Source organism: Pseudoalteromonas sp. M58 (assembly GCF_042604605.1).
Classification (GTDB): domain Bacteria; phylum Pseudomonadota; class Gammaproteobacteria; order Enterobacterales; family Alteromonadaceae; genus Pseudoalteromonas; species Pseudoalteromonas tetraodonis.
This window is the reverse complement of record NZ_CP152390.1, coordinates 1267767-1325437: the sequence shown is the minus strand read 5'-3', so window position 1 is coordinate 1325437 and position 57671 is coordinate 1267767. Positions and strand designations below refer to the sequence as shown.

46 protein-coding genes and 9 tRNA genes (2 of these 55 cut by a window edge) are annotated in these 57671 nt (G+C 40.5%); 23 read left to right on the top strand and 32 right to left on the bottom strand.

Annotated elements, in window-relative coordinates; genetic code table 11:
• On the bottom strand, window positions 1-96 hold the start of the coding sequence (locus tag AAGD16_RS06160; RefSeq protein WP_013464672.1) for a TonB-dependent receptor. It extends 2592 nt beyond the left edge of the window; 96 of the gene's 2688 nt are visible here — the first part of the coding sequence; it begins with the start codon at window positions 94-96; its stop codon lies off the left edge, out of view.
• A 755-nt stretch (window positions 97-851) separates the two neighbouring features.
• The gene (locus tag AAGD16_RS06155) at window positions 852-1280 is read right to left on the bottom strand and encodes a hypothetical protein (protein WP_013464671.1); all 429 of its coding nucleotides are present in this window, start codon (window positions 1278-1280) and stop codon (window positions 852-854) included.
• Between the two features lie 337 nt (window positions 1281-1617).
• On the opposite strand from AAGD16_RS06155, the gene ccoN reads away from it, so the two are divergent.
• The 12 genes from ccoN to ttcA all read left to right on the top strand — a co-directional run bounded on the left by ccoN (window position 1618) and on the right by ttcA (window position 13034).
• Entirely contained in the window at window positions 1618-3051 is a 1434-nt protein-coding gene (gene ccoN / locus AAGD16_RS06150; protein ID WP_013464670.1) for a cytochrome-c oxidase, cbb3-type subunit I, read from the top strand.
• 12 nt (window positions 3052-3063) lie between these two features.
• The gene (gene ccoO, locus AAGD16_RS06145) at window positions 3064-3738 is read left to right on the top strand and encodes a cytochrome-c oxidase, cbb3-type subunit II (protein WP_013464669.1); all 675 of its coding nucleotides are present in this window, start codon (window positions 3064-3066) and stop codon (window positions 3736-3738) included.
• 6 nt (window positions 3739-3744) lie between these two features.
• On the top strand, window positions 3745-3930 hold the full coding sequence (locus AAGD16_RS06140; protein ID WP_010389598.1) for a cbb3-type cytochrome c oxidase subunit 3: 186 nt from the start codon (window positions 3745-3747) through the stop codon (window positions 3928-3930).
• Window positions 3927-4961 carry a cytochrome-c oxidase, cbb3-type subunit III gene (ccoP, locus tag AAGD16_RS06135; protein WP_377114299.1) on the top strand — a complete coding sequence of 345 codons (1035 nt, stop codon included), beginning with the start codon at window positions 3927-3929 and terminating at the stop codon, window positions 4959-4961. Before AAGD16_RS06140 ends, ccoP begins: the two co-directional genes overlap by 4 nt.
• Window positions 4962-5109: 148 nt before the next feature.
• Window positions 5110-5601 carry a FixH family protein gene (locus AAGD16_RS06130; RefSeq protein WP_013464667.1) on the top strand — a complete coding sequence of 164 codons (492 nt, stop codon included), beginning with the start codon at window positions 5110-5112 and terminating at the stop codon, window positions 5599-5601.
• Between the two features lie 8 nt (window positions 5602-5609).
• Window positions 5610-7982, top strand: coding sequence for a heavy metal translocating P-type ATPase (locus AAGD16_RS06125; RefSeq protein WP_377114296.1), 2373 nt, complete (start codon window positions 5610-5612; stop codon window positions 7980-7982).
• On the top strand, window positions 7979-8146 hold the full coding sequence (gene ccoS / locus AAGD16_RS06120) for a cbb3-type cytochrome oxidase assembly protein CcoS (protein ID WP_008109812.1): 168 nt from the start codon (window positions 7979-7981) through the stop codon (window positions 8144-8146). Before AAGD16_RS06125 ends, ccoS begins: the two co-directional genes overlap by 4 nt.
• Window positions 8139-8810, top strand: a complete 672-nt coding sequence (locus AAGD16_RS06115) for a sulfite exporter TauE/SafE family protein (RefSeq protein WP_024601376.1) — start codon at window positions 8139-8141, stop codon at window positions 8808-8810. The genes ccoS and AAGD16_RS06115 overlap by 8 nt, the downstream gene beginning before the upstream one ends.
• A 42-nt stretch (window positions 8811-8852) precedes the next feature.
• Complete coding sequence (locus AAGD16_RS06110) at window positions 8853-9590, top strand: FNR family transcription factor (protein WP_013464664.1); 738 nt, start codon at window positions 8853-8855, stop codon at window positions 9588-9590.
• 196 nt (window positions 9591-9786) lie between these two features.
• Complete coding sequence (locus AAGD16_RS06105) at window positions 9787-10941, top strand: hypothetical protein (RefSeq protein ID WP_377114291.1); 1155 nt, start codon at window positions 9787-9789, stop codon at window positions 10939-10941.
• A 159-nt stretch (window positions 10942-11100) separates the two neighbouring features.
• Window positions 11101-12027: a universal stress protein UspE gene (uspE, locus tag AAGD16_RS06100; protein ID WP_036983022.1), complete on the top strand. Its 927-nt coding sequence runs from the start codon at window positions 11101-11103 to the stop codon at window positions 12025-12027.
• 92 nt (window positions 12028-12119) lie between these two features.
• The gene (gene ttcA, locus AAGD16_RS06095; RefSeq protein ID WP_058154443.1) at window positions 12120-13034 is read left to right on the top strand and encodes a tRNA 2-thiocytidine(32) synthetase TtcA; all 915 of its coding nucleotides are present in this window, start codon (window positions 12120-12122) and stop codon (window positions 13032-13034) included.
• 48 nt (window positions 13035-13082) lie between these two features.
• Here ttcA and AAGD16_RS06090 read toward each other — a convergent pair whose 3' ends face one another.
• Window positions 13083-14147, bottom strand: coding sequence for a hypothetical protein (locus tag AAGD16_RS06090; protein ID WP_377114288.1), 1065 nt, complete (start codon window positions 14145-14147; stop codon window positions 13083-13085).
• 64 nt (window positions 14148-14211) lie between these two features.
• Window positions 14212-15270, bottom strand: coding sequence for a hypothetical protein (locus tag AAGD16_RS06085; protein WP_377114285.1), 1059 nt, complete (start codon window positions 15268-15270; stop codon window positions 14212-14214).
• Between the two features lie 324 nt (window positions 15271-15594).
• On the opposite strand from AAGD16_RS06085, the gene AAGD16_RS06080 reads away from it, so the two are divergent.
• Entirely contained in the window at window positions 15595-16884 is a 1290-nt protein-coding gene (locus tag AAGD16_RS06080; RefSeq protein WP_377114282.1) for an amidohydrolase, read from the top strand.
• A 143-nt stretch (window positions 16885-17027) separates the two neighbouring features.
• Window positions 17028-17660 carry a trimeric intracellular cation channel family protein gene (locus AAGD16_RS06075; protein ID WP_377114279.1) on the top strand — a complete coding sequence of 211 codons (633 nt, stop codon included), beginning with the start codon at window positions 17028-17030 and terminating at the stop codon, window positions 17658-17660.
• A gap of 13 nt (window positions 17661-17673) precedes the next feature.
• Here AAGD16_RS06075 and recD read toward each other — a convergent pair whose 3' ends face one another.
• From recD to AAGD16_RS06045, 6 genes are all read right to left on the bottom strand, one after another.
• The gene (gene recD, locus AAGD16_RS06070) at window positions 17674-19692 is read right to left on the bottom strand and encodes an exodeoxyribonuclease V subunit alpha (protein ID WP_377114276.1); all 2019 of its coding nucleotides are present in this window, start codon (window positions 19690-19692) and stop codon (window positions 17674-17676) included.
• The gene (gene recB / locus AAGD16_RS06065; protein WP_377114273.1) at window positions 19689-23255 is read right to left on the bottom strand and encodes an exodeoxyribonuclease V subunit beta; all 3567 of its coding nucleotides are present in this window, start codon (window positions 23253-23255) and stop codon (window positions 19689-19691) included. The genes recD and recB overlap by 4 nt, the downstream gene beginning before the upstream one ends.
• Window positions 23242-26541, bottom strand: a complete 3300-nt coding sequence (gene recC / locus AAGD16_RS06060) for an exodeoxyribonuclease V subunit gamma (protein ID WP_377114270.1) — start codon at window positions 26539-26541, stop codon at window positions 23242-23244. The genes recB and recC overlap by 14 nt, the downstream gene beginning before the upstream one ends.
• Before the next feature lie 170 nt (window positions 26542-26711).
• Window positions 26712-27773: an alkaline phosphatase D family protein gene (locus AAGD16_RS06055; protein ID WP_377114267.1), complete on the bottom strand. Its 1062-nt coding sequence runs from the start codon at window positions 27771-27773 to the stop codon at window positions 26712-26714.
• Window positions 27770-28900, bottom strand: a complete 1131-nt coding sequence (locus AAGD16_RS06050; protein WP_377114264.1) for an alkaline phosphatase family protein — start codon at window positions 28898-28900, stop codon at window positions 27770-27772. Before AAGD16_RS06050 ends, AAGD16_RS06055 begins: the two co-directional genes overlap by 4 nt.
• Window positions 28901-28968: 68 nt before the next feature.
• Window positions 28969-31242, bottom strand: coding sequence for a TonB-dependent receptor domain-containing protein (locus tag AAGD16_RS06045; RefSeq protein ID WP_290191479.1), 2274 nt, complete (start codon window positions 31240-31242; stop codon window positions 28969-28971).
• A gap of 402 nt (window positions 31243-31644) precedes the next feature.
• On the opposite strand from AAGD16_RS06045, the gene AAGD16_RS06040 reads away from it, so the two are divergent.
• Entirely contained in the window at window positions 31645-33384 is a 1740-nt protein-coding gene (locus AAGD16_RS06040; protein WP_377114261.1) for a PAS domain S-box protein, read from the top strand.
• Window positions 33385-33443: 59 nt separating this feature from the next.
• Here the strand turns inward: AAGD16_RS06040 and AAGD16_RS06035 are convergent, their stop codons facing one another.
• Window positions 33444-34487 carry an alkene reductase gene (locus AAGD16_RS06035; protein WP_377114258.1) on the bottom strand — a complete coding sequence of 348 codons (1044 nt, stop codon included), beginning with the start codon at window positions 34485-34487 and terminating at the stop codon, window positions 33444-33446.
• A 173-nt stretch (window positions 34488-34660) separates the two neighbouring features.
• On the opposite strand from AAGD16_RS06035, the gene AAGD16_RS06030 reads away from it, so the two are divergent.
• The 5 genes from AAGD16_RS06030 to AAGD16_RS06010 all read left to right on the top strand — a co-directional run bounded on the left by AAGD16_RS06030 (window position 34661) and on the right by AAGD16_RS06010 (window position 40018).
• Complete coding sequence (locus tag AAGD16_RS06030; protein ID WP_013464648.1) at window positions 34661-35239, top strand: TetR/AcrR family transcriptional regulator; 579 nt, start codon at window positions 34661-34663, stop codon at window positions 35237-35239.
• A gap of 64 nt (window positions 35240-35303) precedes the next feature.
• Window positions 35304-35693: a DUF2750 domain-containing protein gene (locus AAGD16_RS06025; protein ID WP_013464647.1), complete on the top strand. Its 390-nt coding sequence runs from the start codon at window positions 35304-35306 to the stop codon at window positions 35691-35693.
• A gap of 229 nt (window positions 35694-35922) precedes the next feature.
• Window positions 35923-37035, top strand: a complete 1113-nt coding sequence (locus AAGD16_RS06020; RefSeq protein ID WP_013464646.1) for a methyl-accepting chemotaxis protein — start codon at window positions 35923-35925, stop codon at window positions 37033-37035.
• A gap of 298 nt (window positions 37036-37333) precedes the next feature.
• Window positions 37334-38215 carry a c-type cytochrome gene (locus AAGD16_RS06015; RefSeq protein WP_013464645.1) on the top strand — a complete coding sequence of 294 codons (882 nt, stop codon included), beginning with the start codon at window positions 37334-37336 and terminating at the stop codon, window positions 38213-38215.
• A 165-nt stretch (window positions 38216-38380) separates the two neighbouring features.
• Window positions 38381-40018, top strand: coding sequence for a diguanylate cyclase domain-containing protein (locus tag AAGD16_RS06010; protein ID WP_377114252.1), 1638 nt, complete (start codon window positions 38381-38383; stop codon window positions 40016-40018).
• 51 nt (window positions 40019-40069) lie between these two features.
• Here the strand turns inward: AAGD16_RS06010 and AAGD16_RS06005 are convergent.
• The 20 genes from AAGD16_RS06005 to AAGD16_RS05910 form a co-directional block, all read right to left on the bottom strand.
• Window positions 40070-40159, bottom strand: a tRNA-Ser gene (locus AAGD16_RS06005).
• Window positions 40160-40329: 170 nt separating this feature from the next.
• The gene (gene nadA / locus AAGD16_RS06000; protein WP_013464643.1) at window positions 40330-41370 is read right to left on the bottom strand and encodes a quinolinate synthase NadA; all 1041 of its coding nucleotides are present in this window, start codon (window positions 41368-41370) and stop codon (window positions 40330-40332) included.
• A gap of 150 nt (window positions 41371-41520) precedes the next feature.
• Window positions 41521-41596, bottom strand: a tRNA-Lys gene (locus AAGD16_RS05995).
• Between the two features lie 64 nt (window positions 41597-41660).
• Window positions 41661-41736: transfer RNA gene (locus AAGD16_RS05990), tRNA-Lys, on the bottom strand.
• Between the two features lie 69 nt (window positions 41737-41805).
• A tRNA-Lys gene (locus AAGD16_RS05985) sits at window positions 41806-41881 on the bottom strand.
• 71 nt (window positions 41882-41952) lie between these two features.
• Window positions 41953-42028 (bottom strand) — tRNA-Lys (locus tag AAGD16_RS05980).
• A 69-nt stretch (window positions 42029-42097) separates the two neighbouring features.
• Window positions 42098-42173, bottom strand: a tRNA-Lys gene (locus AAGD16_RS05975).
• Window positions 42174-42237: 64 nt separating this feature from the next.
• Window positions 42238-42313: transfer RNA gene (locus tag AAGD16_RS05970), tRNA-Lys, on the bottom strand.
• A 69-nt stretch (window positions 42314-42382) separates the two neighbouring features.
• Window positions 42383-42458 (bottom strand) — tRNA-Lys (locus AAGD16_RS05965).
• 171 nt (window positions 42459-42629) lie between these two features.
• Window positions 42630-43382: a tol-pal system protein YbgF gene (gene ybgF / locus AAGD16_RS05960; protein ID WP_013464642.1), complete on the bottom strand. Its 753-nt coding sequence runs from the start codon at window positions 43380-43382 to the stop codon at window positions 42630-42632.
• Between the two features lie 13 nt (window positions 43383-43395).
• Entirely contained in the window at window positions 43396-43935 is a 540-nt protein-coding gene (pal, locus tag AAGD16_RS05955; protein ID WP_013464641.1) for a peptidoglycan-associated lipoprotein Pal, read from the bottom strand.
• Window positions 43936-43970: 35 nt separating this feature from the next.
• Window positions 43971-45329, bottom strand: a complete 1359-nt coding sequence (gene tolB / locus AAGD16_RS05950; protein WP_013464640.1) for a Tol-Pal system beta propeller repeat protein TolB — start codon at window positions 45327-45329, stop codon at window positions 43971-43973.
• Window positions 45330-45337: 8 nt separating this feature from the next.
• The gene (gene tolA, locus AAGD16_RS05945; protein ID WP_024601153.1) at window positions 45338-46243 is read right to left on the bottom strand and encodes a cell envelope integrity protein TolA; all 906 of its coding nucleotides are present in this window, start codon (window positions 46241-46243) and stop codon (window positions 45338-45340) included.
• 4 nt (window positions 46244-46247) lie between these two features.
• Window positions 46248-46679, bottom strand: a complete 432-nt coding sequence (gene tolR / locus AAGD16_RS05940) for a protein TolR (RefSeq protein WP_016899822.1) — start codon at window positions 46677-46679, stop codon at window positions 46248-46250.
• The gene (tolQ, locus tag AAGD16_RS05935) at window positions 46666-47370 is read right to left on the bottom strand and encodes a protein TolQ (RefSeq protein WP_016899821.1); all 705 of its coding nucleotides are present in this window, start codon (window positions 47368-47370) and stop codon (window positions 46666-46668) included. The genes tolR and tolQ overlap by 14 nt, the downstream gene beginning before the upstream one ends.
• Before the next feature lie 874 nt (window positions 47371-48244).
• Window positions 48245-49252, bottom strand: a complete 1008-nt coding sequence (ruvB, locus tag AAGD16_RS05930) for a Holliday junction branch migration DNA helicase RuvB (RefSeq protein WP_013464636.1) — start codon at window positions 49250-49252, stop codon at window positions 48245-48247.
• Between the two features lie 7 nt (window positions 49253-49259).
• A complete protein-coding gene (gene ruvA, locus AAGD16_RS05925) occupies window positions 49260-49877 on the bottom strand; it encodes a Holliday junction branch migration protein RuvA (protein ID WP_008114133.1) in 618 nt (205 codons plus the stop codon).
• A gap of 2 nt (window positions 49878-49879) precedes the next feature.
• Window positions 49880-50404, bottom strand: coding sequence for a crossover junction endodeoxyribonuclease RuvC (gene ruvC / locus AAGD16_RS05920; protein WP_377114244.1), 525 nt, complete (start codon window positions 50402-50404; stop codon window positions 49880-49882).
• A gap of 132 nt (window positions 50405-50536) precedes the next feature.
• The gene (locus AAGD16_RS05915; protein ID WP_377114241.1) at window positions 50537-53038 is read right to left on the bottom strand and encodes an ABC transporter permease; all 2502 of its coding nucleotides are present in this window, start codon (window positions 53036-53038) and stop codon (window positions 50537-50539) included.
• Complete coding sequence (locus AAGD16_RS05910; RefSeq protein WP_008114127.1) at window positions 53028-53741, bottom strand: ABC transporter ATP-binding protein; 714 nt, start codon at window positions 53739-53741, stop codon at window positions 53028-53030. Before AAGD16_RS05910 ends, AAGD16_RS05915 begins: the two co-directional genes overlap by 11 nt.
• On the opposite strand from AAGD16_RS05910, the gene AAGD16_RS05905 reads away from it, so the two are divergent.
• Complete coding sequence (locus AAGD16_RS05905) at window positions 53742-54365, top strand: arylesterase (RefSeq protein ID WP_033102626.1); 624 nt, start codon at window positions 53742-53744, stop codon at window positions 54363-54365.
• A gap of 116 nt (window positions 54366-54481) precedes the next feature.
• Window positions 54482-54558 (top strand) — tRNA-Pro (locus tag AAGD16_RS05900).
• A 277-nt stretch (window positions 54559-54835) separates the two neighbouring features.
• Here the strand turns inward: AAGD16_RS05900 and AAGD16_RS05895 are convergent.
• Window positions 54836-56005 carry a MerR family transcriptional regulator gene (locus AAGD16_RS05895; RefSeq protein WP_368485507.1) on the bottom strand — a complete coding sequence of 390 codons (1170 nt, stop codon included), beginning with the start codon at window positions 56003-56005 and terminating at the stop codon, window positions 54836-54838.
• A gap of 299 nt (window positions 56006-56304) precedes the next feature.
• Between AAGD16_RS05895 and AAGD16_RS05890 the strand changes: the two genes are divergently transcribed.
• On the top strand, window positions 56305-57671 hold the 5' portion of the coding sequence (locus tag AAGD16_RS05890) for a PAS domain S-box protein (protein WP_377114237.1). It continues 115 nt past the right edge of the window; 1367 of the gene's 1482 nt are visible here — the first part of the coding sequence; the start codon lies at window positions 56305-56307; the stop codon falls past the right edge of the window.

Sequence of the window (57671 nt, the reverse complement as noted above, 5' to 3'; positions counted from 1 at the left end):
AATTGACTTTGCTGCTTCGTCTGCAGCTAAAACCTGAACACTTGAGAACATTGGGATCGCTGCAATTACAGCTAAACCAAGAGTTGATTTTTTCATGGATGAACCCTACTTGTTGAAAATTTACCTAAATTGGTAATGCTCACTTTTATGAGAATTTTGAGTGAGCGGGAGCAACTTAGGCGCCTTTAACTGAATGAAAACTTAACGAGCGATCACTATACAATCAATGAAAATTAAGACGTCCCACGAAAGGAACAAAGGTTACAGTATGTTTCATTGTTAATTAATAAAAACAGTTAAAAATCATAAACTAAAGACCAAGCAATCACATAAAAAACACAGCTGAAATCAAATGAGTAGAGTTTGTAATCAAATGTAATTATTACAATAATGTGCCCTAAACAGGAAAATTAACATGTTAATCACAGCTCGTTATTAAAACGGTAAAACTAGGTGTTAATTCCTAACCATATTTATGCAAGTAGATTGTTTATTTAGTCTGAATTTTTTTGTTATAAGTTTTAATCATGCAAATTTTATGTGTATTGAAGGTTTCAGACGGGCTGCCAATTAAACTAAAAACGGCTATCAAAGTGGGTCCATTAGATAAATCTACATATAAATGATATAGGTGCTTTATTGCACGTATGAGCACAATTGAATAAGTAAGCCAAGCAGAGCTTAAGTTATAAACTTGGAAGGTAAATAGGTATATAAAAGCTTTATTAAGAATGGTTATTTTATCAGATGTACTTTAATTACAAATAACTATTAAATGTGAGGCATTTGGCTTTGCCGCTATAATTTTACGGGAATGGCGCAGTTAAAAACCACGCCTGAGTAGAAAGCCTTTAATAGGTAACGTTAAAAAAATATTCAACATTTTCACTTATGCCAGTGTTTGTATCGACAGTAGTAAGAATAAGCTTCCACACCATGTTTTTTTCTGAGCAAATCCCTACCATAGTATTAGCTACCCAAACGCTGCCCTGATTTTTAAATTGTACGGGAATGTAACCCATATACATGCTAACGCCTTCTAATTTAGCTGCAGTTATTGTTACACCAGTAGGTAACTGAGTGTAAATTGAAAACGGTGTCTCTGGTGATAGGGTTTCTTCGCTTAGCCAAACTTTAACTTGATTTGGAAAAATACACGGGTTGTTATTTTTACACTCTGTTTGTGATTGATTTACTTTTGGTGTTGATGTTGATCCAGAAAAGTCACAACCTAGTAAGAATAGTAGAAAAGAAAGTAAACATACTCTATATATATACATGCAGGTTCTCAAAGTATCTAATGTATTAGCCCAACATTTGGGCACGTTGGTTGATTATCGGCTTTAATGGGCAAGTAAGGTACAAATCACCTCAAAAAATAGACAGCAAGTTAATAAAGTTTGATTGATGTCATATTATTACGCAATTGACCTATCTTTTTAAGGCCAAAAAATTTATCATTTCAACCGCAAAAAAAACAAGTATTTCTTGAGATTATTATCTTTAAAAACCACATATTGTGGGTTTTAGATAGTATACTTTGGAATAATAGTAGGTCCTACTTTTACAAGTAGGTAATTCATTTCTAAACGCATTTATTGCAGCGGAAGCCAGAAAATGAGCCAAACAGTAGCATCACAAACTGAGTACAATTATAAAGTTGTACGCCAATTCGCTATTATGACAGTGATTTGGGGCATCGTTGGCATGGGTATTGGGGTTCTGATAGCTGCCCAATTAGCTTGGCCAGCTCTTAACTTTGACACACCATGGTTAACTTACTCTCGACTTCGTCCGTTACACACGAACGCAGTAATTTTCGCATTTGGTACAAGTGCACTTTTTGCGACGTCTTATTACGTCGTACAACGTACATGTCAAACGCGCCTTCTTTCAGACAAATTAGCCGCCTTTACCTTTTGGGGTTGGCAGTTAGTTATTGTTCTAGCAGCAATTACTCTACCTATGGGTATTTCGAGTTCTAAAGAGTATGCAGAACTTGAGTGGCCAATCGATATCTTAATTGCTGTTGTTTGGGTAACTTACGCTATTGTATTTATGGGCACTATTGCAAAACGCAAAGTAGCGCATATTTATGTAGCTAACTGGTTCTATGCTGGTTTTATTATTACCGTTGCTGTTCTACATATCGTTAACAGCATGGCAGTCCCAGTCTCATTGACTAAATCATATTCAATCTATGCAGGTGCCGTAGATGCAATGGTTCAGTGGTGGTATGGCCACAACGCAGTAGGCTTCCTTCTAACTGCGGGTTTCTTGGGTATGATGTATTACTTTGTACCAAAGCAAGCGGGTCGCCCTGTTTACTCATACCGTTTGTCGGTTGTTCACTTTTGGGCACTTATTTCTCTTTACATTTGGGCAGGTCCTCACCACCTTCACTACACTGCGCTTCCTGATTGGACGCAAAGCTTAGGTATGGTGATGTCTATTATCTTATTCGTACCGTCTTGGGGTGGTATGATCAACGGTATTATGACGCTCTCAGGTGCATGGCATAAGCTACGTACTGACCCAGTTTTACGTTTCTTAGTGGTTTCATTGTCTTTCTACGGTATGTCGACGTTTGAAGGCCCGATGATGGCGATTAAATCTGTTAATGCGTTATCGCACTACACAGATTGGACTGTAGGTCACGTTCACTCAGGTGCATTAGGTTGGGTTGCGATGATTTCTATCGGTGCTATTTACCACCTTATCCCTGCGTTATTCTCGCAAGGTCGTATGTACAGCATCAAATTAATCAATACACACTTCTGGTTACACACAGTGGGTGTTGTTTTATACATTGTTGCAATGTGGATTTCAGGTGTAATGCAAGGTCTAATGTGGCGTGCAGTTAACTCTGACGGTACATTAATGTACAGCTTTGTACAGTCGTTAGAAGCCTCTCATCCTTTCTATGTTATGCGTTTCTTAGGCGGTGTATTCATCGTTACAGGTATGCTGGTTATGGCTTATAACGTTTATCGTACAGTTTCAGCGAAAAATAACTCGTTAGAACTTGATGAACAAGCGCAGTTAGCATAACGGAGTTAGATAATGAGCAATAAAAATTCACAAAACAAACACGAAATTATCGAGAAAAACATTGGCCTCATGGCCATCTTGACTGTTTTCGCAATCAGCTTCGGTGCATTAGTAGAAATTACGCCGCTAATGTTCCAAGACGATACAACCAAGCCAGTGGATGGGTTACGCCCATTAAATGCACTAGAGTTTGAAGGTCGCGACATTTATGTGCGTGAAGGTTGTGCTAACTGTCACTCTCAAATGATCCGTCCATTTCGTGATGAAGTTGAGCGTTACGGTCACTACTCTGTAGCAGGCGAGTCAGTATGGGATCACCCTTTCCTTTGGGGTTCTAAACGTACTGGCCCTGACTTAGCACGAGTAGGTAAACGTTACTCAGATGATTGGCATTATGCGCACTTAATGGATCCACGTGCCGTGGTTCCTGAGTCTAATATGCCAGGTTTCCCTTGGTTAGCAGAGAACACGCTTGATACAAGTCTGACTCTGAAAAAACTACAAATTTTCCGTGACACGTTTGCTATCAATCCAGAAAACCCAAAACACCCGGGTCTAGGTTATGGCAGTGACGAGGAATTAATCGCTGACATTGCTAAGGTTGATGCAATGAATGACGGTAAAGGTGCAACAGAAATGCAAGCCCTTATCGCTTATTTGCAACAACTTGGCACACATTTGAAGTAGATTATTATGGACTACGGGACATACAGAGGCATTTTGACTCTGGTAATTTTAGTATTATTTATTGTGATTGTTGGATGGGCATATAGCAAGCGTAGTAAAAGTCGTTTTAAAGACGCTGCCAATGTCATATTTGAAGATGAAAAAAAACACAACAATACACTCTCTAACGAGGAAAAGGGGTCTGAGAAATGACTAGCTTTTGGAGTATATGGGTTATTGTATTAACCCTTGCATGCTTAATCATTATCTTTGGTCTACTAGTTTGGAACTTAAAAAACTATGTAGGCGTAAAAGAAGGTGAAAGCTGTGGACATGAGTTTGACGGCATTCAAGAATTAAACAATCCACTACCAAAATGGTGGACTTACATGTTCTTCGCAACGTTTGTGTGGTCTGTTTATTACTTAGCAGCCTACCCAGGTTTAGGTAATTGGGAAGGTTTAGCAAAATGGACAAGCTCAAACCAAGGTATTACCTCTTTAACTGAATCGAAAGAAGCAGTCATTGAAGCGAAAGAAGATGGCCGTTTTGTAAAGCTAGATGCTGAATACCGTGCTGCTGAAGAACGTTTTGGTCCTATTTTTAATGAATTGGCTCAAATACCTGTTCTAGATTTAGTAAAGTCTAAATTTGCTGGTGATGCAGCACAGCAAGTTGCGCTAGAAAACGGCACTAAACATGAGCAAACTCAAGGTCAACTCGCAGTTGAAATTGGTCAACGTTTGTTCTCACAAAACTGTGCACAATGTCATGGCTCTGATGCTCGTGGTGGTACTGGCTTCCCTAACCTTACTGACAACGATTGGTTGTACGGTGGTTCTCCTGACAAGATCAGAGAAACATTACTTTTAGGTCGTGTTGCAGCAATGCCACCTTGGGGTGATGCATTAGGTGAGCAAGGCGTTAAAGAAATGACGGCTTACGTACTTAGCCTGTCTGGCCGTACTGTTAACCAAAAAGATGCCGATGCAGGTAAAGCAAAATTTGCTATGTGTGCTGCGTGTCATGGTCCAGATGGTAAAGGTTCAGTTGCCCATAACCTACCGTTTGGTGCACCAAACTTAACTGATAACATTTGGTTATACGGTGGTTCTCAACGCGCTGTTGAAGAAACACTTAACCATGGCCGTGCTGGTGTAATGCCTGCATGGAAAGAGATTTTAGGCGAAGATAAAATTCACCTATTAACTGCTTACGTTTACAGCTTATCGCAAGATAAATAACGATAAAGTTAACAAAACGTTTCAGTTTAATCTTTTTATTTCAGTAAATTAATTCAGATCAAAAAAGCCTCCACTCGGAGGCTTTTTTTTAGTCTTTTCATTCTATTTATTATAATATAGCCGCACATCAATTAATTTTAGAGCGACTATGCAACCGACTCCGTGGTATAAAAATTTTTGGCCTTGGTTTTTAATCTTCTTTCCTTTAGCTGCAATTATTGGCTGCATTAGTTTATTTATTACAGCCATTGGTAACGGCCCAGATATGGTTGTAGATGATTACTATAAAAAAGGCAAAGCAATCAACTTAGAACTCGTTAAGTTTGATAAAGCAAAAGCGCTGTATTTACATGGCGACCTAAATGTATCAGATGAGCGTGTAAGCTTTAAATTTACCAAAGGCGATACCAGTAATATACACGCATTAAGATTGTCGTTTTTTCACCGTACTATAAAAGCGCACGATTTTGAGGCCACCCTCACCCCAAATGCTAATCAAGAGTTCACTGCATTATTAGAAAGCTATACACCAGGCGCATATTCGGTGTTTATTGAACCCGTTGATAATAGTTGGAAAATGAAAGAAAACGTTAGTTTACCAACCACCGCCACCGTTTTAGTGACTCCTAACTATAAGTAGTATTTAGTATGTCTAAAAATTGCTTTCATTGTCTTGAAAGTGTGCCTGCTGGATTTAGCGCACATGTTGTTATAGACAATACCGCTGAGCCAATGTGTTGCATTGGCTGCCAAGCTGTTGCACAAAATATCATTGACCAAGGGATGACCGACTACTACAAATATCGCACTGTTAGTGCCGGTAAAGTAGAGCAACTCGTCCCTGAACAACTCGCTTTTATTAAAAGCTATGACAATGAAGATATTCAAGATGAGTTTATCAGTACGCATAACGACAACTCTGAGGTGCTTCTCAGTGTTGAGGGCATTACCTGCGCCGCCTGTGCCTGGCTTATTGAAAAGCAATTACTTAACCTTAAATCGGTAAAGCGCGTTGATGTAAACACCTCAACTAATCGCGCTATGATCCAATGGGATAAAAGCGCATCCCCTTTAAGTGAGCTAATCACCTCACTGGCTGAAATAGGTTACAAAGCCTATCCATTCCAATCAGATGTAGAAGCCCAGCAAAAACAACAAACAGCTAAAGCCTATATTCGCCGCCTCGGCGTGGCAGGCTTAATGACCATGCAAGTGATGATGTTTGCCTTTGCTATGTACTTTGGTATGTTCTCTGGGATGGACAGCAACTTTGAACAGTACTTTAGATGGATCAGCTTGATCCTTGCAACGCCCGTAATTTTATACAGCGCCCTGCCCTTTTTAAGTAATGCAATTAACGGCTTAAAAGCAAAACAACTGAATATGGATTTACCGGTATCATTGGCGATTTTTGGTGCCTATGGTGCAAGCTGTTACGCCACCGTAATGGAAGTCGGTGAAGTTTACTTTGAATCTATTTGTATGTTTACCTTTTTACTCTTATTAGGTAAATACTTAGAATTTAGAGCGCGCTTAAAGGCCAGTGAATTTACAGCCAACTTACAGAAGCTACTGCCACTGACTGCCCGTACACTCGATGAAAACGGCAAAGAGCACATAATTGCCGCTAAAAAGCTCAAGCTTAACGATATCGTTTTAATAAAAGCAGGCGAAACTATCCCTGCCGATGGCATCTTAGTCAAAGGCAGCACCAGTGTTGATGAGTCTATGATGACTGGTGAACATCAGCCAGTACGAAAGTATATTAATCATAACGTGTATGCGGGCACGGTTAATCATGATGGTATTATTGAAATAAAAATCAATAAGCTGGGCCAAAATACCCTGCTTAATCAAATTATTCGCCTGCAACATAATGCCCTAACAAAACGCCCACGGTTAGTAGAAATTACCGACAAAGTCGCGCAGTGGTTTGTTGCCGTATTACTGGTATTTGCCTCTCTAACCGCCATTGGCTGGTATCAAATTGACCCTGATGTCGCTTTTTGGATCACTATATCGGTGTTAGTGGCCACCTGCCCGTGCGCATTAAGTTTAGCTATTCCAACCGCGTTAACGTGTGCTGTGGCTACCTTAACTCGTAAAGGTATATTAATTAAGCAAGCACATGTGCTCGAAACACTCTCAAAGCTTACTTTAGTTGCTTTTGATAAAACCGGTACGCTTACGCAAGGTAAATTTAGCCTCGACGTTGTTGACATACTTGATGGTAAGTACAGCAAAGAGCAAATTCTTGATATTGCAGCACAGCTTGAGAGCTATTCTGAGCACCCTATTGCTAGCGCCTTTAAAGAGTTTAAAGGTCAGCGTAAATTTGACGATGTACAGCTCCATCCAGGGGTTGGGATCAGCGCTCAATACGATAATACGCACTACGCCATTGGTAAAAGTGGCTGGTTTGATACCAAAAAAACCAATGCGCAAGCTACCCTATACATAAACAAGCAACCCGTTGCACGCTTTTACTTTGTTGATAAAGTAAAAACAGATGCCGATAAACTCATTAACTCGTTAAAGGCTGCCAATCTAAGTTGTCATATGCTAACAGGTGACGCCTCAGATGCCGGTGCCAAGGTGGCAAAAAAATTAAAGCTTGATTCAGTACAAGCCAGTTGTAGTCCCAAAGATAAACAAGACGCCGTTGATCATTGGTCAACTCAAGGTGAAGTTGTTGCTATGGTTGGCGATGGCGTAAACGACAGCCCAGTCTTTGCCAGCGCTCACTTATCAATCGCCATGGAAACAGGAGCTGATATCTCTAAAAACAGTGCCGATGTTGTGCTGCTTAACAGTGATTTAGCCTCTATTGATCATTTGTTGACGATTGCTAAGCAAACACGGCGTATAATTAAGCAAAACCTAGCGCTTTCTTTATTATATAATGGCTCTATATTACCGCTTGCTGCTATGGGTTTAGTTGCGCCTTGGATGGCGGTAATTGGTATGTCTGCCAGCTCTATTATTGTGATATGTAATTCACTAAGGCTATTAAAGTTATGAGCATAATTTATATTTTAGTTCCTATCGCTATCTTGTTTGTACTAATTGCCATTGGCGTGTTTTTTTGGGCAGTAAAAGGCGAGCAATTCTCTGATTTAAACAAGCAAGGCCACAGTATTTTGTTTGAAGACGATAAAGAGCAACATAATAAAAGTAATGATTGATCCAATTTTTGTTAGCGCTTTTTTAATGGGGTTGATTGGCAGTGGCCATTGCATTGCTATGTGCGGCGGCATTGCCAGCTCATTACAATTAGCCAGTAACAAGCGCCAAACTTGGTTGTATTCTCTAGCCTATAATAGCGGCAGAGCGCTAAGTTATATGCTTGCTGGTGCCCTTGTTGCCGGTATTAGTAGTCAATTTGCCACACAAAACTCGGCCTTTGCACTGTTTTTATCATTTTTAGCGGGCGTGTTTATGTTACTGGTCGGCGTTTATATCATGCGCTTAGCCGCGACATTACAATGGCTCGAAAAACTCGGCAAAACCCTCATTTGGCAGCACTTAATTAAACTTAATAAATATTTAATGCCCATTGATTCCCCATTAAAAGCGCTTGGTTATGGCGCACTATGGGGCTGGTTACCGTGCGGCTTAGTATATTCTGCGCTCACATGGGCGATGACCAGTGGCACTGCCATAAATGGTGCTCTGGTTATGCTGGCATTTGCCCTAGGGACGTTCCCTGCCATGATCACCTTAGGTGTGGCTGCACAAAAGCTCAATACGCTTTTTAATCACCCTTGGACGCGAATAATATTAGGCAGTGTTATCATTTGGTATGGTATCTACCTTCTGATCATTGCAACAGACAAGCTAGTGCATTAACATTGGTAAATGTTGTGCATAGAAATTTAACGGATTGAACTTATGGATTTTTCTCAAAGTCGTGCTAAAGGTAATTGTGCCATTAGCTGTAATAACTGCAGTATTAGCCAGTTATGTTTACCATTTTCTTTAAATGGCCAAGAAATGGATAAACTTGATGAGATCATTGAGCGAAAAAAACCATTACACAAGGGTGACTACTTATTTGAGTCGGGCGCACCTTTAAATGCAATTTATGCAGTTCGTTCGGGGTCGTTTAAATCGTATACCTTGTCAGAGCAAGGCGATGAACAAATTACAGGCTTTCATTTAGCGGGTGACCTTGTTGGCTTTGACGCCATCAATAAAATGCAACATCAAAGTTTTTCTCAAGCACTAGAAACCTCAATGGTATGTGAAATTCCCTTTGAAACTCTTGACGAACTAGCCGGTAAACTGCCTAAATTGCGCCAACAAATAATGCGTTTAATGAGTAGTGAAATAACCTACGATCAGGAAATGCTATTATTACTGAATAAAAAGTCAGCTGAAGAACGTCTTGCTAGCTTTATTTATAACTTATCAGAGCGTTTTGGTGAGCGTGGTTTTTCACGAAAAGAATTTAGATTTACTATGACTCGCGGCGAAATTGGTAACTACTTAGGTTTAACCGTAGAAACTATCAGCCGTTTATTAAGCCGTTTTCAAAAAGCCGACTTAATTAAAGTAGAAGGTAAATTTATTACTATTTTAGATAATGACGCTTTAGCCAAAACGGCTGCGATTGTTAAGCCTCGTTAATAATCATTTCTCATTTTAAAATTAATCCTACCCTGAATTGGAGCGTAATTATTGCAATTATGCTCTATCTCTACTAACACTTTGAGTAGAGGTATTAACCATTCACTTTTAAGAGTCGATGAATGAATTGTCTGGCTCATTTTTTAATATAAAAGCAACTACGTCCTATTAAACTCTTACATAGAAGGACAATCTTATGCCTAAATCTTTATTTCTATTTATCGCTCTTTCTTTAAGTATTTTATTTAGTAGCCAAGCATCGAGCTCAATGATCCCCGATGACGGCATTGATGACTCAGAAGCACTAAAAGACTTGATTTTAAACACTGCAGAAAATTCTGAGCTTAAAATAGACAAGCCAGGAGTTTATGACATCTGCTCAGCTATTATTGTTAGAAATCTTAACAATATTGTTATTACAGCTAATACTGGCGTTATACTAAAAAAGTGTGACCGATTTGAAGGAGAGTATATTTTATCCTTTTATAATTCACGCTTCATAGAAATTAATGGTTTTATTTTTAGGGGGTTAACGACAGACAAAATTAATTATGTTTGGGGTGAGCAAGGTATCCTTTTTGCCGGCTCCGAAGATATTTCAATTAAACATAATCAATTTTTTGATTTTGGCGATGCAGCGATAAGAGCAACGTCCTCAAAGCGTTCATCATATAATGCCCCTATCAACTCTTTCAGAGTAAAAATTAGTAATAATTATTTTAATAATGTTACCCAAGTGACCACAACTCACCCATGGAGTGGAAACTATGGTGGTACACATGATATTACTGTTGAAAGCAATGTATTTGAAGGTCTGAAAGGTTCCTTAAAACTAGCCACTAGAAAACCTGTTTCTAAAGCTTTAATAAAATATAATACCTTTAAAAAAACTAAAGGCACTGCAATTGAGCTGACCTATTACTCGGATGTTAAAATAATTGCTAACACTTTTATAGACAGTGATAAGTTTATCCTCAATGCTTACCCAAATAAACCAAGGAGTGTGACCGAGCCTTTTAATTGGGGAAATATTTATTTTACTCACAACACAGTTTTACGTTCTAAGGGAGGCATTAGAATACAGTCAGATGTAACCGGCGAGCTAATAGATGACAAATACGTAAGAGGCATTTATATCAATAACAATCACTTTATTGATGTTGATATGACTGTTTATCCTGAAAAAAAATATTGGTATCTTATTAATTTATTTACTCGAGGTGGAAAGAGTTATCTATTTTCTACAATCAAAGATAATGTTTATAACTTACTACCCGAAGTAGACTTTGTGAAAAAAACGAGTGGATTCACTGTGGAAGACAACACTTTAATAAAGCCTGAAAATAATTAAATTTTGTAAAGCTCTACACACGTTCATGCAGGGTAAGGGTTTCAAAATTAGAGAAGCTTTATTTCTTGATATAGAACAAGAATATTAGTGCTACCCCTTTAACTGTTGTGTATTTGCGTTACACTCAAGGTATAACTGTTAAGTGAATGGAGTAGCACAATGGAAACGATTAAACGTATTATCGCGGTTATTGACCCAACTAAAGACGATCAAAATGCCCTCGCGCGTTCAATAGATTTAGCCAAAAAATCAGGGGCTAGCATTACCGCCTTTATGACGGTGTACGATTTCTCTTACGAAATGACTACTATGCTATCAGGTGATGAACGTGAAGCAATGCGTAAAGCGGTGTTAAAAGATCGCGAACTATGGTTAAAAGATCTTGTCTCTCCTTATCAAAACATTAATATTAATACCCAAGTCATTTGGCATAACCGCCCTTACGAAGCCATTATTAATACCGTTATTAATGATAAATATGACCTAGTGATCAAAGGTACTCATCAGCATGGTGCGCTTAAAGCGGTTATTTTCACGCCAACAGACTGGCACTTAGTCAGAAAATGCCCAACCCCTGTATTATTTGTAAAAGATATGGCGTGGCCAGCACATGGGAATATTTTAGCGGCTGTTAATGCAGTCAGTGAAAACGATCAGCACCTGTCACTTAATAAACGCATAATTAAAGATGCACAATTTTTATGTGAACTGGCTAATGCTAAACTTAACTTAGTCAATGCATACCCTGCTACACCGGTCAATATAGCCATAGAGATCCCTGAGTTTAACCCAGGGTTATATAACGAATCAGTTAAAAAACATCATATTGAATCAACCAATGAACTCGCTAATGAGTTTAACCTAACCTCTGATCAATGCTTTATTGAAGAGGGATTGCCAGAAGATGTGATACCGGATGTTGCAAAACGCTTAAACAGCGAATTAGTGGTTATTGGCACTGTGGGACGGACTGGCTTAAGCGCTGCCTTAGTAGGCAACACTGCTGAGCATGTTATTGACAGCCTTGATTGTGATGTACTTGCACTTAAACCTGATGGGTACGTAAGCCCGCTTGCAGAAAGTTAGCGTTTGCAGTAGCTCCCATATTACATATGGCATATAATACGCCCCTTTATTTTTAGCAATTAATTTTGCCGTACTATTTACAAGGGGGCGTAGTGTCTCATTCTGCTCAAGCCAAAGCTCAATACAACTTAAATAAGCTTCAAAAGCGTTTACGCCGCCTCACAGGTCAAGCTGTCATGGACTTTAACATGATTGAAGAAGGTGACCGTATTATGGTGTGCTTATCGGGTGGCAAAGACAGTTACACTATGCTCGACATGTTGCAACATTTACAACGTGTTGCACCTATCAAGTTTGATTTATTTGCAGTAAATCTCGACCAAAAACAACCTGGTTTTCCTGAGCATGTGCTTCCTGAGTATCTTGATAATTTAAATATTGAATACAAAATTGTAGAAGAAGATACCTACAGTATTGTTACTGATATTATTCCTGAGGGTAAAACAACCTGCTCGCTTTGCTCTCGCTTGCGCCGTGGTATTTTATATCGCACGGCTAAAGAGTTAGGTGCGACTAAAATTGCACTGGGTCATCACCGCGATGATATGATAGAAACCTTGTTTTTAAATATGTTTTATGGCGGAAAACTAAAAAGTATGCCGGCTAAACTAATGAGCGATAACGGTGAGCATATGGTTATTCGCCCACTGGCATATTGTAAAGAAGCCGATATAAGCAAATATGCGTTCAGCCAAGGCTACCCTATTATTCCGTGTAATTTATGTGGCTCACAAGAAAACTTACAGCGTAAACACACTAAAAATATGCTGGAGCAATGGAATAAAGAGCACCCGGGCCGTATAGAGAGTATTTTCACCGCCATGCAAAACGTTGTGCCTTCACACTTAGCTGATAATCAATTATTTGATTTTACCAACTTGCAAACGGGTGACGTTATTGATGGGGGCGATATCGCGCTCGATAAACCAGATATTCCAAAAGTGCCAGTTAATCATGAACAAGATGAAACAAACCAAGCCGACGTGGTTACCATTAATTTAAGTTAATTTTTAAGGGTTTGCAGTAATGCAAACCCTTCACTTTGTTCTATGCTGCTACTGACCAGCAGCTAATCCTTGTAAAAACTCTAAACTCTGCATTTCTTGTTTGTTTGCCTGATAAGGCAACTGTTGTAAGCTGTCGTAAGCAAAATCATCAATAGTAAACTCGCTAATTTCACTTTCACCAAAACTGTTAAGCTCACCTGGGCTTGGCGACATACGCTCAACAACAAAATCGCTTAACCGTAAGTCATTCGTTTGCTTGGGCAAAACAGACCAATGCGCTTTAAAGTCAATTTGCTGACTGCCCTCATTTAAACGTGCTTTAGCAACTAAATGTGCTAATGGCGAAGTTCCACTGTATAAGTTAGCTCTTAAACGGTATAAGCCACTTTTTATAACTGTTAAATTGGCCGGTACTATCATGTTTTCATTACGTGGATACGCGTTATCAAAACCAGTTAAGGTTGCACTAGGCGGCATATAATGTATTTGTGCCACCACCGGGACTATTTTACCCGCGATATCGGCTTCAACTAATAATTGTAAATTACGTGGATAGTCTTCTTCACCTTTAAATGTCATTGCCAGCTCATTTTGACGAGCCACACCGCTTTGCGTTTTTAGCGACTTTTTGGTGTCTGTATTACTGAGTGTTACTACCACCTTACCTAAATTTGGGGCACTTACGGTTAGCTCTATAGCTTGTGGATACACATACCGATATTGAGACAAGCTCACTGTTAACTCCCCTCCTTGCTCACCCACTGGGCTGCTAACAGGAAAGAACTGATTTGGCTTAAGTCTGTCCTCATCATATACCGTTAATGGTTGTGAATAAGGCGGAAACGCCAAACTTTGTTGATACTGTTGTGCCACCGCCGATGCCGCTTTGGCTAAGTCTTCATCAAATGCTGACTGAGTTACTGAGCTGGTTTTTGTTGTTGCCTTTGTCACAGGTTGGCTTAGCGTGCGCTGCTGAGCTGGAGGTGTCGATATCGGCTTTTTATCATTGAGAGGGGCTTGTTTTAGGGGGTAACTTGCATGACCCTCATCAATTAAAAACCACATAAGTAGGCCCATGCTGATAACAAAGCCAATCACGTAGGACTTTTTCATCGGTTAGTTATCCTATATAAAACGTGTAGTACGTATACTACACGATGTTTTAAGTATGCTTATATCACGGGATCACATTATATATAAGTGCCGATGCACTCAAATTATCTGAGTCTTTTACATAACGATATTGTTTCTTCCAAAACCAACTACCTGTGGTTTCATCTACGGTTTCAAACCCTAGCGTGTCGCCAGCTACCGTAATGTTATTCATCGCAATCGTTACATTTCCTTGGCGCTGCGCTTGTTGAATCTCGTTATGACTATAACTGTTAGTCATCATTAATGGATAATGATATGGCATAAAACTATTAACAGCATCACTTTGCGATTTTAAACGCCCATTAGTGTCAATATTGGTGCTACAGCTACCAAATGAGTTTACAGAGCTTGCACCACATGATGAGTGAGTAGCCACTACCGAGTCGTCATTACCGCGTAAAAATCCAGCCGTTAAACCTAAGTAAGCATTACCATCGGCTACAAAACGTAAACGAGGTGTGCGTGCATCAGGTAATGGCGCAATTCTGCGTGCATTATTTACTTTTAAATCGTGCAATACGCCTACCGCCTCATTAACTTCACTGCCTAACCACCACGTTAGCGCGGCATCTACAGCAAAATTCCACGATGCGCCTGTTAATGTACTCACCGCTAAGTCGGCCAATTCACTGCCGCCACCAGCACCCGCTAAATCAAAGGTGGCAATAATATTAAGCGGCTGTAATCCGGCATTTTCAAGCCAGTTTTCTTGGTTATCTATAATATATCGGGCAACTAAGTCACCGGTTGAATGAGTCACAAATACACAGCCTGGCTCGCATAGATTTGAGCGAGAAATTTGCTGTAGTTTAGGCCATACCCAATCGGTGGTGATTTTTCCTTCTATTCGTTCATATGCAGGCCAATCGATGCGCTCGTCTGCACGGTTCACCCAATAAGACTGCCAATAGCTTTGTCCATCGTTTACCACATCACTGGCTGCTCTATTGGTAAGTTGTGATACCTGCAAACCATGAATTAAAATTACCTTATACTCTTTACTGAGCGCAGAAAAACTCATTAGCAGGCTTAATGCTGCTGCAAATAAAGAGACGCGTTTGAATATGTGTGTGTTGTTCATATTAATCCTTAACTGATTGAATATTTTTATTATGCTTAGCTTGTTACACGCTGTTGTCGGTGCATGGTAAAAGCAACGCATTGACCAGTATTGGGAACAAAGTTGAAAAATGCAACATTTTGTTATCATTTTCACTGTTAAGGCTAAATATCTGCGTTAAAACACGACAAAAGCGCTAAACTATTGTGCTATTTGGAACAGTTTATGGGCTTTATAAACCGCCATTGAAAACACTGTGAGCTTTTTTGTTAACTATCGCACGGCACTACTTTTTATCAGCGTAATAGCGTAAGTTAGTTACATACGAACAACCGAGGAATCATAATGATAAAAAAAATAATATGTGGTGGCTTTTTATTAACCGCCATTTCCGCCCCTAGTTTTGCCGCGAGTGTTAACACCCAACTTGAACAAGCAACACAAAGTGTGAGAGAAAAAGTCATTACATGGCGTCGTCACTTACATCAATATCCAGAACTGAGTAATCGCGAATTTGAAACCGCCAAGTACATTACTGAACATTTAAAATCACTGGGTCTTGAAGTACAAACCGGTGTTGCGCATACCGGTGTTGTGGCAAAATTAAGCGGCGGTAAAAAAGGCCCTTTAATCGCATTGCGTGCTGATATGGATGCTTTACCGGTTACCGAACAAGTTGATTTACCCTTTGCCTCTAAACAAACATCAACCTATCGTGGCAATGAAGTAGGCGTTATGCATGCCTGCGGGCACGATACCCATGTTGCTATTTTAATGGCCGTGGCAGAGTCACTGGTAAAAATAAAAGATCAGTTAGCGGGCGAAGTACTGTTTGTATTTCAACCGGCTGAAGAAGGTGCCCCCGAGGGCGAAGAAGGTGGCGCTGAGCTAATGCTAAAAGAAGGTTTATTTAAACAAAAACCTGAAGCGGTGTTTGGCTTGCATGTCACCAGCTCACTTAATACCGGACAAATTGGCTTTAGAGAAGGGCCACTAATGGCCAGTGAAGACTCTTTCACAATTAACGTAACGGGTCGTCAAACACATGGTTCACGTCCATGGAATGGCGTAGACCCAATTGTTGCTTCATCACAAATTATTATGGCAACTCAAACAATCGCCTCTCGCCAAGTTGATGTAACTAAAGCACCTTCAGTCATTTCGTTTGGCGCAATTAATGGCGGCATACGCTCAAATATAATCCCTGATAATGTAGAGCTGATTGGTACCATTAGAACCTTTGATCAAACTATGCGCGCCGATATTAAAAAACGTTTAGCTAAAACCGCTGAGCTGGTTGCCGAATCCGCTGGTGCTAAAGCCGATGTGCATATAGATCACGGCTACCCTGTCACAGTAAACAATGTAGCACTCACCCAAAAAATGACCCCAACGCTTGCCCGTATTGCTGGTGCTGACAATATTATTACCACCGATTTAATTACCGGCGCAGAAGACTTTAGTTACTATGCGCTTGAAACCCCTGGGCTATTTTACTTTTTAGGCGTCACTCCAAAAGATCAAAACGCTAAAACGGCAGCAAGTAATCATTCACCTCAGTTTTATGTTGACGAAAGCGCCTTACAACTCGGCGTAGAATCATTATCTCAACTGGTTGTTGACTACTTACAATAACAACTCAACGTAACAAGCACAGGGGTAATAACCTTGTGCTTGTTTTATTAGAGAGTGTTATTAGAGAGTGTTATTCAGCTAATATAAATCCCCTTTCGCTTACCTTTAATTATATAAATTCTCAATCAGGTAAGGACACCTTAATGACAGCAGAATATTTTAATTTTTTAAGCTTAATTGGTGTGGCTTTTTTTGCAATTTCAGGTGCGTTATTAGGCCATGATAAAGATATTGGCGGATTTGGAGTGGTGGTTGTTGGCTCAGTCACTGCGCTTGGCGGTGGCACGCTCAGAGACATACTTCTTAACCAACCCGTTTTTTGGATAGCCAACCCCGATTTTTTATATGTCACCTATGGCGCTATTTTTGTCACTGTTATGTTTATTCGCCACTTACCCGATGTGTCTAACTATTACATGTTGTTGGTTGATGCAATTGGTATGGCTATCTTTAATGTGGTCGGTATCGAAAAAGCATTAATTGAAGGCACCACCATGATGGTTGCACTTACAATGGGCATGACTACGGGGATATTTGGAGGCTTAATACGCGACGTGATCTGTCGAGAAGTGCCGTTGGTGATGCGAGAAGAGCTCTACTCCACCGCCTGTTTTGCAGGAGGCTTGACCTATGCCGTGCTATTTTTATTAGAAGTCCCTTATTTATGGTGCATTCTTGGTTCGCTGTTGGTCAGTGTTTTTTTAAGATTGGGCGCGCTCCATTTTGGCTGGCAGCCCAATCTATTTAGAAAAAGAACACCAAAAATAAACGATTAGTATAAGCATTGCGTTACACTAATCGCTCATAGAGTCCTGATGCCCGTGACACACTTTTACCCATCGCCAGTTGCAGCACTTTTTTATCTGCTACCAGCTCAAAGGTCTGCTTTGCACGGGTAATACCGGTATACACTAATTGCCGGTTAATACCGACGCTCGCTTGTTTAAGTGGTGGTAATACCATAGCAGTGTAACTAAACTCTGAGCCTTGCGATTTATGAATGGTCATAACATACACTTTATCGTGCGCTGGGAGTCGTGCAGGTGAAAATGCACGTTCATTACCCTGCTCATCAATAAACAGTGCTTTGAGTTGGCCACTGTCATCAGGCATTAAAATACCTATATCGCCGTTAAAAAGTTTAAGTTGATAATCGTTTTGGCTAATCATAATAGGCATACCCGTGTAATGCCGCTGATTAGGGTTAACGCTAATTAACCCTTGCTGTTGCAATACCCGCTCAATACGTTCATTTAAACTATTAACGCCGTAATCGCCTTCACGCACTGCGGCAAGTAATTGATAGCGGGCAAAAGCCTCATGCACTTTGGCAACACTAGCTCCTTGGGCAATCAGTGTTAAATAATCACCGTAGTGACATGCCGCGCTGTTTATAAGCTTTTCAATCGGTGTAGAGACAAAATCGTAGTCTAAAATCACATCGCTAAAATGCCCTTGCGTACTGTGTTGTTCGACATAATTTAAAATACCCCGATCATTGGTATTAACAGCCAAAGCCAATTGGCCTATGCCACTTTTGGCATCAAAGCGATAACTATGTTGTAAAAAGGCAATGCAATCAGCCAGTTTAAACTCACTCTGATTTTGCGCGCCAAGTTTAGCTGCGCCATTAAAACACACCTTATTTAATTGCTCACAGCGTGCTTTTGAATACTGCGGTGTTTGCCCAAGTACTAAACCTTGGCATAAATCACTCATTACACTGCCGGTATCAACCGAGGCGAGTTGGTCTTTATCGCCAAGTAAAATCAATCGGGCATGCGCTGGCAAGGCCTCAATTAATTTAGCCATGAGCGATAAATCGACCATACTGGCCTCATCAATAATCAATACATCAACATGCAACGGATTGCTTTTATCGTGCCTGAATTTATTAGTAAATGGCTTAACTCCTAACAAACGATGAATAGTTTGCGCACTTTGCGGGATCAACGCATTAATATCAGCCGGTATTTCTGTGAGCTTATTTTTAGCCCCTAAAATTGACTCTGTTAATCGCGCCGCTGCTTTACCTGTGGGTGCTACTAATTTTATGCTCAATGGCGCAGCCTGATATAACGATTGTAAAATCGCTAACAGCTTTGTCACCGTGGTGGTTTTACCTGTGCCAGGCCCGCCTGTGATCACACTAAAGCCCTTTGTTGCAGCAATGGCACAAGCGACCTTTTGCCAATCAATATCAAGCGTTGGATTATCAGGAAAGTAGCGTGTTAATAACTCAGTAAGGACTGCATCATCAATATTGAGTTGTCGCTCACTCATTGCCAGTAATCGTTGCGCTAAGGTTTGCTCATAGCCTGCTAAACGGGAAAAATACAACCGCTGATTAAACAATTGCAGCGGCTTGTGATCCCCCACACTGTGATGCGCGTGTAAGTAACTTATTGCTGCCTCAGTCGTAAAATCGTCACTAAATGGGGTGAGAGTGTCAGGTACGGTGCCTTCTAATTTAGTAAAGTCGCTTTGGCGTAAATTAAACGGATTAGTCCAATCAACCTCTGTTAGGGTTAAACAGCTATGCTGGCTTTGCTGTGATAAACACAGCATTAAAATTATATAAAAGAGGTCGTCATACCCTTGCTGTGCGTTTGTGCCACTGAGTAATTCAGCCAGTTTTACATCAACCACTCGCACTCTATGTTCGTCCGTTAAATACGTTAGCAACGGCACGACTTTAATACTTTCGCTGGCCTGCATCGTTCGCTGTGCTGTTGTGAGCACAGGATCATCTGAAGGCGCATCATCTAAGTCATCAAACAAACCCGGTTGTTGATTTAAATCACTCATAGCATGGCTCCTTGGCTAAACAAGCCATCTAAAATAACGACTTGATCTGCACTTAGCTGTTTAAAGTACACTCCCTCACCTGCTGGCATACCGCGTAAAAAAGTATAATAAACACCGCCTAAATGCGCCTCTATTGAATAATCGGGAATTCGCTGTTTAAGCAAGCGATGCAGCGCTACGGTATAAATTAAATACTGTAAATGATATTGGTGACTGGTCATTGCTTGCTCTAGCTGCTCAGACACATAATCAGCAGCGGTACTGCCCAAATAATTCGATTTATAATCTAAAATATAATACTTGCCTTGGTAGCAAAAAATTAAATCAATAAAGCCTTTTAGTAACCCTTTAACATGGGCAAACTCAAGTTTACTTTGGTTAAAGCCAAAATGTTTAATCAACACTTCATTAAGCTTAGGGGCACTGAGGCTGCTAAGCGGTAAGTTAAACTCCATTTCGACTAAACAGTCACTTGGCGCTAATTGGCTCAAACTTAAATTATTCTCGCTGTTTAACGGGCAATTAAGTGCATCGAGTACCCATTGCTCGGTAATTTGCTGCCATTGCTCATCAATATGGTATTTTTCAAAAGCACGCTCAATCACAGCCGTTAAGTTTTGCTCTATATTCGTGGGATGATTTACCGGACTGGTAAAATCAAGCTGCTCAAATATTTCGTGCAAGCAACTCCCTGGTTTTGCGCCCTTTGGAAAGCTATACGGTGAAGGAAGTTCATCTTGTTGCACCGCAAACTCATCTCTTTGATGATCTTCATCGCTGCGCCCAGGTGCCAGTTGGTCAGTATGCTTTTTAAAGCTCAAGGCACTAAAACTGGTTGCCCGCCAATCGCGTTCAATCTGCGTGGTTACAGTATTAATACTCAGCGCCTGCTTTTCAACGTGTTCATTATTAAAGCGAAGTATGCCCTGCTCGAGTAATTCACCCGAGGTAATTTGCAGATATTCCATCGAATCATTGGCATCACAAAACTCACTTAAATGAGTGCGCCATGTTTGGCTGCTGGTTAACGCTAACCCTGAGAACAACACATGCCCAAGCGCACTACTTTGAATCGCTAAGCGGCTACTTTGCCCTTGCCCGATGTTATATACACCCAAGGCACAAAAATGCACTGCACGGGTCAATGCGACATACAATAGGCGTAAATCTTCGGCTAGGCGCTCTTGCTCTGCTTGTTGCAAGGCGTCTTCGTCTTTACTTAAATCAAAAATTAACTTGCCGTTATGGTGATAAAGCGCGTCTTTAGTTTCACGATAACCACTGGCAAAGGGCATAAATACCAATGGATATTCAAGCCCCTTTGAGGCATGCATAGTGACAATTTTAACCAAATTTGCGTCGCTCTCTAAACGTACTTGCACAGTTTCGCCATCTTGTTGGCTCACCTTTTGCGCAAACCAACGCAACAAACGAAGTGTCCCTTCAAGCTCTATTTGTTTTTGCTGCAGTATTTCACCAAGGTGTCTAAAGTCGGTAAGCCAACGTTCTACGTTATAGCCCAAGCCTTGCCATTTGGCACTGAGTTGATTATGACTCAGTAAGCGTTCAAGCATGGCCATAGCCCCTTGCTTGTGCCAAATATGGCTAAGTTGAGCAAAAAAGTTTAAGTGTTCTTGCCATGCATTTTCATCATCGGCCAAAGCAAAAATATCGTTATAACTTAAACAGAATAATGGCCCTGCGAGTACACCTCGTAGTAGCGACTCGTCGTACTGGCCGTGCAATGCGGTTAAAAAGTTGAGTAAATGGTGACTTAGCTCTTGGCTAAATACACTATCACGAGACAAATACACGCTGGCAATATTGGCTTTGCTCAAGGCCTGCTTCATTATTTGCGCTTCAACGCGATCGCGCACCAAAATACAAATATCAGCAGCGCTTACCGGCTTACTGCCAATACAAGCTATTCCTTGGTTTGCTTGCTCGAGTAACGTAACAATTTTATTAGCAAAATGGGTGGCTAAATGAGCTTGCCCTAAGCCTTTACTGGTCGGTTTGCCTTTTTCATCGCCAGCTTCATCCACAAACACATTAAATTCAAAGGCGGTGGCCGGTTTGCCATCAATTAAAAATGTATCTTTGGCTTTTTTACCCTTGGCTTTCACTTTATTAAAGGGAATGGCATCGTTATAAATAAAGCTGTTATCGTATTTACTAAACAAGCTATTTACGCTGTTGACGATATCGCTGCTGGAGCGAAAATTAGTGCCTAGGGTAAATTGTTGCGACTGCTCTACGGCCTCTTTGGCACCAATGTAGGTAAATATATCTGCGCCCCTAAAGCCATAAATAGCTTGTTTGGGATCGCCTATCATGGCTAAAGTGGTATTGCTTTGAGCATATATTTTACTAAAAATACCGTACTGAATAGGGTCGGTGTCTTGAAACTCATCAATCATTGCCACCGGAAATAACTGCGCAATTTTTTGCGACAATACGTCACCCTGCTCACTATTAAGGGCTGTATGTAAATTAGTGAGTAGGTCATCAGGGGTGATCACGCTTTGCTCTTGTTTGCGCTTAACTATGGCCGCTTTTACCCAACTTGCCGCATATTGCATTATCGCAATTTTTAACCCTTGTTTAATGGTATTGTTAAGTGCGGCTAAGGTATCGAATTGGCTAATAAGTGGATGAGTCAGTAATGTGCCATTTTTTTTATAATTAGCGGTATTACTTAAATTCTCGCTGCTCCATACCTCAAACGAATATTTGTTAGTACCAAATTCAAAAAAGTCATCATTGCCTAAGCAAAATGCTTCAAGCGCCGCTAAACTGCCTTTTCGCCCGGGTGTTTTTGAGCCACTTAAATCGGATGCTTTCACAGCACCAATAAACTCTTGCTCTAGGCACGCTTTTTTAAAGGCGGGTACAAGCTCCAAGTATTCATCTCGCGCTTGCCACACATCCTCTAAATTTACTTGCGGTGTTATTTCGGCGTTGGCTTTATTTAAAATACTGCTTACTTGGCTAAATAATGATTCAGGTGCGGCAAACACCTCTAAAATCGCATTTGTTTTTTGCTTATTAAGCGGGTAGACAAACGCGCGCCAAAAATCTTTTATGGTCTCAAGCAGTATCTCGCGCTCATCTAAAATAAACTCTAAGTTAAACGCTACTCCCGACTCAAACGCATGTTGTTTTAGCATCCGCTGACAAAAACCATGAATGGTAAAAATAGCCGCCTCATCCATTGATTTAGCTGCTGCATCGAGTAAGTCAAACGCACGATGTTTATCATCAACGCCCGCTATCACAGCTTCAATGAGTTCATCATTGGGCACTTGCCCCAATAAAGCATCACGCGCGGCAATAATACGGCTACGAACACGGTCTTTAATTTCTTGGGTAGCGGCATCGGTAAAAGTCACCACTAAAATTTGCTCAACACTCAATGGGGTATTGTGCTCGCCGGGTATTTGCATGCCCAATAAATAACGTAAATACAAACCCGTGATCGTGTAGGTTTTACCTGTACCTGCACTGGCTTCAATTAAGCTTTGCCCTGATAATGGCATAGTGAGTGGGTTAAGCGCTTGCATAGTCACTCTCCTTGGCGTGCTCAAATAACGGGGCGAGTAATTTTTCGCTCCATTGTATAAACTCCTCTTGGCAATCATTGAGCGATTGCACCGTGACACGAATATAAGGGTTTTCCCCTTCACCTCGGCCAATATACTGTGGGCTAAATTTACTGTTGGCTTTTGCCATATCACTACCGCTTTTTACGTATTCATAACCACTTACCGGAAAAAACGCGACGGGCTTGTTGCGTAATGCTTTGTATAGTTCAAACCAATCTGCAAGCAGCAAGTCGGCATTGGCTTTACTCATAGGGGCAAAGCTAATTTGTTTATCTAAACCCAGTAATAAGGTTTCAACCTCTTGTTGCATGCTTTGAGCTGCCAGGTGATAAAGAAAGCCTTTTATTAAATCTTTGGCTTTAATACTGGCACTGCGGTAAAACACTTGTTTTTGCATATACACATGGTTAAGCCAGCCTTCAATGGTGGTATTTTCAAGCGCAAGTAACACTTCTATCGGTTCGCTTTTACCGGCTTTTATTTGCTCTTTTACTTGCCCTGCAAGCGCATCAACTCGGTGCTGCATACCCTCATAAATTAAGCTGCCAACATTGGCTTGGGGCAACTCACCGCGCTGCAGGATTTGCTCGGTACTGAGCGGAGTATTGTTAATGTTTGCTTCAAGTATTTCGTCAAGGTAAAAATAACGGCGCAGCGCATCTAGGCTAAACGGTTCTTCGTCTTTCGCTATATCGTTAAATTGCGGCAAGCGTAACCCTAAACTTTGTTGATAAAAGCTCTCTTGGGCATAGCATACACTACGAATAAACACATCAAGATCAAGTAGCTCTGGGGGTGTTACATCAAGTGCAGTGATTGCTTTTGGCTCAATAGCCTCGCTAGGCAGCCAAATTGGGTTATAGCTGTGATTATTTACTCCCGCCTGTTCATCGCTAGGAGCTGAGTAATACAGGCTATTAAAAGGCTGCAAATGCTGCTGCGTAATAAGGCATTCAGGCAAAGGTTTATCACTGGGTTCGCTAAGTTTAAAACTGCGTCCAATGTATTCTAAAAGCTCACTGACAAGCGTTGATGGCATGCGCGGCTGGTTGTCAAAACACGAGCGGCCAATGTAGCTCATATATAAATTATCTCGGGCACTTAAGAGCGCTTCTAAAAAGAGGTAACGGTCATCGAGTTTACGTGAACGGTCACCTTTTTGCTTTTTAGAATAAGGTACTAAGTCAAAACCGATAGGCTGCACGGTACGTGGGTAATCGGCATCGTTCAAGCCTAGCATACACACCACCTTAAACGGCACGGCGCGCATTGGCATTAACGTACAAAAGTTCACTTGTCCTACTAAAAAGCGCTGACCTACACCTTTTTCTTGTATACCTTGCTTGATTAGATAGCTCACTATGCGCTGCGAAACGGCTTTACTGTAGTCGCCGTTGTCGTGGTGCTTCGCAATGTCTTCGAGCACCTTTTGCAGCACTAATAAATCCCAGCTATCATCGTTTTCGCTCTCATAGATAGTATTGAGCAGTTCACTTAAAATTTGGGCTTTATTAGTAAGCGTATCATCTGGGGTGAGTTTCGCTTTAAAGTCTTGAAGCACATCAATAAAATGCACCAGCTTATTGAGAGTATCAAGCGCCATACCTTCTACTTCATCGGCGCTGTAAATACCATTAAATGGGCACTGTTCGTCGCGCATGGCAATCCCCAGTAATAAACGGTTCAAGCCATGTTGCCAGGTATTTAAATCAATTGCGGGTAAATCAAAGCTTTGTTTATGCTCAGCGTTTATGCCCCACTTTACCCCTACTCGCTCAAGCCAATAATGTATTTGCTCGTATTCATGGGCTTCTAGGCCAAATTTTTCGGCAATTTGCGTAACCTGTAATAAATCAAGAATATCCGACACGCCAAAGCGCGAAAACGGTAAATTAGCTAAACTGGCAAACGAGCTCAGTACTGGTTTTTCTTGCTCTATGGCTAAATCGGCAAGGGCGTATGGTATAAATCGGCTGCCCTGCGCACCACCAAAAACGGCCTCAATGTAAGGGCTATAAGTACCTACATCAGGCATCATGACGATGATGTCTTTGGGGGTAAGCGTTGGGTTTTGATTAAACAAATTGAGTAAGTAGTCGTGCAGGCGCTCGACTTCCCTTAATGGTGTGTGGCAGTCACTTAACGTAATGCTGGTATCGTTTGCACTTATGGGCAGTTTACCCTCATCGTTTATAAACCATTCTTTGTTATCGGTAAGCGATTCACCTTTAAAGGCAAGTTGGTATATTTCGCTTTGCACTTGCCCAAGTAAGGTATCGTCAAACGCATCAATAAAACCATCAATCCAACGGGCATCAAGCTGCACCAGTTGCTCAAAATAATCGCGGCCGAGTTTACCCCACGACGACAACAACGGATTACCAATAAAATAGTATTCTTCATCAGGATTCGTTTGCTTTTTTTGCTGCGCTTCCACCAGCGGCATTTTGGCGTATTTAGCGTTTATTTTAGCCGCTGTTTTTTCATCGATTATATCGCCCCAATAATGCTCGCTGGGGTTAAAAAAGAATAAAAACACCTCAGTTTTTTTACTCAAGGCTTCAAACACGTCAAGCTGTGAGCTGGCAATCGCAGATATACCAAATAGGCTAATACGCTTTGGCAATGAGCTGCTATCCATACTCTCAAGGGCGCTGAGTAATTGTCCTTGCATGTTGGCGCGGTGAAATTGGCTTTGCCCAAGTGTTTTACTTAATTTGACAAGGCGGCGCCACAAATCGGGTTGCCAAGGAGCAATGCTGATATCTACATCGTCAAGCGTATCAACACCGCTATCCCAAGTGGCTATCCAATGGGGGCGATACATTAAATATTGGTCGTACACATCGGCTATTTTTTCACATAGGGCAAAGGTTTTTTGGCCGTCAATATCCCCCTCTAAATAGGTTTTTAGGGGTAAATACAGTGGCTCGTCAATACAAGTAGGTAAAATTGCAAACAGTTTCCAAGCAAGGTTCGGTTTATTAAACGCCGACTCTTTAGGCACGTTTGGCAATAGTTGCTGGTACAACTGCCAAATAAAGCTCGACGGCAGCGGAAAGTCTACCTGCGCAGCCACGCCTAAATTTTCACTTAAACCAATTTTTAGCCACTGCGACATACCCGGCGATTGCACTAACACCACTTCTTTATCAAATGGGCTTTGCAACGGGTTTACCTTTAACAGTTGATGAAACTGCGCTTGCAGGGCTTCCATACGGTTTGATTGAATAATATTGAGCATACGATACCAGCCTTACTTGAGATAAAGGCCAGTGTAAGATATTTTCAATTTAAGCGGTAGCGCAAAGGAGGTATTGGCGTTAATAAATCAGCATGTTAGCCAGTAGCTAGCTGATTTTTTAAACGCACAGGACTCACTTTAGTCACTGTGCGTTTTTAATAACAAACCCGTTATTGGTATGGGCTTATGCTAGATAAGCTAAAATCACTTTGCATTATTACGTTACCATCAATGCCTTTGAGCTTAAGTGACACGCCTGGATCTGCTTGCTGCCAATCAATGGTTAAATCGCCATAGTTAACATTATGCGTGTAATCACCGACACGATGTTTATTGGGGCTAACGTCTTTCCATTTTTCAGTCAGGCCTGAGCTGGTCATTTCAATGAGTGGGTAATCAAGATTGTGTTGATACCTTGAAATTTCCCCCCAATGGGTATCGCCGCTGATGATCACCACGCCATTTACGTGGTGTTTTTTAATTAACGCAAATAAACGGTTTCTGTCCTCTGGAAAATTTGCCCACGATTCCCAGCCAGTAAAATCAGGCAGTAACTGTAAGCTTGATGCGATTAGTTTAATCGCTGCTGGCTTTTTAAGTTCGGCTTCAAGCCATTGCCACTGCGCCTCCCCTAGCATAGACGCGCCTTTTACTTCAGTTGGACTGTACGGGCCTTGGTTATTTGCTTTACGCTTTGTAAAATACTCAAGTTCGCTCACTGAATTAAGCTTATCGCGATTAAAGCGTAAGTCAGGCATGATCACCTGCACGGTTTGCTCGCCTTCGCCATACATGTACGAGGTATAAATACCATCAGCACGGGTTCGGCGCGCTGAGTTTGCCGGTTCATCCCAAAAATCGAGCATAATTTGCCGTGATGCTTCTTTATGCGGGTACTCTTTACCCGCATCGTTTTGACCATAGTCGTGATCGTCCCACATGGCTATTAGGGGTGTATTTGCTTTTAAGGTTTTAAAGCCAGGCTTTTCCCCTAATCGTTGGTATTTATTTTTAAGCACGGCCATGTCGTTAGTATCGCCATAAATGTTATCGCCTAAAAATATAAACAAATCACCCTGCTCTTTATTAATCGCATTAAAGATGGGGATGTCTTTATCTTGATGCCCACACGAGCCAAACAATATTTTAGACGGCGCAGCCATTGCGCCACCACTAATAACAAAAGCAAGTAACAGCGCTGAATGATTAAAGGTTTTTAGTAACTGTTTCATTTTAAAATCTCATTAATAGCCGGTGCCATATTAGGGTTAATCGTGTTTGGGTTTTGCCCAAGTGCTTTTAAAACGGTGGCGGCAATTTGCGCTTGTTTAAGCTCATTATCGGTTTTTATTAAGCCATTACCTTTAATTGTAGGGCCAATGGCAGCAAGCCAAATATGCTCTGAGCCAATAATTCCCTCAGGAAATGCCTTTTTACCCTGCTCCGACTTTGCTAATGCCCGTTTAGAGCTGTGATGTTGCCAATCGTTTGCGTAGCTGCCACGGCCGTGATCGGTAGTAACAATTAACGTAGTATTATTTTTATAACCTGCTGTGCTTTGAATGGTTTGCCATAAATCTTTTAAAAATGCATCGCTTTGTTTGGCCGACTTTAAGTAAGCATCGTAATGGCCATCGTGAGCAAAATCGTCAGTTTCCCCTAAGCTAATCACCAATAATCTTGGCTTTTTAGCCAGCATATAGGCTTTAGCAAATCGATAGGTAAAACTATCAAGCCGCACATTGTGCCATGGGCTGGGGATTTCTGTTTGTAATGCGTTTAACAGGGGGGCATCGGCAAATAAATCATCGGCTATAGGCATAAATCCTGCATTTACATGCACATGACTACGCTTAGTATTTACAATATAAGGAAACACATCCCAGCTACCAAATAAAGCCGTGCTGTTTTTAAATTCAGGCTGCGCATCTAATCGCTCTAAAATGGTTTTATTTGGATTAAATACTTTATCGTTACTGTTAATGTTTTCATTCACTTCGCCGGTAAGAATTTCGTTATAACCAGGGTATGAAAAAAACCATGGATTACTCACTGACATCGCTGAGCCGTTTGCTCTGTCGCCCATAATGACGCCTTGAGTGGCAATCGTTTGTGTTAAAAACGGCATTAATAATTGCTGGCGCTGTTGCACCCTTTCATCCCAAAATTCATTGCTTAACTGTGCTGGTTGCTTAACAAATTCTTTATTATTAAGCAGGTTTTTATCAGTACCATTAAATACTTCCTGCCAGCGCACGCCGTCAAGGGTGACTAACACTACATTTTGTTGAGCAGCCAATGCCACATTATTAAACAATAAAATTAAACTTAACCCGATAATTTTTATCATGCTTTTCATGGTGTTCTCATCAACTTTATATAGTAAAAAGCCCATCGATGATGGGCTTATATAAGATTACTTTAGGTTTAAAAAGTAGCCGTTAATGTAACCGCTGCTGTGCGTGGCGAGCCGATAAAGTAAGTACTCCCATTGCCCGTACCACCTGCCAAGTAACTTTTATCGGTAATGTTATAAACCACAAAGGCAATATCAACCGCTTTAAACGGGCCTGCGTTAACTTCGGCTGAATAACCTGCGTTTAAATCAAGCACGGTGTAGCTATCTACATCGCCACGCTCACCGGTGTATTTAGCCGATAAACCAAAGCGGAAATCGCCACTGTAGTAATCGGTTGATAGCACAAATAAATCATCCACTGAGTCAATTACTTTGCCTCCAGCTTCAAAGCCTGGCGCATCGCCTTTGTATTCAGAGCTATTATTGGTGTATGAGCTATATACATTCCACTCATTATTAAGCATATAACTTGCTGACAGCTCTAGACCTTTGGACTCAATACCGCCCACATTGAGGTACGAGCCGTTTGTGCCTATGGTGTAGTCTATACCGCCCGTGTCGCTGCCTGGTGCTATAAAGGTGATGCGGTTATCAAACTCAATTGAATAGGCCGTTGCTGTTAATTTAAGTGCATTATTTTGATAGCGCACACCCAGGTCAATATTTTCAGCGGTTTCTGGCTTAATTGCTGATAAGTCAGAGCTATCGCGTTCAAGCACACCGTCTTTAATGGCGGCAAAGTTTTCGCTATAGCTGGTAAATAACTCAGTATTACTATTTAGCTGATACAAAATACCACCACTAAATAGAATATCTGAATCACTGTTTACTTTAGCTGTTGTGGCGTTTTTATAGTGGTCATACTTTTCTATATCCACTAAGTATTTTTTTACCCCTAGGTTTAAGGTAAGGTCGCCAAATGCCATTGAGTCTTGTGCATACCATTTAAGCGTATCAGTCTCAAAGGTGTTTTTATATTGCGTCCAGTATGGGGTGCTATCAAAATGATGATAAATACGGGCATCGATTACTTTATGCCAATCACGCGACTCATCACGGTCACTTTGCTCATACCAAAAACCCGCTTCTATATCGTGCATGCCAAAGCTAGCTTGATAATTAGCAATTACCCCTAAACGATCTTTATTGTAATGAGTATGACGATAAGACATAACAGGCGTTGCATCAGCGTCGTAACACGCAGGATTAAGCTCAGGGCCCGACTCCCACGGCCAGTTTAAACTTGCGATACAACCTGCGTTCGGCGCAAGTGGATTACCGTTGCTATCTGTAAAGCCATAAGAGCCTGCGTTTGTGCCCCCCTCGGTGGTTGGGTTGCCATTTTCATCTACAGGGGACGTTAAATAAGGTGGGATCCAATCGCCACGACCAGAATTTTTATGATAATACGGGCTAACGGTTAATAATGATGTTGGAGAAATCGCGTATTCAAATTTTAAATAGCCTAGAGTATTTTCACGCAAGGTGCCCCAACCTTCTGCAAACATTTGGTCAAAGTGCGGAACGCCTGTCCAGTTCCATGTTAGCTGATCCCAATCAGGGGTTTGTTCAAATTGCTCTAGGCTCACGCTATTGTAGTTGCTCTCGCTTACATCGTCATACGATAAGCGCCCTGTAATAGTTAGCTCATCAAGGGTGGTAACAAATTTCGCTTCAGCGTGTTGGTTATCTTTTCCGCCATTGCTGCCTGAGCCAATCCAGCGGCTGGTATCGGTTTGTGAGTAACTCACGTACGCTTGGGTATTATCGAAAATGGTGCCAGTTTCGTGCTTAACATAATAACGCGAAGCATCGTGACTGCCTGAGGTATAAGCAAAGGTGGTGCTTTTATCTAAACTCGGTGCTTTACTTACAAAATTAAAAGTACCGCCTAATGCCTCTAATGAGGCAGATTTAATATCTGAGGTACCTTGGCCAACTTCCACTGTCACCAAGTTTTCGCTATCGAGATAACGATTCGCTTTAGCCCCGCCACCATAATTAGAGCCACCATTAGGAATGCCGTCTATCGTCATACCTAATTGCTGTTGGTTAGAGTCAATACTAAAACCACGCATGGTAATGGTTGTTGACCAATCATCGCCGCCAAATGCGTCTCCTTCGTTTATGCTAATCCCTGGCAAGTTATCAATTACCGATAACACACTCGATACCGAGCTTTGTTGTTCTAGCATCGCAGGTTCAATAACGTTGTTTGCATAACTGGTTGGTTTTGCAGTAACAGTTACTTCTTCTATCACGTTATCGTTAGCATAAGCTGAAGTTGATACCGCCATGGCCACAGCCATGCTCAAAATCGATTTATTTTTTAAAGCGTACATTGTTGTCCCATTTGATTCTAATTATAAAAGGTAATTATGAAAGCGGGCACAGTCTATTTTTTAAGTATGACAACGAGGGGCAATTTTATTGACAAACAGGTTAAAGAAATATGAGTTAATTATGACGTAAAGTAATCAAATCAAGCACATCGTAATTAAGAGCAATCAGACTAAAACAGCACCCAAAAGCCAAGGGACTCTCTAAAGTCATAAAATTTTCTCACTCTTTCTAACTGCAATTGATCAAAATCTTATTTAACTTAGATATAAAGAGTTAAGAGCCCATAAAGTGATAACTTTTAGCCCAAAAACACGGTTTTATACAAAGTTAAAAACCAATTTTGCAATCAGCTTTTTCTGGGCTATCTTTTTATTAACGCTTTAATTACAGGTAGCTGCACTATGTTTAATTTTTTCGCTAATAGCGCTGAGCAAGCATTAAAACAGTCTATTACGGCAATTGTTTCCATAGATGAAAAAAACAATATTGTCTTTTATAACAAAGCCGCGCAAAAATTATGGGGCTACACAGAAGATGAAGTACTCGGTCACAACATACGAAAACTAGTCCCTGACGAACATAAAACAAACCACGACGACTATGTAAATCATCATAGAGAAACCGGGCAAGACAAAATTGTTGGCAGCTACCGAGAAGTTGAGTTACAAACTAAATCGGGAAGTCGCATTTGGGTCGAATTAGCGCTTTCTCAGGTGAAAGTAAATAACAACAAACATTACACCGCTTTTATAAGAGATATATCAGCAGAGCGTGAAGCAAAAGAAATCAATGAACAATCGTTAGAGCAAGCCCTTGATGCAGTTGTATGTATTGATGAAAATAATTGTATCACTTTGTATAACAAAGCCGCAGAAACACTGTGGGGTTACAGTAAACAAGAAGTAATGGGAAACAATGTAAAAATGCTAGTACCCCATGCAATACAACATAACCATGATGAGCTTGTAAATGCAAACCGAGACACAGGTGTCGATAAAATAGTTGGTACCAGTAGAGTAGTTGAAATTGAACGCAAAGATGGAACAACCGTGTGGGGGCGATTATCGCTATCGAAAATTAAATTAGCTAATCGCGTTATTTACACAGCTTTTATCAAAGATGTAACGCAAGAGGTAATAACTAGAGAAGAACAACGGATGTTGTCACTTGTTGCAAACGAAACAGACAACGCGGTAATAATCACCGATCCTAAGGGCTATATTCAATATGTAAACAATGGATTTGAACGTTTAACAGGATACGCTTTAAGTGAAGTAAAAGGTAAGAAACCAGGCAGTTTTTTACAAGGCAAAGATTCTGACAAAAACATGATAGAAACGATACGCACACATCTTAAAAATCGAACTCCTTTTTATGGAGAAATATTAAACTATAAAAAATCGGGGAGTGCTTACTGGACCTCGCTATCTATCAACCCAGTAATAAGAGAAGGGAAATTAGAAAATTACATTGCAATTCAAGCTGATATATCTGAAGTAAAGCAAATGGCGCTTGATTTCACAAACAAACTAGAAACTATCGGCGAGTCTATAGCTATGTTGCAAGTGTCTCTTCATGGTGAAATACTTGATTGTAACGAATTACTAAAAACGGCATTAAAACCCAATTTTTCTGTAGAAGAGTTTGCTAAAAATCTGATTTCTGATCTCAGCGTTGAAGAAAGAGCATTTTTAGACAAAAACAAACATATCTCAAAAACTTTTGAACTTGAAAAAAATAATCAATACAGTGCCTTTGATGCGAGAATATGTGCTCTTCGTGATGTTAATGGTCAAACCACTAGTTATATGTTTATAGGTTTAAACATAACGGAAAGAAAAAAAGCAGTTAATCAAACTCAAATATCAATGAAAGAATTATTAGATATAAGCCAAACCATCAGCAAAATAGTAGAAACAATTAATGGAATATCAGAGCAAACAAATTTACTTGCACTCAATGCTGCTATTGAAGCCGCAAGAGCAGGTGAAATGGGACGCGGTTTTGCCGTTGTTGCTGACGAGGTAAGAACTCTTGCAGGCAATTCAAAGGCATCTTCTGAAGAAATAAACGGCTACATAAAAGAAACGGTTACTAAAATTCAAGAGCTTGCAGAATTATCTAAAAAGATAGATTCATAAATCCGCTTTTAAGTAATAAGCCCACATTTGTGGGCTTATTAGTGAGAACTCTTTGAAACTTAAACTAACTCAGCAAGCATCTCATCACTATAAGGTGTCACTTCTTCACCATTTTTAATTTTGCTAATGTAATTTGGGTTAGCAATAAGTGGGCGACCAATGGCAATTAAATCAAATTTATTATCGTTGATCGCTTGTTTGGCAGTTTCAAAACTATAACTACCTACACCCACTAAGGTACTTGCATAACCAGCTCGTAAAAATTCAGAGGTTGATTTACCTTCTAGTGAATCAAAACGCATGCTGTCGTCAAAAATACCGCCGTGTAGATAGGCTAGTTTGCGGTTTTCAAGCTCTGGTAATAAGTAGTCAAATACTGCTTTATCACGGTTATCTTCGCTCATATTAAAGTAGGCACCTGGTGTTAAACGCATAGCGGTACGCTCATTGCCTACAACATCAATAATTGCATCAGTTACTTCCAGTGCAAAACGAGACATATTTTCTGGTGTTTGCCCGTACTCGTCATCACGTTCATTTGCCGCATAATGTAAAAATTGGTCAATTAAATAACCATTAGCACCATGAATTTCCACGCCGTCAAAACCTGCTTCCATCGCGTTTTCTGCCGCTTTAGCGTAGTCAGCCACTAAGCCTTTAATATCATCTTTAGTGGCAGCTTTTGGCGTAATATAAGTTAGCTCACGCATACGCGGTACTGAACCTTCAACCCCTATCGCCGATGGCGCCAGAACATCACCACCAAAAAAGTGAGGGTGAGCAACACGGCCAACATGCCATAATTGCGCGAACATTTTACCGCCATTGGCATGCACGGCGTCAGTGACTTTTTTCCAACCTTGAACTTGTTCATTAGTGAAGATACCCGGTGTATTTGGGTAACCTTGTGCATCGGCACGAATAATAATTGCTTCACTAATAATTAATCCTACATCAGCACGGCGAGCGTAGTAATCAACCATAGCTTGTGTAGGCACTAAATTGTCATCTGCCATACAACGAGTTAGTGGTGCCATTAGTACGCGGTTTTGCAGTTCAATGCTGTTATTTAATTTAAAAGGTGAAAGTAAGTCTATCGACATAATGTTTATCCTTTGTTGAATGTACATTCAAGATAAGGTCACTTGAATGAATATTCAAGTATAATTTTGAAACTTTGTTCAAGATTGCGTAAACTGCTTTACCTAAACGCTGCTTAAGGTAGGATTATTGCTGAAAGTTCGCTTTACCTACTCTGCCAACGAGAAGAGTCATTATGAGAACTGCAGAATTTGATACAGAGTTTGTACTGCGCCAAGCAATGGCGATGTTTATGCTTCACGGTTATGCAAAAACCAGTATGCAAAAACTGACTCAAGCAACCCATTTACATCCGGGCTCGTTATACGCAGCATTTGGAAGTAAAAAAGGCATTTTTTTAGCCGCTACTGAGCAATACCAAACCGATCGCAATACTCAATTTACTGCTCTGTTTGAGCACAGCAGTTGTATTTTAGATACGCTGAAACAATACCTTAATATCATTGTGCAAGAATGCGTTGACGGTGAAGCAACCAAAGTGTGCCTGCTCACAAAAAGCATTAGCGAGGTAGAGGGTAACGATCCACAAATTTGCCACGTATTGCGTACTAATTTAACTGCATATGAGCATGCTTTTGCGCAGCAGTTACAAAAAGCAATTGATAATAAAGAAATTACCAATGGCCGAAGTGCCATAGAGCTGGCACGATTTTGTGTTATGGGTATATATGGATTACGCACCTACGCATTAACAAACCAAGACCCCGACGCACTAAACCAACTAGCCAATGAGCTACTAGCAGCCATCAGCTAAACTAAATTTTAAAGCGCAGCAGCTCGCTGCTCTTTGTATACTCCACAGTGAGAGAGAGCCAAAAATGACCACCGATAATTTATCAAAGCAAGACGACGTAATTTTAGGCCTTGGCGCAAAAAAACGACTCGCATACATGTACGAAACCGTGCAGCAATTTAAGCAAGTGTGGATTTTAAACGATGACGACGGCTGCGTAATGCTCACTAACGAGGACGACGATTGCGTGCCGGTATGGCCAACACGAGAGTTCGCACAAGCCTGGGCAACCGGCGAATGGCAAGGCTGTACACCTAAAGCAATTCCAACAAACGATTGGTTTAGCCGCTGGACACCTGGCCTTGAAGAAGACGACTTACTGGTGGCCGTGTTCCCTACCGAAGAAGACGACGGCACAATTTTATTCCCTGATGAGTTTCAAGCCCAGTTGAGTAAATCAATTAGGAAGTACTAACTTCTAAAGCAGTGTTCACCTTAAACAAGCTTATTATAAGCATTAAAAGAAAAGTTTATTTACCAAAAGGTTATAAAGCATCTATTATAGTGTTGTAACTTACTTTTATAAAAATCGACCTGGGTGGACGTCAATTCCACCCCTGTAAAAAATCGAATAAAGTAATCAATGTTCAGGTAAATTTAATAAAAAATATACGTTTATTTTCTGTGTTTAAATTGGGGTCTACATGCTGTTCAATTCAAAATATAAAAACAAAATTAATGAGTTAAATAACGAGTTAATTCAATTAAAAAAAACCAATGAAAAGCTTGAAGCGCAATTGTTAGCAGCAAACAGCGAGCAATCACAACAAAACGACAATGAAATAGCAAATGATACAGCCTTTGTAAAACAGCGTGAATTAAACACATTATCATTACAGTCATCTGATTTAATTAGTGACATCAGAGAAAGCTTAGCCTCAACTTCACATAAACTAATTAATGATATTACGTCATTTAAGTCATCCCAAGAATTACTTGATACAATTTTAGATATGTTAGCAACGACTTCATCGTCAACACATAATATCTCAAGAGATACAAAATCAGCCACTAAATCCGTTAAAGAATTGCAGTCAGTAACAATCGGAATTAATGATTTTGTAAACATAATTAAAGGGATTTCTGATCAAACAAATTTACTTGCACTTAATGCGGCCATCGAGGCCGCTAGAGCCGGAGAGCAAGGACGAGGCTTTGCTGTTGTGGCAGATGAAGTAAGAACGCTCGCTCAGCGCTCTTCTGATGCATCTAACGAGATCTCTAATTTAATAGCTAAGGTCAATGAGCAAATGCAAAGCGTTGTAACTAACATTACTAACGTTAGCGAAGAAAGTGATGGCATTGCAAATAGCTCATCAGAAATTGATGCTACCGCTAAAAAGGTGGTTGAACTATCACAAAATATGTATAGCGTTATTGTTAATTCAAGTGCCGATGCATTTATTCAAACAGTAAAAATGGATCACATTGTATGGAAATACGATATTTATAAAGTCATTTTAGGGCAATCAAATAAGACTGCAGAAGACTTTTCTGATCATACCATGTGTCGTTTAGGTAAATGGTATTACCAAGGTGAAGGTGCATTAAAATATTCAAGCATTAACGACTTTAAAGCATTAGAGCAACCACATGAAGATGTCCATAAGAATGGCTTTGCTGCTTTAGAAGCATTCCAATTAGGCGATATCAATACTGCTGTAGAAAAAGTATCTCTTATGGAGCAAGCAAGTTTTAAAGTAGTGGACATACTTAGCGCTTTATCACACAAAATTATGGATTATAACTGTAAATAAAATAGTCAAAAAACACCTCACTTTGCATAGCGTTATGGTTCATAATCATTTGGCTATGCATACCAAACTTATATAAATTAATCACAAACTAATGACACCTCCACCTAAGCACTGCTGTTCAATAATTAAACTAACTAAATTATTAACCCTTTAAGTAATCATTAACTATATTTTTATGATAGCGGGTCACGGTTTACTGATTCATCTTACCAATTCAGCGGTATTAAAAACACTTAGCCACATTGCAGCAATAATGAGCACTGTCGTTTAAATACTCTTTTATATTTAGGTTTTAATTATGTTTAAAGTTCATTTTAGTGTTGTATTCGCGACGTTATTTACTTTGCCCGTATGCTCACAAGAAGCGCAAACACAATCACTCGTGCAAAAAGCGTTAAGTAATGCGCCCACAATTATAAACTTATCAGCAAATCACCCTAACACCCTAGTAACGCCCGCTATTAATGAGCTCGATGCCAGCCCTGAGTCGGATTTAATTCGTTATGGGCGCTTATTAATTATTGATACCTATAAACAACTTCCCAATAACGTAAATAATAAGCTCAATTGTAGCACTTGCCATCTTAATGAAGGGCGTGTAGCCAAAGCCGCGCCTTATGTGGGCATGAATGTGGTATACCCTAAATATCGCTCTCGCAATGCACAAATAAACACCATTGAAGACAGAATTAACGGCTGTTTTCAACGCTCAATGAACGGTCAGCCACTGCCTACTAATTCAGTGCCAATGCAGGCTATTGTCAGCTACATGAACTTTTTATCACAAAATATAAAAACCAAAGACGACCTGCAAGGAAACACGGGCTTTGTCGCTATTAATAAAGAGCTAATACCAAACGCCGATAACGGAAAAACTCTTTACGTTCAGCACTGTGCAAGTTGTCACCAACTAGACGGTCAAGGCTTATATCCTAATAATACTTACATGTTCCCAGCCATTGCCGGCAGTCAGTCGTTTAATGATGGTGCAGGTATGGCACGCACTTACACCGCAGCGGCATTTATTAAAGGAAATATGCCATTGGGCCAAGAAGGCATGTTAACCGAGCAACAAGCTATTGATATTGCTTATTACTTTTCACATTTAGAACGCCCTATTTTTGCCAATAAAGCGGATGACTGGCCAAAAGGTGGCGCACCAAAAGACGTGCGTCGATAACAACGTACTGTAGCGTAATAATTTGCCACTCACTTATTTATCTTCTTGGAGCGATATAAAGTTAACAGCCACATTTTAAGTAAAAATACGCTGAAACAGTCATAACGATAATTATTCTGCTAAAAATGCAGTATAATTTTTAAGGATCACTAACTTAGGTATTACATGCGGTACACTTTCAATTTAATATGTTGTTTGCTACTACAAACCATTGGTTTTAGTGCATCTGCTGTAACACTAAACGAAAATGACAGCTTACAATTAAAATCAGCTATTTGGCATCAAGTAGATTTAGCTAAACCAACCCAAGGTGAGCAACTCGTTAATGCCTATGACAATGTTAATACTCCCATCACTTCGCTGTACAGTGCGAATGGCAGTGCAATAGCAAAAATTAGTTTAACCACAACGAGCGCTGGACGCTGGTATATAATACCCCAAGTTAATTACTTAGATAGTGGCGTTGCTTTTTATCAAGATGCTAGTGGGATCAGAAAAGTCGCTGACTTTTCACAAGATAGTGCCATCCCATCAGCCATTGTAATGCACAGCCGAGCTTTTGAATTACAACTAGAAGCTAATTCACACGGTGTTTTATGGCTTTATGTTAATGCTAAGCACTTTGCCAAACCTGTCAGCATTAACGTTATTCCTCAATCTAGGTTTGTTAAACTTCAGTTTTATATCAATTCATTAAGCTTAGTGTCTATAACGATAATGCTGACCTTGGCTTGCATGGCCTTGATCATGTTTTTTAAAACACGACATCGCGTGGCATTATTTTGTGCAGGTTACATAGGGTTACATGGCATTGGTTGGGCATTCGCAGCGGGGATAGCTGCGCTACTTTTTAATTACCATGCGATTAACACCCATTACTTTGGCATGTATATTTTTGCCTTTGCTATTGCCTCTGCCAGCTCATTTGCCTATTACTTATTTAACTTTGACCAACATACCCGTTCTGGTATTAGCCGATTTTTAAAGTACTTTTCCATAACGGCACTTGCCTGTGGTTTTTTAAACCTATTTTTATCCTTCCATTGGGTGTTCTATTTAGCTCACTTCCTCGCTGCAATTTGGGTGTATTTAAGCTTAAAGCTTGGCTTTACAATGCTGGAGATGAAGGACTTTAGAGCGAAATACTTTTTAACTGGCAACCTTGTTTATAGCTTATCCTTGGTTATTTTTATTTTATCGCACCTAAATTTAATAGAAATAAGTTCACCTGAATTATGGGTGCTTATTGCTCTGGCCATCGATTGTATCTGTATTTTGCTTTCTTTATCTGAATGGCTAAAAATAAAGCAAAACAATTATATAAAAGCGCTAGAGTTATCACGCATAGATCCACTCACCAAAGTAGGAAACCGGCTGCAATTACAACAAGTGCTCGATAACTTAGATAATTTTTACCTCATAGTGTTTATAGATTGCGACAATATTAAAAGCGTTAACGATCACCTAGGTCATGCTCACGGTGACAAACTACTCATTGAAGTTACACGGTTAATTAAAAGCGCGTTAGCCGATAAAGGTGAGGTATGCAGAACTGGCGGTGATGAGTTTATTTGTGTGTGTAACGTTAAATCAGCACAACAGCTCGGCCAACTCACCCTGAGCATCAACGAATCGTTAAATTATATTCATCAACAAGTACAGAAAAACTGGCCCCTATCAGGCCTGAGCTATGGCATAGCAAGTAGTGAGGAATGTAATGACTACAAAGCCTGCTTAACCTTAGCCGACCAACGAATGTATACATTAAAGCACCAACGTAAAAACAAACGTCAACACGTTTAGTGTTATTACAGGCACAAAAAAGGACGCTAAAAGCGTCCTAATATAGAATAATGGTGGAGAGAGAGGGATTCGAACCCTCGTTAGGGATTAACCTAAACACACTTTCCAGGCGTGCGCCTTCAGCCACTCAGCCATCTCTCCACAATGTTGCATTGCAACAGCGCGCTATAGTATGAAATACACTTGCTTGGTGCAAGGCCTTTTTAACATCACGCTTTTAACTGCTCAATAATCAAACTAACCACCTATAAGCAAATAAAAAAGGCGATACCTGAGTATCGCCTTTATCTAATGCATTATATTGCCATCTATTATTTTGCCATATTGGCTGTAAAATCAAGCATGCGATTTAATGATTTAAGTGCGCCTTCGCGCAAATCCATGTCAACAAACACTTCTTTACCGCTGGCATCAATCAGTGCTTCCTCAATCGCTTGTAAGCCATTCATTGCCATCCATGGGCAGTGAGCGCAAGTTTTACACGTAGCGCCGCTACCGGCCGTTGGAGCTTCGAAAAACTCTTTCTCTGGGCATAGTTGCTGCATTTTATAAAAAATACCGCGATCGGTGGCTACAATAAACTTTTTATTAGGCATAGTTTGCGCTGCTTTAATTAGCTGGCTAGTAGAGCCAACTGCATCGGCTAATTCAACAATTTCAGCCGGTGATTCTGGATGCACAAGTACGCCCGCATCTGGGTGCAATGCCTTCATGTCTTTTAAGGCTTTGGTTTTAAATTCGTCATGTACGATACATGCGCCGTTCCACATGATCATATCGGCACCGGTATTCTTTTGAATATAGCTGCCTAAATGCTTATCTGGGCCCCAAATAATTTTTTCGCCTTGCTCATCTAAGTGCTCTACTATTTCAAGTGCACACGATGAGGTAACAATCCAATCAGCACGCGCTTTAACCGCGGTAGAGGTGTTAGCGTATACCACCACTTTACGATCTGGGTGTTGATCACAAAATGCTGAAAATTCATCAACAGGGCAACCAATATCTAATGAACAAGTCGCTTCAAGTGTTGGCATCACCACAGTTTTATTGGGGGTTAAAATTTTAGCGGTTTCACCCATAAAACGTACGCCCGCGACAATGATCATGTCGGCTTCGTGTCTAGCGCCAAAGCGTGCCATTTCTAGTGAATCGGCTACACAACCGCCTGTTTCTTCAGCGAGTGCCTGAATTTCAGGATCAGTGTAATAATGAGCAACAAGTACCGCGTTTTTTTCTTGCAGTAACTGCTTTATTCGCGCTTTATATTCGCCTTTTTCGTCTTGTGTTAACGGAGCTGGCTTAGGAGGAAAGATATAGCCTTCTGGCATAATAGTTTGAGCTAAACTCATTGTTCTCGACCACTTTATTTACAGTGTAATTAATAGTGCAAATTATACGAGAAACGAACACTAAATAATAGCAATCTAACAAGGCAGTTTATAAATAAAAATTAGGGAGATAGTCGGAAATATTTTATATCGAAGAAAGTGTAACAGAAGTGGTGGGTCATGATGGACTTGAACCATCGACCAATGGATTAAAAGTCCACTGCTCTACCAACTGAGCTAATGACCCGCTCTGATTTACTTATAAAAGTAAGTACGCGTAAATCCGCCGATTATAACCATTCAATAGAGAATGGTGGGTCATGATGGACTTGAACCATCGACCAATGGATTAAAAGTCCACTGCTCTACCAACTGAGCTAATGACCCGCTCATTGTGTTTGTTAACACATTGCGTAAATCCGCCGATTAAGACCAAACTTTATTAACAATAAAGAATGGTGGGTCATGATGGACTTGAACCATCGACCAATGGATTAAAAGTCCACTGCTCTACCAACTGAGCTAATGACCCGCTCTGGTTTACTTATAAAAAGTAAGTGCGCGTAAATCCGCCGATTAGACCATTCTAAATATAAAAAAGAATGGTGGGTCATGATGGACTTGAACCATCGACCAATGGATTAAAAGTCCACTGCTCTACCAACTGAGCTAATGACCCGCTCTGGTTTACTTATAAAAAGTAAGTACGCGTAAATCCGCCGATTAGACCATTCTAATATAAAAAGAATGGTGGGTCATGATGGACTTGAACCATCGACCAATGGATTAAAAGTCCACTGCTCTACCAACTGAGCTAATGACCCGCTCTGATTTACTTATAAAAGTAAGTACGCGTAAATCCGCCGATTATAACCATTCAATAGAGAATGGTGGGTCATGATGGACTTGAACCATCGACCAATGGATTAAAAGTCCACTGCTCTACCAACTGAGCTAATGACCCGCTCATTGTGTTTGTTAACACATTGCGTAAATCCGCCGATTAAGACCAAACTTTATTAACAATAAAGGATGGTGGGTCATGATGGACTTGAACCATCGACCAATGGATTAAAAGTCCACTGCTCTACCAACTGAGCTAATGACCCGCTCTTTTTGTCGCATTTCGAGTGGGGTTACCATTCGTTTGCTGCGGGCGCTTATAATACTTATTTATAAAATGAGTGCAACCGAAATTGTCTCTTTTTTTAAGTTTTTATGTCTAGTTGAGCAATTTTAGACCGCTTATGACAAAAAGCAGTCTAATCAAGCATCAACATTTATTTTGATAAGCGTTCTGTGGCTAATTTAGCAGCAGTTGTACTTGGGTACTGATTGATAAGCTCATTCAGTATTTTTTGTGCTTCTGCCTTCAAACCTTGCTCTTGTAAAAGTGTACCAAGCTTTAACATCGCATCTGGGCGTTTATTTGAATTTGGAAATTCGTTAACAACTACTTTAAAGTGCTCGGCTGCTTTTACACCGTCATTTTTAATCGTTAATAGTTGTCCCAGCCAATAATGTGCGTTTGAGGTGTACACTGAATTTGGATACGTTGTTAAGAACGCTTGAAATTCTGGAATAGCTTGGTCGTAGCGTTTATCTTTCATTATAAGCGCAACAGCACGTTCGTACGCTTCGTTTTCAGATAAATCGCTGCTGTAGCTCTGCTCATTACTTGGCTGTGTGTAGTCTGTTGTAGGCGCTGGAGCGGTCGGCTTTGCATACGCTTGGCTAACACGGTTCTCAATTTCTTGATAAAGCTCGCGTTGACGCTGGAGTACTTTTTCAAGCTTATAGCTTTGCTCTTCAGTTACTCCGCGTATTTGACTAACTTCATCTTGCAGTAAATTGAGCTGTTGCTGTAACTCTACTTGTAAAAAATTACGCTGTTGCATCATACTTTCAAGTGTTGCTAAACGCTTTTCAATGCTTGACTGTGAACTTGCAGCTTCTGAAACAGGAGCGGGAGCAGCCATTAACTGGGTGCTCCCGCTCAATATCATGGCTGCCAAAATAATTTTCGGCTTCATAATATCTCTTATCTTAGTAAACTAGTACCGCACGGCGGTTTTTAGCGAAAGCTGCTTCTGTGCGAGTCTTAACCATTGGCTTTTCTTCGCCGTAGCTAACTACTGACATTTGGCTTGCAGAAACACCTAAGCTTTGTAGGTATTTTTCAACTGCTTGTCCACGGTGCTCACCAAGTGCAATGTTGTACTCTGGCGTACCGCGCTCATCTGCGTGGCCTTCAATTAATACTTTAACAGAAGGATTTTTAACTAAAAACTCAGCGTGTGCACGAAGTAAGTCTGCATATTTGCTTTCAACTGTCGCTTTATCAAAGTCAAAGTAGATAATTTGCTCTTGACGAAGCGCTTCGTACTTTTGACGAAGTTGCTCTTCTGCTTGTTGCTCTGGCGTCATTGTGGCTACTTCAACTGTATCCGTTGTTGTTTGCTCAACAGTTGCTTGGTTTGACTGGTTAGCTGCATTTTCGTCGATATCTGAAGATGAGCTACAAGCTGCTAGTGTCATTACTGGCACAGCAATTAGCAGGCCTTTAAGTATTTTGTTAAGTTGCATTGAGTAGATTCCTATTTTGAGTAAACCAGCAATTATTACTGTAAATATGGCGACCAAGCCGGTGCCTTTACTTGTCCATCAAGCACAGGTAAACGTGCTTTAAAACGGCCGTCCATCGATACTAGCGCAAGTACCTGTTTATTATTGTGGAGCGTGCTGTATATAATCATCGAGCCATTCGGCGCTATGCTCGGTGATTCGTCAAGGCGAGTTCGTGTTAAAACTTGAAACGCACCTGTAGCCAACTCTTTCTTAGCAAGATGATACTGTCCGTTAGTACGGTTTACCATCACTAATTCTTTTCCGTCTGGCGAAATAGAACCCGCTAGGTTCATGTCACCGTCAAAGGTTAATCTTTGCGTTCTGCCAGTTTTTAAATTTAACTTATAAATCTGAGCATTACCACCCCTTTCCGACGTAAATACTATATCTTCACCATTTGGGTACCACGAAGGTTCGGTATCTATACTACGATGGCGTGTTAATCGCGTCTCTTTACGTGTTAGTAAGTCTAATAAGTAAACCTCAGTTGCACCAGTTTTATCTTTTGACAGCACTAGCAGTAACTTTTTACCATCTGGCGAGAACTGCGGCGCGCCGTTAATTCCCTTGTAGCTGGTGATCAATTCGCGTTTACCCGTATAAATGTCTTGAATGTAAATTTGGCTCTGGCGATTTTCAAAGGTTACATACGCTAACTTAGTACCGTCAGGTGACCAAACCGGTGACATTAATGGCTCTTTTGAACGCAATAATACTTGTTCATTAAAACCATCGTAATCAGCAACCACTAACTGATAAGGCTTTTCTTCGGTATCACGTACAATAACATAGGCTATTTTTGTTAAAAACGCGCCTTTTTCGCCAGTTAGCTTTTCATAAATAACATCACTAATGCGGTGCGAGTATCGACGAAATCCAGTTTCACCAATTACGCTTTGACGTGCTTCTAAAATATGGTCTTGGCTTTGAACAAGCTTACCGTTGCTCATCATTTGTGTTTCACCGCCAGTAATTTGGCCGCGAATAACATCAACAAGCTCATAACGTACTAAGTAACGTCCGTTGGTTTGCTGTTCTACTTCACCCACTAAAACCGCTTCAACGCCTTTATTAACCCAAGCGCCGTAATCAATATCGCCGTCTTTATGTGGTTGTTGAGGCATTTGTGAAACGCTAACTGGCTTAAATTTACCACTGCGCATTAGATCAGCAGCAATAACATCGCTAAGCTGCTCTGGAATAGGGCCAATACCTTGGTATTTAAAAGGCACAATCGCAATCGGTCTTGCACCGTCTATTCCTTCAGTAATAACAATTTCAAGTGCCGCGTGTGCAACGCCCTGAAACCCTAATATTAAAACTAAACAGGCTATTTTAATTTTGTTAAACATGTCATCCCTTAAAACTCTGGCGCGATGGTTATATTAATATTCTTTAATTGTTCGAATACGTCTTTATCTTTCGATACCGGTAATGTGTCAGCCATGCGAACCGCTCTTAAAGCAGCTTCACACACTAACTTATCACCGCCTAACGACTTAACCTGCGTAACCAAGCCATTAAACCCAAGACGGAGATTAATGCGGCATTGCTGGTTTTTCATTTTTTCATCAATTAATAAGTTTTGCTGAATACGCGCCATAATTAATGCACGGTATTTATCAACTTCACTCACTACTTGCTGTTGACGTATTTTATTACGAGCAGCCTGCTCTTTGGCAAGTTGCTCTTGCAGTATTTGTTCTTGCAATGCTTGCTGACGTTTACGCTCGGCTTCTTCAGCACGTTTTTTACGCTCTTCTTCCGCTTTTTTAAGCGCGGCTTCTTCGGCTTTGCGTTTGTCGGCAGCCGCTTTAGCAGCATCTTCAGCTTCTTGCTTTTGCTTTTGCGCTTGTTTGGCTTTTGCTCGCTCACGTTGTTCTATTTCGCGGGCTTTTTTAGCTTGAGCTTCGGCTTCGGCTCTTTCTTTCTCTTTAGCTTTGCGCTGCTGCTCTAGCTTTTTAATGCGTCTTGCTTCAGATTCACTTTGCTTACGTGCATCGGCTGCACGGCGCTCTAAATCACGAATGCGTTTATCTTCAGCGCGCTTTTTATCTTCTTCTTTTTTGCGTAACTCAGCAATTTTTTGCTCAACCTGCTGTTGATCCACGGTCACAGCAGACACCGCATTTTCTGGCTCAGGAATGGCGGCATTAAGCGTCACTTCCATTACTTTAGGTTTAGGTGGATGAATGTTTGCTGATGCATACAAAAATCCCCCTAATGCTAAATGCAGTATTACTGATTTGATTAACGACGTATTCATATGACTACTTGGTCCCCTCAAAGGATTCGGTCATTAAGCCTACCGATGGTACACCTGCATTCTTCAAAAAATCCATGAGCAGTAACACTTCTTGATACGACACTTTACCTGAGCCTTTAATCATTACTGGGGTATCAGGGTTTTTCATTAGTTGTAGTTTAATTACAGCGGCTACATCTAATGCTTCCATTGGCTCTTCCGGATCAGTACCTATGCTTACATAATACTTACCTTGCGAATCAATAGAGGCAATAATGGGCGGCGTATCTTTGGTATCAACTAAGTCTGACTCTTCCATTTTTGGTAGGTCTACTTTTACGCCATGGGTTATTAATGGCGCAGTGGCCATAAATATAATAAGCAACACCAACATTACATCAATGTATGGTACTACATTAATTTCTGCGACTGGGCGACGCTTTTTACGCTGGTACATTCGCTTGAGCCTCTATTTGGGTAGCTGCTTGACGGTGTAAAATATTGGCAAATTCTTCCATAAAGTTAATGTAATGAGATTCTAACTTTTCAACCTTATTAGCAAATCGGTTATAGGCAATAACGGCAGGAATAGCCGCAAATAAACCCATTGCTGTTGCAATCAAAGCTTCTGCTATACCTGGTGCAACCATTTGTAAGGTTGCTTGTTTTACTTCACCTAAGGCAATAAAGGCATTCATAATACCCCATACTGTACCAAACAAACCTATGTAGGGGCTAATTGACCCAACGGTTGCTAAAAACGATAAGCTTGATTCTAGTTTTTCTATTTCACGAGAAAGCGCAACCCGCATTGAACGGTGCGTGCCTTCCATAACAATGCCTGCACTTTGAAAGGTATTTTTTTTGTGGCGTGCAAACTCTTTAAAACCTGAGGTGAATAACGCTTCAATACCCGTTGATTGACCACCGCGTGATGAAATTTCGTTATATAGCTTACTTAGGTCAACACCAGACCAAAAACGTTGCTCAAATTTTTTGGCATTTGCTAAGGCGTCAGAGATGGCTTTTTTACGTTGAAAAATAATAGCCCACGACATAACCGACATAGCAACCAACGCTAGCATTACTAATTGCACAAGCAAACTGGCTTCTAGAATTAGATCTAAAAAATTAAGCCCTGATCCCACGTTAAACTCCTAAATAATTAAAAACATCAAATTGATTTATTTGAGTAAGGTAACTTTGTAACACATTAGCCACCATTAAAGTTCAGCTAGTGTATCTAGTGTATTTCCTGCTGACAACGATATTGCTGTGAATAGCCAACAAAAAACGTTAAAAAAATAGTTTTACTACTTAACTCTTGTTTTACTGTATAAATAAATAACAATAAAGCTATCTGTAAGCCCGCTTAACTTCACTAAAGAGTCACAAAAATACGCTGTTTATTCAAAATTAATGCATAAGCACTCATAAACACTACACGCTTACCTTAACGTAATAGTAAAACTAATACCGAACGTTTATATGTTAATATACATAAACAAAGCATTTCATTAACTTATAGAATTAATGGTTAATTAACATGCAACATTAAGTAAAAACAGAAAGCCCCTGCTATTAGTTTTTTTAATCTGAAAATATAAATTTTCTAGTTTGAACAAATTCTGCCGCTTCGGTATTATTCTTCCATACCGAGCTAGCGCATTAAATGAAAGCTATTTCATTGAATCCAGTTCTTCGTAATATGATTTATTTCGTATTACTTTTTTACTTCTTGGGGTATGACCTCAATAAGTAAAACGTAGTTCCCTAGATTACTTCCTTAAACTTGTTGTTTGCCCGCATTATTTGCGGGCTTTTTTTTGCCCGCAATTTGTCAAATCAGCTACACTCGGCCTCAGTAACGTTACAGCAGGCGCACAATAGCCTGATATGTCTTAACGCTCAGTGAATTATTGGCAAAGTAAAATACGTCTAAATTTAGCCTTTGCTCATACTAAAAAGCCACTGTCGTTAAAATGACAGTGGCTTTAGAAAGAGTCTAGTTATTCTGGTTATTTAATCTTTTTTAGGTAACAAGCCAAAATGGTGGTACGCATTATCAGAGACAATTCGCCCTCGCGGCGTACGCTGAATAAATCCTTGTTGAATTAAAAAGGGTTCAATCACATCTTCTATGGTTTCTTTCTCTTCGCCTATTGCCGCGGCTAAGTTGTCAAGGCCAACAGGGCCACCCATAAACTTTTCGATGATGGCGAGTAAATATTTACGATCCATGTAATCAAAACCGCTTTTATCAACGTCAATCATGTCGAGGGCTTGTTGGGCCACCTCAGCATTAACCGTACCGTCTGACTTTACTTGGGTGTAATCGCGCACTCGGCGCAATAAACGATTTGCAATACGTGGCGTACCGCGCGAACGTTTGGCTATTTCGGCCGCGCCATCGTCACACATTTCTAAACTAAGATAATGCGCTGAGCGCCCCACAATATGCGATAAGTCTTCCACAGAGTAAAACTCTAAGCGCTGAACAATACCAAAACGGTCACGCAGTGGAGAAGTTAATGATCCCGCACGGGTAGTTGCACCAATGAGTGTAAATGCGGGTAAATCAAGCTTAATAGAACGCGCTGCAGGGCCTTCACCTATCATAATATCGAGCTGGTAATCTTCCATTGCCGGGTAGAGTATTTCTTCAACTTGCGGGCTCAAACGGTGAATTTCATCAATAAACAGTACATCACCCTCTTCAAGGTTAGTGAGTAATGCGGCTAAATCGCCCGCTTTTTCAAGCACAGGCCCAGACGTGGTTTTAATATTTACGTTTAATTCGTTCGCCACAATATTAGCAAGCGTGGTTTTACCTAAGCCTGGTGGGCCAAATATCAATAAGTGATCCAACGCTTCGCTGCGGCTACGCGCAGCTTCAATAAATATTTCCATTTGTTGCTTAACATGCGGCTGACCACGATAGTCGGCCAATAACTTAGGCCTAATAGCACGGTCTATGGTGTCTTCGTTGGTTTTTTCAGCAGCATCTATTAAGCGATCAGCTTCGATCATAATTTACTCACAGCATTGATTTCAAAGATTCTTTAATTAGAACCTCAGTCGACATATCGGGTTTGCTTACTGATTTTACTGCTTTTTGCGCTTGTGGCAATTTATAACCGAGCGCCACTAACGCCGAAACCGCATCATCGGCCGCATTATTGGCTATAGTTGCATCGCTCGCAGGCTCTATTACGGCGCTATCGCTAAATGGGGTAAATAAGTCATTACCCCAATTTTTTAATCTGTCTTTCATTTCGAGCACTAAGCGCTCTGCGGTCTTTTTGCCCACCCCTGGCAATTTAACCAAGGCAGTGGCATCTTCATTATTTACACAACTTACAAACTGCTGCGCCGACATGCCCGACAAAATGGCTAAGCCTAATTTAGGCCCTACTCCATTGGCTTTTAACAGCTCTCTAAATAACGCACGTTCGGTTTTATTATTAAAGCCAAACAATAACTGTGCGTCTTCGCGTACTACAAAATGAGTGTACACAATGGCGTTGTCACCGACTTTAGGCAAATCGTAAAAACAGGTCATTGGCATTTGTACTTCGTAGCCAACGCCGCTCACTTCTAATAGTATTTCTGGGGGCTGTTTTTCAACTAACACGCCGTTTAAGCGACCTATCATTGTTATTTCCTTAGACGTCCTCTAACGGTTTTGCTTGCGCTACCCGCTAGTTTTATTAAATTTTGTTCAGAGTGGGCATGGCAAATTGCAATTGCAAGCGCATCCGCCGCATCGGCTTGCGGCGTACCTGGCAGTTTAAGTATGTTTTTAACCATATGTTGAACTTGCGATTTATCTGCCCCACCGTTACCCACAACGGCTTGCTTTATTTGCCGTGCTGAGTATTCAAAAACCGGTAAGTCGGCCATAGAGGCACCGACAATCGCAGCACCACGGGCTTGACCTAGCTTTAAAGCAGAATCAGGGTTACGCGCCATAAATACTTTTTCTATAGCAAATGTTTCAGGCGAAAATTGCTCTATAAGTTGCGTAATGCCCCGGTAAATCATTTTAAGTCGGGTGGGAAAGTCATGATCGGCTAATTTAATACAGCCACTGCCTAAGTATGTAAACTTGGCACCTTGATGCGCAACCACACCGTAACCCGTTAAACGCGAGCCCGGATCGATCCCTAAAATTATGGCCAAACAGCACTCTCATTATTGTTATTTATTAATAGTGCTAATAATGCCAGAGCACTGTATAAATTACCAGTACAAAGCAAAAACAAAAATGCCTACTTAAAAAGTAGGCATTTAAACGCTATTTGGCTGGAAAGTTTACGCCAATGCGCGCACTAAGCCTTGGGTATTTTGTTTAAGCGTACGGGCAATCATAAAATAGCCTAATCCTGCTACAAACACGCCGCCAGCAACGGGGCCTATAATCCATATGTTAGGATGCAGCTTACCCGCTAAATCAAACATTTGCTGCTGCACTAATAACAGTGCTATATCACTGAAAAATGCAGCCACCAGTCCGGCTAAACCGCCCAGTAATAAAAACTCATACAAGGTGGCATTTTTGATTAATCGGCTTTTAGCACCTAACGTACGCAGTATCACAATTTCTTGCATCCGCTCACCTAAGCTCGCTTGCACCTGCGATATAAGTACCAACGCGCCACACAACACCACTATAGCCAGTACAAAACCAATAGCTAACGACACTTGCTCAATAGTCGATTGAATTTGTTTAACAAAGTTGTCTACATCAATCGCTGTAATAGTGGGATATGCCCGCAATAGCTGGCTAAAGTCACGCTTTTGCTCAGGCTCAATACGTACTGATGAAATATACGTGGCCGGAAAGCTGCTCAACACATCAGGGCTTAAAATAATGAAAAAGTTAGGTTTAAGCGTGGCCCAATTAACTTTACGTACACTGGTAATTTTAGCGTCGAACGACTGCGCACCAATTAAAAACGTAAGGGTATCGCCCATTTTCACATCAAGGCGCTTCATCATCGACTCTTCAAGTGAGGCCTCAGCTACTGCGTCATCGCCAAACCACTGGCCATCTATAATGTCATTTTGTGAGGGGACTTCGTTAAGCCAAGTTAAGTTAAGCTCGCGGCCAATTCCTGAGCGGGCTTCTTCGTCTTTTTTCTCGTTGTCTTGCAATGACACTTCACGTGCTACTGCTTCGCCATTTACTGCATTCACGCGGCCACGAATCGTTGGGTAAAACTCCGACACTTGAATGCCTTTTTGCGCTAAGTATTCATTTACCGGATCCAGCTCATTTTGCGTAATATTAACCAAAAAGGCATTAGGTGCATCGCTTGGTAACTGAGACTGCCAATCCGAAATAATGTCGTTTTTTAGCACAATTAAAAACAACAGTAATTTAATCGCTAGCGAAAAACTAATTAGCTGCACCGCATTAACGTTGGCGCGTTTTTGAATAGACGCAATAGCCAACGACCAGCTGTTACCTGGCTTTAAACCAAGCTTTCGGCCCCCGCCAAATATTAATTTAGAAATTAAAAACAACACTAAAATAAGCGCAAGCGTTGAGGCAAATAAAATAAGGGTAATTTTAATATTGTTACTAAATAACCACATTAATAAAAATACCGTTAAGGCGCTAAGCCCTAAATGGATTTTACTTACCGCAAGGCGGTCGCCTAAATTACGGCGAAGCACTCTAAGTGGTGGAATATCAAATAAATCTAACAATGGCTTAATAGAAAACATAACCGCACAAATAACCCCGGTGCTAATGGCGACTAACCACGGTTCAAACCCTGCCATGGGCAGTTCGGTTCCCATGCTTTTTGCAAGGTAACCAGTTGCAACTTCTTGTAAGCCGTAACCAATAGCAAGGCCAACGACTACCGCCATGGTACACACCATTAATAAGTGCATAAGGTAAATTTTGCGGATCATATCGCGGCTGCCACCTAAGGTTTTCATCATTGCGACTGGGTCATATTGGCGCTCACAATAACGCTTAGCCGATACTGCAATAGCAACCGCGGCTAATATAATGCCCAGCAAACCTGCTAACAATAAAAAGCTTTCGGCTCTGTTTAAGCTATTTGAAATAGGAGACTGGCGGTCTTTTACACCATACCAATTTTGGTTTTCTTTGAGTTGCGGCTTTAACCAATCGTAAAAACTGTTGATGTCGCTTTCATCACCTGCATATAACTGGCGGTAAAATACGCGACTGCCTGGCTGTATTACTTCGGTTTTTGCCACATCATCTATGTTTATAAGCACCCTGCGGCTACTTGAAAACACATTAAATGGCGCATCGGGTTCTTCAACAATTACCTTTTCAACGTTAAATAACGCGGCACCTAATTCAACTTGGTCGCCTACGTTTATGTTTAAGCTATAAAAAACTGATTCACTTAACCATACATTACCAGGGCTTGGCGCACCGGGTGCAACCTCAGTTTGAGCATTCAAACCCGACTTAACTTTCAATTGGCCTTTAAGCGGGTAACTGTTTGATGCAGCCTTTACCGAGCTAAACTGCATTTGATCGTTTGCAAACAGCATAGTGTCAAAGTACACCATTTGTGCAGTTTGTAAGTTTTGTTGTTCTGCTTTGGTTATAAAGGCGGTATCTATGGCGTGATTGCTGGCAAGAACACGATCTGCTGCTATAAATGCACTGCTTTTTTGCGCAATACTTTGTGCAATTCGCTCAGTTACCATAGATAAAGTAAGCACGGTTAATACCGCCAGTGCAATGGCTGCGCTTATTACGGTTAGTTCACCACGGCGAAACTCACGGGAAAATAGTTTAAGCGCTAATTTAGCCCACATTTGCCATTTCCTCTGTTGAATTTTGTACCAGCTCCCCCGCCTCTATTTGAATAATGCGTTCACATTTTTGCGCTAAGGCTTCATCGTGAGTGACTAAAATGAGGGTTGTTCCGTTTTGCTTATTTAAATCAAATAATAACGACTCAATCATATGGCCATTTTTGCTATCTAAGTTAGCTGATGGCTCATCGGCAAACAATATTTTTGGCGAACCCACAAACGCACGGGCAATCGCAACACGCTGCTGCTCACCACCAGATAACTGCGACGGGTAATGATCAACCCGATGGCTTAAGCCTACTTTTTCAAGCAAAGCGAGCGCTTGTTCTTTGGCGTCTTCTTTACCTGCAAGCTCTGCCGGTAGCATCACGTTTTCAAGTGCAGTTAAACTTTGTACCAACATAAAAGACTGAAACACAAAGCCAACTTTTGCAGCTCTGAGTGCGGCCCGCGCTTCTTCGTCTAATTCGTGCAGCGGCTCCCCATCTAACATTACTTCGCCGCTGCTTGCCGTATCAAGCCCTGCTAATAAACTTAATAAAGTGGATTTACCTGAGCCCGACGTGCCAACAACAGCAACAGACTCACCGTGCTTGACATTAAAGCTGATGTCGCTGAGGATGGACAACTCACCTTCAAGGGTAGATACAACTTTAGACAAACCATTTACTTGAATTATATTTAATTGAGAAAGCGCTGACATATGACTCATTCAATCCTACGTTTTGTATTTATTTTATTTTTAGTTATTAACCCGCTTACTGCGGCAGCTAACAACACGATTTTAATACTTGGTGACAGTTTAAGCGCAGCCTATGGCTTAAAACAAGAACAAGGCTGGGTGCAATTGTTACAAGATAAATACGATGCCGAGCAACGCAATATCAACTTAGTTAATGCCAGTATTAGTGGTGAAACCACTGGTGGCGCCCTGCGCAGACTTGATGCATTGCTTGAGCAATATCAACCAACTCATGTGCTCATAGAGCTTGGCGCTAATGACGGTCTACGCGGTTTTCCAGTTACTAAAATGCAAGACAACTTGACCGCTCTAATTGAAAAAAGCCAAGCAATAGATGCACAAACCGCGCTAATGGAAATTTATATTCCACCTAACTATGGCCCACGTTACAGTAAAATGTTCACCGATAGCTTTGCCAGTGTTAGTAAAGCCACAGGCTCGTATTTAATGCCGTTTTTTGTACTTAAAGTAGCAGGCAAAAGCGAGCTAATGCAAAACGATAACTTACACCCTAACAAAACTGCGCAACCAATACTACGAGATGAAATGTATAACACGATCAACCAGTGGTTAAATAAAGAGTAAGGCCGTGTAAAACTTCTGGCGCAAGCGCTTAATATTAAACGCTTGCGCAATAAACATCCAAACAAACAAATGCTTATTGATTTTTTTAAAAATACACGTACTATTGCAGTCGAAGTCGGTATGTGGCGCAGCTTGGTAGCGCACTGTCATGGGGTGGCAGGGGTCGAGAGTTCGAATCTCTCCATACCGACCATTTAAATCCCTTCAAAACTTAGTTTTATTCAATAAAAACCATTTTCCTTTCGTTCTACCTAATTTAATACAAAAAAATATCGTACAATTATCGCACCAACCAATTTATTGACTGTTTTTCTGCTTTTTGATTTCCATGGTATTTAGATTATGTGGCATCACACCTCGTTTAAATACTTTTCAAATAATAATTAAAAACACCATTCAACCGGTTAATATGGATAGTGTTTAAGCTAAAATTATTTATTCTATGGGTTTAGCCCATGGTTATTAATGTCTTAAAGCCTTTTAGCAATAAAAAACTGATAACCAAATTCGCCTAAATGAGATTTATATAAATCTATTTCATTTTGAATATCAACCACAGCTCGTGACCCAGTCATTTTTAATGCAACATCTTGTAAGCGCTGTTCAAGTGGCTCGTAATAATTCTTCCAAGCCTGCTCTGATACTGTAAATGTATGCTGAAGCTGGTAGCCCGCTTTTTCTATTTGTGATTTACGAGTATTAACTGTTTGTATATCTGGATAATCGCTCTTCCAATAATCAATAGCATCTTGACTTGGGCTGTCAGTTAACCAAACTAAATCGCTAAAAACCAAAGCGCCATCGTCGATGAGTAACGATTTCCATTTTTTTAGGGCGTTTTCTATACCCATTACATAAGCCGAGGCTTCAGCCCAAATAACGTCAAACTTTTTAGTGCCAAAGTTTAATTCTGTCATGCTGATGCATTTAGTTGATACCCGCTCACTCAAGTTATGCTGCTTTATTTTATCTTCTAATTTATCAAGCGCACTTTGATCATTGTCAGTCGCTATTATTTCTGCGTTCGATAATCTTTCGAGTGATATTGTTGAGTTACCCTTACCACAACCAATCTCTAAAATTCGTTTAGGATTGTTACTAAGTAAATGAAACGCTTTTTTCGTGTCCTCTTCACTATTAGGCCCCCAAGATTCTAGTGCTGCAAATATGTTCATAAAATCTTGCATATATTTGTCATGTTCGTTCATATCTTTTGATAACCATCTAATTCTTAGAGCTTGCTTTTCGTTAAACCCTTGAGTTTTTAACCAGTCAATATGCGCATCTGGAGCGACTTCGCTAAGCATTTCATGCCATGACTTACTACTGTTTTCTCCTAATAGGGACGACAACAAAGCCAATGACTTTTGTTTTCGTTTAATGTCTTCTTCTAGTTCGCCATAACGAAACTTAAGAACAGACCTATCTAACTTACTATCGAGGCAAGATTTACATTCAGCCAAGCTCAGCCCACCACTTTGTAAGTGCTGAACTAAACGCACCTGCTGTAAATCTCTTTCGCTATATACTCGGTAGCCGTTTTCTAACCTCTTACTAGAAATTAGATTAAGCTTTTCGTAATAAAGTAAAGTTGTCCTCGACAAACCAACTAATGCACCTAGCTCAGAAATACGATACACATATAACTCCATACATTTTTAAGTGCGATGTTAAATGTAAACTATAGAGTAATAGACAGGTCAAGTGTCAACCTAAACTCTTTGTGTTGGTATGAAATTATTTTTGTAAATAGCTGGAAGAAACGCGCCTTTTTTATATACCTTACACTGAACAGTACGTCCATAATGACTCGCTAAAATATAAGAAGAAATCATTAAAATGAGCATTTAAATAACATGATCTTTCGCTAGATTTGCTGTTCATTACTTGTTCGACTATTACTATATTATGGGAACTAAATTTACTTGCGGGATGCTTGATGGACCTTAAAAAAGTAAATAAAAAATCTAACTCACCAAGTTTAACTGTAAATATGGATGAAGCATTTTTAACTCAACTAGTTAATTGTTTACCCATGGGGGCAATGGTAGTTAATACTGATGCTCAGATCCTTTTTGCCAATAATCAACTATCTGAAATACTAGGCTATGAGGATTCAGAACTCATAGGGATGAACATAGATAGTTTACTTCCAGCTCAATTTAAAGCCAATCATACCCACTTGATGAGTCAGTTTTTTGCTAACCCTCGAAAACGCTTAATGGGTGAAGGCCGTGAGTTATTTGCGAGTCAAAAAAGTGGTAAACAAATCCCAATTGAAATAGGTTTAAACCCAATACACGGACAACAAGAATTAGTTTTAGCTACATTGGTTGATATATCGCAAAGGCTGCGCGCAAATAATATGTTTCAACGATCTATTCAGGCTGCGCCACATGGTGTGTTAATAGTTGACCAAGCAGGCATTATACAAGCGGTAAATCAATCGTTATGCAAATCTTTTGGCTACAGTGAAATAGAACTACTCGATAAAAAAATGGAAATGCTATTGCCCCAGCGCTACCAAGGACATCACTCAGCACTTCGTCATTCATTCCACCGTGAACCCAGTGTAAGAAGTATGGGAGTAGGCAGAGATTTAACCGCGTTACACAAAGACGGTAAAGAATTCCCCGTTGAAGTGGGCTTGAGCCCTTTTATAAATACCAATGATGAAGACATGGTATTTGTTTCGTTGTTAGATATAACAGAACGAAAACGAATGGAAACTGAGCTAAAAGAAAATAACACAAGCCTGAAAGAGTTTACCTATGTAGCCTCTCATGATTTACGCTCTCCATTGCGGGGCATTTCAAACTTAATTGAATGGATTAAAGAAGATTTAGGCACTACCACGCCTGAAGTAGAATACAACTTAACGCGTATTGATGATCGTATTCATAAAATGGAGACGTTAATCGATAATTTATTGGCCTATGCAAGGGCGGGTAAAGCTACCCAAGATACTCAAGTAATCGATATGCATAAATTAATTTCTAACGTTACCGAACTGTTAGATTTACCGGCTGGAATGAAGCTTCATAAAGACATTCAATTAGATACTATCGTCACTGCATGGACGCCACTTGAAACCGTTGTCCGCAATTTATTAAGTAACGCCATTAAACACCACGACACTAAAGAGGGAACTATAGAGATTCGTTGTGTAGCAGAAAATACGCTTTGCCATATCACTGTGACTGATGATGGCCCCGGTATACCAGCAGAGGCTTACGAGCGTATTTTTAGTTTATTTCAAACAACCTCTGACGATAAGTCAGGCTCAGGTATTGGGCTGTCTATTAG

Coding starts and splice junctions, on each gene's coding strand:
- AAGD16_RS06155 (WP_013464671.1), bottom strand. CDS start 1,280: ATGTATATATATAGAGTATGTTTACTTTCTTTTCTACTATTCTTACTA.
- ccoN (WP_013464670.1), top strand. CDS start 1,618: ATGAGCCAAACAGTAGCATCACAAACTGAGTACAATTATAAAGTTGTA.
- ccoO (WP_013464669.1), top strand. CDS start 3,064: ATGAGCAATAAAAATTCACAAAACAAACACGAAATTATCGAGAAAAAC.
- AAGD16_RS06140 (WP_010389598.1), top strand. CDS start 3,745: ATGGACTACGGGACATACAGAGGCATTTTGACTCTGGTAATTTTAGTA.
- ccoP (WP_377114299.1), top strand. CDS start 3,927: ATGACTAGCTTTTGGAGTATATGGGTTATTGTATTAACCCTTGCATGC.
- AAGD16_RS06130 (WP_013464667.1), top strand. CDS start 5,110: ATGCAACCGACTCCGTGGTATAAAAATTTTTGGCCTTGGTTTTTAATC.
- AAGD16_RS06125 (WP_377114296.1), top strand. CDS start 5,610: ATGTCTAAAAATTGCTTTCATTGTCTTGAAAGTGTGCCTGCTGGATTT.
- ccoS (WP_008109812.1), top strand. CDS start 7,979: ATGAGCATAATTTATATTTTAGTTCCTATCGCTATCTTGTTTGTACTA.
- AAGD16_RS06115 (WP_024601376.1), top strand. CDS start 8,139: ATGATTGATCCAATTTTTGTTAGCGCTTTTTTAATGGGGTTGATTGGC.
- AAGD16_RS06110 (WP_013464664.1), top strand. CDS start 8,853: ATGGATTTTTCTCAAAGTCGTGCTAAAGGTAATTGTGCCATTAGCTGT.
- AAGD16_RS06105 (WP_377114291.1), top strand. CDS start 9,787: ATGCCTAAATCTTTATTTCTATTTATCGCTCTTTCTTTAAGTATTTTA.
- uspE (WP_036983022.1), top strand. CDS start 11,101: ATGGAAACGATTAAACGTATTATCGCGGTTATTGACCCAACTAAAGAC.
- AAGD16_RS06090 (WP_377114288.1), bottom strand. CDS start 14,147: ATGAAAAAGTCCTACGTGATTGGCTTTGTTATCAGCATGGGCCTACTT.
- AAGD16_RS06085 (WP_377114285.1), bottom strand. CDS start 15,270: ATGAACAACACACACATATTCAAACGCGTCTCTTTATTTGCAGCAGCA.
- AAGD16_RS06080 (WP_377114282.1), top strand. CDS start 15,595: ATGATAAAAAAAATAATATGTGGTGGCTTTTTATTAACCGCCATTTCC.
- AAGD16_RS06075 (WP_377114279.1), top strand. CDS start 17,028: ATGACAGCAGAATATTTTAATTTTTTAAGCTTAATTGGTGTGGCTTTT.
- recD (WP_377114276.1), bottom strand. CDS start 19,692: ATGAGTGATTTAAATCAACAACCGGGTTTGTTTGATGACTTAGATGAT.
- recB (WP_377114273.1), bottom strand. CDS start 23,255: ATGCAAGCGCTTAACCCACTCACTATGCCATTATCAGGGCAAAGCTTA.
- recC (WP_377114270.1), bottom strand. CDS start 26,541: ATGCTCAATATTATTCAATCAAACCGTATGGAAGCCCTGCAAGCGCAG.
- AAGD16_RS06055 (WP_377114267.1), bottom strand. CDS start 27,773: ATGAAACAGTTACTAAAAACCTTTAATCATTCAGCGCTGTTACTTGCT.
- AAGD16_RS06050 (WP_377114264.1), bottom strand. CDS start 28,900: ATGAAAAGCATGATAAAAATTATCGGGTTAAGTTTAATTTTATTGTTT.
- AAGD16_RS06045 (WP_290191479.1), bottom strand. CDS start 31,242: ATGTACGCTTTAAAAAATAAATCGATTTTGAGCATGGCTGTGGCCATG.
- AAGD16_RS06040 (WP_377114261.1), top strand. CDS start 31,645: ATGTTTAATTTTTTCGCTAATAGCGCTGAGCAAGCATTAAAACAGTCT.
- AAGD16_RS06035 (WP_377114258.1), bottom strand. CDS start 34,487: ATGTCGATAGACTTACTTTCACCTTTTAAATTAAATAACAGCATTGAA.
- AAGD16_RS06030 (WP_013464648.1), top strand. CDS start 34,661: ATGAGAACTGCAGAATTTGATACAGAGTTTGTACTGCGCCAAGCAATG.
- AAGD16_RS06025 (WP_013464647.1), top strand. CDS start 35,304: ATGACCACCGATAATTTATCAAAGCAAGACGACGTAATTTTAGGCCTT.
- AAGD16_RS06020 (WP_013464646.1), top strand. CDS start 35,923: ATGCTGTTCAATTCAAAATATAAAAACAAAATTAATGAGTTAAATAAC.
- AAGD16_RS06015 (WP_013464645.1), top strand. CDS start 37,334: ATGTTTAAAGTTCATTTTAGTGTTGTATTCGCGACGTTATTTACTTTG.
- AAGD16_RS06010 (WP_377114252.1), top strand. CDS start 38,381: ATGCGGTACACTTTCAATTTAATATGTTGTTTGCTACTACAAACCATT.
- nadA (WP_013464643.1), bottom strand. CDS start 41,370: ATGAGTTTAGCTCAAACTATTATGCCAGAAGGCTATATCTTTCCTCCT.
- ybgF (WP_013464642.1), bottom strand. CDS start 43,382: ATGAAGCCGAAAATTATTTTGGCAGCCATGATATTGAGCGGGAGCACC.
- pal (WP_013464641.1), bottom strand. CDS start 43,935: ATGCAACTTAACAAAATACTTAAAGGCCTGCTAATTGCTGTGCCAGTA.
- tolB (WP_013464640.1), bottom strand. CDS start 45,329: ATGTTTAACAAAATTAAAATAGCCTGTTTAGTTTTAATATTAGGGTTT.
- tolA (WP_024601153.1), bottom strand. CDS start 46,243: ATGAATACGTCGTTAATCAAATCAGTAATACTGCATTTAGCATTAGGG.
- tolR (WP_016899822.1), bottom strand. CDS start 46,679: ATGTACCAGCGTAAAAAGCGTCGCCCAGTCGCAGAAATTAATGTAGTA.
- ruvB (WP_013464636.1), bottom strand. CDS start 49,252: ATGATCGAAGCTGATCGCTTAATAGATGCTGCTGAAAAAACCAACGAA.
- ruvA (WP_008114133.1), bottom strand. CDS start 49,877: ATGATAGGTCGCTTAAACGGCGTGTTAGTTGAAAAACAGCCCCCAGAA.
- AAGD16_RS05915 (WP_377114241.1), bottom strand. CDS start 53,038: ATGTGGGCTAAATTAGCGCTTAAACTATTTTCCCGTGAGTTTCGCCGT.
- AAGD16_RS05910 (WP_008114127.1), bottom strand. CDS start 53,741: ATGTCAGCGCTTTCTCAATTAAATATAATTCAAGTAAATGGTTTGTCT.
- AAGD16_RS05905 (WP_033102626.1), top strand. CDS start 53,742: ATGACTCATTCAATCCTACGTTTTGTATTTATTTTATTTTTAGTTATT.